Raw genomic sequence first — 57671 nt, 5'->3', positions numbered from 1 at the left:
AGCAACGTGCTGCCGCCCGAGCGTCCGGGGAAGCGCTAAGTGGACGTGGTGGTCGTCGGTGGCGGGCCGGCGGGACGGGCGTTGGCGCGGGCGTGTGCGGCGAGGGGTCTCGGGACGACGTTGGTCGATCCGAATCCGGCGCGGCCGTGGCGGGCGACCTACGCGGCGTGGGTGGACGAGTTGCCGGCCGACGCCCCGATCGCGGTGGCCACGTCGAAGGCCCGTGCGGTGACCACCGTCGAGCACGTCCTGGCGCGTGGGTACGCGGTGTTGGACAACGAGCGGTTGCGGCGACTTCCCGACGAGGTGCGGGTCGTCGCGGGTCGGGTGGTCGAGCGGACCGGTGTGACGGCGACGTTGGCCGACGGTCGGGTGTTGACCGGTCGGGTGGTCGACGCGTCCGGCGCGGTGGGTGGTCGGGCGGCGCAGACGGCGGTCGGCGTGGTGGTCCCGGCGGAGCGGGCGGCGCCGTTCGTCGGGGTGGACGAGGCGCTGATCATGGATTGGCGCAAGCCGCCAGCGGCGACGACGGGCGATCCGACGTTCCTATACGCGATCCCGGTGTCGGCGGACGAGGTGCTGTTGGAGGAGACGTCGTTGGCCCGCCGGCCGGGTCTGCCGCTGCCCGAGCTGCGGCTGCGGTTGCACGCGCGCCTGGCCGCGCACGGCATCCCGGTGCCGGAGGGCGAGGAACGGGTGCGCATCACGTTGGACGGGCGGGCGCGGGACGGCGCGTTCGGCGCGGCGGCCGGGTGGATCCACCCGGCGACGGGGTACAGCGTGGCGGTGGCGTTGCGGCGGGCGCCGGTGGTGGCGGACGCGATCGCGGGCGGACGACCGGTGAAGCGGTCGGCGGCCGAACGCACAGTACGCCGGTTGCGGTTGAGAGGTCTGGCGGCGTTGCTGGCGCTGCGCCCTGACCAGGTTCCGGAATTCTTCAACCAATTTTTCGATTTGTCCGGCAGTCTTCAACGTGACTACCTCGGCGGGCACGACGACCTGCGGGGGACCGCCCGCGCGATGCTCCGGCTGTTCGGTTCGGCGGGCTGGCCCATGCGTGCCCGGCTGGTATTCCCTGTGCATTCGGCCAAACTTTTGGAAACACCTGGTTAACGCTCTCGGCAAAAGAAGATCAACCAGGCAGGATTGGGACGTGCCCGCCTTGCTGGACGACGTTCGCTTCGCCTTCCAGCCGTTGTTCAACCTCCACACCGGAGGGGTCGTGGCGGTCGAAGCACTGGCCCGGCCGCACGACGGCACCGTGCAGGACCTGCTGCGGATGGCGTTCCGCACCGGGTACCTGGCCAACACCGACGTGGCCCTCGCGTGCCGCGCGGTCCGCCACGCGGCCGACCACGGGCTGGGCGTGCCGCTGCACGTGAACCTGCTCGCGATGACGATCGCGGACAAACCCGAGCTCATGGCCCCGCTGTACAGCGCGCTGCGCGACGCCGGCCGCACCCCGGCCGACCTGGTCGTGGAGGTCGGCACGCCGTACTCGCGCGCGCCGCGCCGGCTGCTGGTCAAGGGCATCGACCGGCTGCGCCGGGACGGGTTCCGGATCGCCCTGGACGGTGTGGGCGAGGGCGACTCGCCGTTGTCGCTGCTGGCCGAGGTGCGGCCGGAGATGGTCAAGCTGGATCGCGAGGTGGTGGTGGCGCTGCCCACCGACCTCGCCCGGTACGCGTTGGTCCAGGCGTTGCAGCACCTGTGCGAGCACATCGGTTCACTGGTCGTGGCGGAGGGTGTGGAGACCGAGGCGCAGCTGGCCGCGTTGCGCCGGCTCGGCGTGCGGCTCGCGCAGGGCAACCTGCTGGCGAGCGCGCAGCGGCGGCCCAAGGTGGACGCGACGATCGCGGCGGTGTTGAGCGAGGTCAACGACCCGGAGGCGGTCAGCAACACGATGACCGGGCCGTTGCGGCGCAAGTCCGGCCCGAAGGTCACCGACTTCCTGCACCCGGCGACCACGCTGCCCGACTCGGCGACGTCCGAGGAGGTGCGCGAGGTGCTGGCGAACCAGCCGACGGTCAGCGGCGTGGTGCTGGTGGACGACTCCGGCAAGCCGCAGTGGACGGTGGACCGCAACCGGTTCCTGCTGGCGGTGACCGGGCCGTTCGGGCACGCCCTGCACGCCAACCGGGAGGCGGCGCGGCTGGCGGACAAGCCGAAGCTGATCGGCGCGGAGTCCAGCGCGTTGGAGCTGCTGGACGTGGTGGCGCACGCCAACCGTGAGCGCACCAACGACGATCTGGTGGTCGTGGACGACGACGACCGGTGCCTGGGCGTGGTGCGGGTCGCGGACGTGGTGCGCGGTGTCGCGGAGATGAAGGTGGAGCAGGCGGCGGCGTTGAACCCGCTGACCCGGCTGCCGGGCAGCGACTCGATCGCGCGCGAGGTGGACCGGCGGATCCTGGGCGGCGAGCTGTTCGCGGTGGGCTGGCTGGACGTGGACGCGTTCAAGCGGGTGAACGACTCGGTGGGTTTCGCGGCCGGTGACGACCTGATCCGGGCGATCGGGCGGTCGTTGACCGACGGCGCGGCGGCGTACCCGGGGGTGCAGATCGGGCACGTCGGCGGTGACGACTTCCTGGTGGTCGCCGGGCTGAACGAGGTCGTGCCGTTCGCGGCCGGGGTGCTGGACGTGTCGTTCGAGGCGGAGGGTCGCGGGGTGACGTTGTCGCTGGCGACGTTGATCTGCGCGGCCGGGTCGGTGGGGTCGTACCGGGAGGTGTCCCGGCTGCTCGCGCCGTTGAAGGAGCACGCGAAGTCGTTGCGCGGGACCAGTTGGGTGCTGGGGCGGCCGGGGAGCGACCACGTGGACGTCCTGCGCGGCGGGCCGCACCTGGCGGTGGGCTAGGAAGTTCGAAGTTCACCGCAAGGATGCATGTGCGCTCCGATCAATTACTCATAGCATCAGGCTGACTACCCAGCGCAGGGAGGTCCCTGGTGAGCGAGGTCACCGCTTTACCGCTTCCGCGATTCGTCTCGGACCTGCCGCTCTCGGTGGGGGTCGAGGAGGAGTTCCTGCTCGTCGACGCCGACACCGGAGTGCTGGTGCCGTTGGCGGGCGCCGTGCTCGACGACTGGAGTTCCGGGTTGGATCTCCAGTCGGAGATGACCCGGTACCAGGTGGAGAGCGCCACGCCGGTGTGCCGGAGCATGGCCGAGGTGCATGAGCAGTTGCTCGCGGCGCGGCGTGCGCTGGCGGCGCTGGCGGGTGAGCACGGCGCGCGGATCGTGGCGTCCGGGACGCCGGTGCTCGGTGGTGTCCGGCCGCCGCCGTTGACCGACACCGACCGCTACCGGGCCATCGCCTCGGAGTACGGGTCGTTGGTCGACGGGCTGACCATCTGCGGGTGCCACGTGCACATCGGTATCCCGGACGAGGAGACGGGGGTGCTGATCAGCAACCACCTGCGGCAGTGGCTGCCGGTGCTGTTGGCGATCAGCGCGAACTCGCCGTTCTCGGAGGAGCGGGACACCGGGTACGCGAGTTGGCGCTACCTGGCGTGGAGCCCGTGGCCGTCGGCGGGCGCACCGCCGTGGTTCGAGTCGGCGCAGGACTACCACCGGACCACGGGGGTGCTGCGGTCGACCGGGGCGGCGTTGGACTCGGCGATGGTCTACTGGGACGTGCGGCTGTCGGCCAAGCACCCGACCGTGGAGCTGCGGGTGTGCGACGTGGCGGCGACCGTGGACGAGGCGGTGTTGCTGGCGGCTCTGGTGCGGGCGATCGCGGGGACGGCGCTGGCCGGGCGGCCCGCGCACCGGGTGCCGGATCTGGTGTTGCGGACGGCGTTGTGGCGGGCGGCGCGGGACGGGTTGGACGGCGCGGGGATCGAGCCGCACACCGGTCGGCTGGTGCCGGCGGTGGACATGGTGCGGTCGCTGGTCGACTGGACGCGTCCGGCGTTGCACGAGGCCGGGGACGAGGACCTGGTGGTCGACGGGATCGACCGGTTGCTGATGGACGGGACGGGGGCGGTGCGGCAGCGGCGGGCCTACAGGCGTCGCGGGTCGCTCGTGGACGTGGTGGAGATGCTGGCGGCGCAGACCTGAGGCTCCTGCGTCGAGGTGCTGGGAACGGCTTGCCGGCGCATGCTGGTCAGAGGCGAACAAGGAGGTTCGGCATGACCACCGCACGGGAGATCATGAAAACCGGTGTCCAGTGCATCCAGGAGAACCAGAGCATGCTCGACGCGGCGCGGATGATGCGGGATCTGGGCGTCGGCTCGCTACCGATCTGCGGCCAGGACGACAGGCTGCACGGCATCATCACCGACCGCGACATCGTGCTGCGCTGCGTGGCGGAGGGGCGGGACCCGGCTTCGATGCTGGCCACGGAGATGGCCGGGCACCTGCACTGGGTGGACGCGAACGACGATCTGTCGCACGTCCTGCGGACCATGGAGGAGAACCAGATCCGCCGGATTCCGGTGATCGAGAAGCACCGGCTGGTCGGGATGGTGTCGGAGGCGGACATCGCCCGGCACCTGGACGAAGGGCAGATCGCGGAGTTCGTGGAGCGCGTCTACGCCCGGTGACGCGGCCGTGGACGGTCACCGAGGGGCCGGAATTGTCGGACCCCACCGGTAAGATCAAAGCAGGGGTCCCCCGGCGGGGACCCCTGCGCGGCGTTCGGGGTGGAGCTGTCCGGGCTGTGAGGCCCGGGGGTGTCGGACGGTGGGGCGGTCAGACGGTGAAGCCGAGGGCGCGCAGCTGTTCGCGGCCGTCGTCGGTGATCTTCTCCGGGCCCCACGGGGGCATCCAGACCCAGTTGATGCGGAAGTCGTTGACGATCCCGCCACCGCCACCGCCGACCAGGGCGGACCTGGTCTGGTCCTCGATGACGTCGGTCAGCGGGCAGGCCGCGGACGTGAGGGTCATGTCGATCAGGGCGACGTTGTCCTCGTCCACCCGGATGTCGTACACCAGGCCCAGGTCCACGACGTTGATGCCCAACTCGGGGTCGACCACGTCGCGCATGGCCTCCTCGACGTCGTCCAGGGCGGCCACGTCGGCCTTCGGCGCGGGCGGTTCGGGCATGCCCTCGATGCCGCGCACCACGTCTTCTTCGGCGGTCATGCCTTTGCTCCCTCGCTGCGTGCCACCGCGTCCTTGAACGCCATCCAGCCCAGCAGCGCGCACTTCACGCGCGCCGGGTACTTCGCCACGCCCGCGAACGCGATGCCGTCCTCCAGGACGTCCTCGTCCGGTTCGACCTGGCCGCGGCCCTGCATGAGCTCCACGAACGCGTCCATCTTCTTGAACGCCTCGCCGATCGGCCGGCCCACCACCAGGTCGGTGAGCACCGACGTGGAGGCCTGGCTGATCGAACAGCCCTGGCCGTCGTACGACACGTCGCGCACGGTCTCGCCGTCGAGGCTGACCCGCAGCGTCACCTCGTCGCCGCAGGTCGGGTTGATCTGGTGCGACTCGGCGTCGAACGGGTCGCGCAGGCCGCGGCCGTGCGGGTTCTTGTAGTGGTCCAGGATGATCTCCTGGTACATCTGCTGCAGCTGCATCAGGACACCCCGAAGAAGTTCTGCGCCTCGCGGACGGCGTCGACCAGCGCGTCCACCTCGGCCGGTGTGTTGTACAGGTAGAAGCTGGCCCGCACGGTGGCGGCGGCGTCCATCCGCCGGTGCAGGGGCCACGCGCAGTGGTGTCCGACGCGCACCGCGACGCCCAGGCTGTCGAGCACCTGGCCGGCGTCGTGCGCGTGGATGCCGTCGACGACGAACGACACCGCGCCGCCGCGGTCCACGACCTCCAGTGGTCCGACGATCCGCACGCCCGGGATCTCGGCGAGGCCGCGCAGCGCCGCCTCGGTGAGCGCGTGCTCGTGCGCGGCGATCCGGTCCATGCCGATGGCGTTGAGGTAGTCCACCGCCGCGCCCAGCGCCACGGCCTGCGACGTCATGGGCACGCCCGCCTCGAACCGCGCGGGCGGCGGGGCGAAGGTGGACTTCGCCATCTGGACCATCTCGATCATCGAACCGCCGGTGAGGAACGGCGGCAGGGTCTCCAGCAGCTCGCGGCGGCCGTAGAGGACGCCGATACCGGACGGGCCGAGCATCTTGTGGCCGCTGAACACCGCGAAGTCCACGCCGAGGGCGTGCAAGTCGACCGGGCCGTGCGGCACGGACTGGCAGGCGTCGAGCACGGTGAGCGCACCGACCGCGCGCGCCGCGTCGGCCAGCGACCGCACCGGGTTGACGGTGCCGAGCACGTTGGACTGGTGGGTGAACGCGACGACCTTGGTGCGGGCGTTGACCAGCTCGTCCAGGTTCGACAGGTCGAGCCTGCCCTCGTCGGTGACGCCGAACCAGCGCAGCGTGGCGCCCGTGCGGGCGGCCAGCTGCTGCCACGGCACGAGGTTGGCGTGGTGCTCCATCTCGGTGACGACGATCTCGTCACCGGGACCGATGCGGAACCGCTCGGCCTCGGGGCCGGAGGTGGACGCGTTGCCCATCGCGTAGGCGACGAGGTTGACGCCCTCGGTCGCGTTCTTGGTGAACACGATCTCGCCGTAGTCCACGCCTACGAAGTCGGCGATCTTCTGCCGGGCGCCTTCGTAGGCGTCGGTGGCCTCTTCGGCCAGCTGGTGCGCGCCCCGGTGCACGGCGGCGTTGGCGGTCTCCAGGAAGGCGCGCTCGGCGTCGAGGACCTGCCTCGGGCGTTGCGAGGTGGCGCCGGAGTCCAGGTAGACCAGCCGCTTGCCCTCCCGCACGGTGCGGCCCAGGATCGGGAAGTCCGCCCGGACGGTAGCGACGTCCAGTGGAGTAGCGGTGGTGGTCACTGCCCCGACGCCTCCTCTCGATACGAGTTCACGAACGACTACAACGTCAGCCGATGCTGGCGGCTTCCTGCTTCCCGATGTACTTCACGTAACCCTCGGCTTCGAGCTTGTCGGCCAGCTCCGGGCCGCCGGACTCGGCGATGCGGCCGTTGGCGAACACGTGCACGAAGTCGGGCGAGATGTACTTGAGGATCCGGGTGTAGTGCGTGATCAGCATGACGCCGACGTCACCGGACTGCTTGTACCGGTTCACGCCCTCGGAGACGACGCGCAGCGCGTCGACGTCCAGGCCGGAGTCGGTCTCGTCCAGGATCGCGATCTTCGGCTTGAGCAGCCCGAGCTGGAGGATCTCGTGGCGCTTCTTCTCGCCGCCGGAGAAGCCCTCGTTGACCGAGCGCTCGGCGAAGGCCGGGTCGATGTCCAGGTCGGACATCGCCTCCTTGACCTCCTTGACCCAGTGGCGCAGCTTCGGCGCCTCGCCGCGCACGGCGGTGGCGGCGGTGCGCAGGAAGTTCGACATCGAGACGCCGGGCACCTCGACCGGGTACTGCATGGCGAGGAAGAGGCCCGCGCGGGCGCGCTCGTCCACGGTCATGTCCAGCACGTTCTCGCCGTCCAGCAGCACGCTGCCGGAGGTGATCTCGTACTTGGGGTGCCCGGCGATGGCGTAGGACAAGGTGGACTTGCCCGAGCCGTTGGGGCCCATGATGGCGTGGGTCTCGCCTGCGTTGATGGTCAGGTCGACGCCCTTGAGGATCTCCTTGGAGCCCTCGTCGGTGTTGACCGAGACGTGCAGGTCCTTGATCTCCAGAGTGGCCATTGGTGCTTCGTTCTCCTGGTGTGACGAGCGAAAGTCAGTTCTTGGTGGTGGTGACGTCCACGTAGACGTCACCGGCGCGGAGTTCGACGGCGAACACGTCGACCGGCTCGGTGGCGGGCGGCGAGGACGGGCGGCCGGTGCGCAGGTCGAAGCACGACCCGTGCAGCCAGCACTCCACGCCCTTGCGCGTGACCTCGCCCTCGCTGAGCGCGACCTCGGCGTGCGTGCACAGGTCGCGCAGCGCGTGCACGGTGTCGCCGTCGCGGACGAGCACGATCGGGGTGTACCCGTCGCCGACCTCGAACGCCGCGGGCTTGCGGTCGTCGAGGTCGGTCAGCGAGCACACCTTGATCACACGCCCACCGCTTCGAGCTCCGCCTCGATGGCCGCTTCCAGGCGCTCGCGCACCTCGGGGACGGCGATCTTGAGCAGGATCTCGTGGAAGAACCCGCGCACGACCAGCCGGCGTGCCTGGTCCTCGGGGATGCCGCGGGCCTGGAGGTAGAACAGCTGCTCGTCGTCGAACCGGCCGGTGGCGCTGGCGTGGCCCGCGCCCTCGATCTCGCCGGTCTCGATCTCCAGGTTGGGCACCGAGTCGGCGCGCGCGCCGTCGGTGAGCACCAGGTTGCGGTTGAGTTCGAACGTCTCGGTGCCTTCGGCGGCGGCGCGGATGAGCACGTCGCCGATCCACACGGTGTGCGCGCCCTCGCCCTGCAGCGCGCCCTTGTAGACCACGTTGCTGCGGCAGTTGGACACCGCGTGGTCGATGAAGGTGCGGTGCTCCAGGTGCTGGCCGGCGTCGGCGAAGTACAGGCCGAGCAGTTCGGCGTCGCCGCCGCGCCCGCCGTAGCTGACCACGGGGGTGAGCCGGACGACGTCGCCGCCCAGGGTGATGACGGTGTGCTTGAAGTTGGCGTCGCGGCCGAGCTTGGCGTGGTGCGACGAGACGTGCACCGCGTCGTCGGCCCAGTCCTGGATGGCGACGACGGTGAGGTGCGCGCCATCGCCGACGACGAACTCCACGTTGTCTGCGTAGGCGCCGGAGCCGCGGTGGTCGATGACGACGACGGCCTCGGCGAACGGCTTGGCGTGCACGTGGAGGTGGCCGTAGGCGACCTTGCCCTCGCCCGCGCCGGTCACGGTGATCGTGGTCGGCTCGGACTTGGCGTCACCGGGGAGGGTGACGACGGTGGCCTCGGTGAACGCCGACCACGCCTGGGCGGCGACGCGGTCACCGGGGGTGCCCGCGACGCCCAGCCGCTCGTCGCCGCGGGCGACGGTCTCGACCGTGACGCCCTCGGCGGCGGTGACCTCGACGTTCGCCGTGCCGGTGGCCTCGGCGCCGTTGTGCAGGTTCGCCAGGCGCTTCATGGGGGTGAAGCGCCAGATCTCCTCGCGACCGCCCGGGACCTCGAACGCGTTCACGTCGAAGGACGTGAAGTGGTCCGCGCGCGAGGAGATCGGAGCACCGGCACCGTGCGAGTGGGCCGTCAGGCCGTGTTGCTGCTGTTCGGTGGTGACGGCCATGTCAGCCGACGGCCCCTTCCATCTGAAGCTCGATCAGGCGGTTCAACTCCAGCGCGTACTCCATGGGCAGCTCGCGCGCGATGGGCTCGACGAACCCGCGCACGATCATGGCCATGGCCTCGTCCTCGTTGAGACCGCGCGACATCAGGTAGAACAGCTGGTCCTCGGAGACCTTCGAGACCGTGGCCTCGTGGCCCATCGACACGTCGTCCTCGCGGACGTCGACGTACGGGTAGGTGTCCGAGCGGCTGATGTTGTCCACCAGCAGCGCGTCGCACTTGACCGTGGACTTCGAGTGGTGCGCCCGCTTGTTGACCTGCACGAGGCCGCGGTAGGAGGTGCGGCCGCCGCCGCGCGCCACCGACTTCGACACGATCGTGGAGGACGTGTGCGGCGCCATGTGGACCATCTTCGCGCCCGCGTCCTGGTGCTGGCCCTCGCCCGCGAACGCGATCGAGAGGACCTCGCCCTTGGCGTGCTCGCCCATCAGGAACACGGCCGGGTACTTCATGGTGACTTTGGAGCCGATGTTGCCGTCGATCCACTCCATGGTCGCGCCCGCTTCGGCCTTGGCGCGCTTGGTGACCAGGTTGTAGACGTTGTTCGACCAGTTCTGGATGGTCGTGTAGCGGCAGCGACCACCCTTCTTGACGATGATCTCCACGACGGCGGAGTGCAGCGAGTCCGACGAGTAGATCGGCGCGGTGCAGCCCTCGACGTAGTGCACGTAGGCGCCCTCGTCGACGATGATCAGCGTGCGCTCGAACTGGCCCATGTTCTCGGTGTTGATCCGGAAGTAGGCCTGCAGCGGGATGTCGACGTGGACACCCTTCGGCACGTAGATGAACGAGCCGCCCGACCACACCGCGGAGTTCAGCGCGGAGAACTTGTTGTCACCCGAGGGGATGACGGAGCCGAAGTACTCCTTGAACAGCTCCGGGTGCTCCTTGAGCGCGGTGTCGGTGTCGAGGAAGATGACGCCCTGCTCCTCAAGGTCCTCACGGATCTTGTGGTAGACGACCTCGGACTCGTACTGGGCCGCGACACCGGAGACCAGGCGCTGCTTCTCCGCCTCCGGGATGCCCAGGCGGTCGTAGGTGTTCTTGATCTCGTCGGGCAGGTCGTCCCAGGTCGCCGCCTGCTTCTCGGTCGACCGGACGAAGTACTTGATGTTGTCGAAGTCGATGCCCGACAGGTCGGAACCCCAGGTCGGCATCGGCTTGCGGTCGAACAGGCGCAGAGCCTTCAGCCGGAAGTCCAGCATCCACTCCGGCTCGTTCTTCTTGGTCGAGATGTCCCGAACGACGTCCTCGTTCAGGCCCCGGCGAGCGCTCGCGCCTGCCACGTCCGAGTCGGACCAGCCGAACTCGTAGTTGCCGATGCTCGCCAGGGTCTCTTCCTGGGTGAGCGGGGCTGTGGTGGTGCGCTGCTCGGCAGCGGCAGTCATGCGGGCTCCCCTCCATCTGGGATCCGGGGTGTGTTCGGGATGTGCGTCGTGCACACGGCATCGCCGCGGGCGATGGTGGCCAGGCGCTGGACGTGCGTGCCGAGCAGGGCGGCGAACGCCGCCGTCTCGGTCTCGCACAACTGCGGGAACTCGGCCGCGACGTGGGCCACCGGGCACAGGTGCTGGCAGAGCTGCTCGCCGGCGCCCACGTGGCGCGTCGAGGCAGCGTAACCCTCCCTGGTCAACGCCACGGCGAGGGCCTTGGCCCGCTCCGCGGCGTCCGGCTGGGCCACGATGGCCGCGCGGTGCTGGTCGACGAGTGCGGACACCCGGCGTTCGGCGAAGGTTCGTACCGCCTCCTCCCCGCCCTGTTCGGCGAGGAACCGCAACGCGGCCACGGCGAGGTCGTCGTAGGCGTGCCCGAAGCGGGACCGCCCCTGCTCGGTCAGCAGGAAGAGCTTGGCCGGGCGCCCCCGACCGCGCTGCCCCTGTCGGGGCGCCTCCCTGCCGATCGCCTCACCATCGGCCACCAGCGCGTCGATGTGCCGGCGCACCGCCGTGGGACTGAGGCCCAGTTGCTCCGCGACCGAGGCCGCGGCGACCGGACCCTGCTCCAACAGCAGCCGTGCGACGGCGTGCCGGGTGCGCCCGTCGTGCCCGGACGGCACGGCGGTCGACTCGATCCCGGCGTTTTTCACAACACCAGTGTTGCGTATTTCCTCGCCGGTCGCAAAGATCGGCCCGTGTCGGGTGACCCGAGTCACGCGCCCAGGCCGGTCGCTACCCTGCGGACGTGACGGCGGGCGGAATGGTGATGGCGAACCGGAGTGAGATCGGCGAGGCAGCACCTCTCGACGCCCCGGAGACGCGACAGCTCGACGTCATCCGCCGCTGGGGCACCGTGGGGGCGCTGCTGCTGGCCGTGGGCTCGCTCGGCTCGGGCGCCGCGCCCGTGTTCAGCCCCCTGCCGGGCACGCCGCTGCTGGGCTTGTTCGTGCGGATGCCCAGCGCGTCCATGGGCGTGGCCTGGACCGGCATCTTCCTGATCGTGTCGGCGTGGCTGTGGCTGGGCCGGTTCGCCCGGCCGGGGCGTCCCCGGCTGATGTCGCGCAGCCAGCTCGACCGCACGCTGCTGATGTGGATCACGCCGCTGGTGTTCGTGCTGCCCATGTTCAGCCGGGACGTCTACAGCTACCTGGCGCAGTCGCAGATCGCGGCCAACGGGCAGGACCCGTACGAGATGGGTCCGGCCACCGCGCTGGGCGTCGAGAACGACCTGACGAAGAACGTGCCGAACATATGGCGTGAGACGCCGGCGCCCTACGGGCCGCTGTTCCTGGCCGCCGGGCGGGTCATCTCGATGGTGACCGGCGACAGCGTGCTGCCGGGCATCTTCCTGCACCGCCTGCTGGTGCTGGTGGGGCTGGCGATGATCGTGTGGGCGCTGCCCCGGCTGGCGCGGCGCTTCGGCGTGCCGCCGGTGAGCGCGCTGTGGCTGGGCGCGGCGAACCCGCTGGTGCTGTTCCACCTGGTCGTGGGCGTGCACAACGAAGGCCTGGCGATCGGCCTGATGCTGGTGGGGCTGGAGTTGGCGTTGCGCAAGATGCCGATCCAGCCGGGCACGCCGATGACGCGCGAAGAGCTGCTGTGGATCGTGCTCGGCGCGACCATGATCACATTGGGTGCGGCGGTGAAGATCCCGGCCGCGCTGGCGCTGGGGTTCCTGGGCGTGATGATCGCGCGGCGGTGGGGTGGGCGGTTCTCCGACCTGATCCGGGCGGCGCTGCTGCTGCTGGTCATCTCCGGGGTGGTGATGGTCGGCACGTGCGTCGGCACCGGGCTCGGGTTCGGCTGGGTGGAGACGCTCAACGTGGCCGGCACGGTGAAGAGCTGGATGTCGCCGCCCACCGCGCTGGGGTTCATGGGCGGCGGGCTGGGGCTGGTGCTCGGGCTCGGCAACCACACCGAGTCGATGATCGCGCTGATGCGGATCGTCACGCAGGCGGTGTCGGTGGTGATCGCGGCGACGCTGCTGTGGAAGGCGTTCCAGGGGCGGATCAAGGCGGTCAACGGGCTGGGCGCGGGCCTGGGCGCGGTGCTGGTGCTGGGGCCGGTGCTCCAGCCGTGGTACGTGCTGTGGGCGGCGTTGCCGCTGGCCACGGCCGTGCTGGCGCGCCGGTTCCGGGTGTTCGCGACGACCGCGAGTGCGGTGATCGCGGTGATCCTGCCGCCGACCGGTTCGGCGTTCGACGGCCGCGCCTACATCGTGCCGCAGGCGGTGACCGGCGCGGTGATCGCGTTCGCGGTGTGCCTGTTCGTCGCCCGCAAACAGGTCATCCCCCTGATCAAACGCGACCCGGTGCCCGGCTCCGCGTAGTCCGATCGGGGTGTAACCCGCTGACCCGGCCGGACGAGACAACGGTATTGGGAAGATCGGGGCGCAATCCGGGGAGGGAGTGCGTGATGGTCGACGTGCCGCAGGAGCAGATCAGGTTCGCGGTCGTGCTCAACGGGGGTGTGAGCCTCGCCGTCTGGATGGGCGGGGTGGTGCTCGAACTCGATCGGCTGACCAGGGGTGACGGGCCGTACGCCGACCTGTTGGACATGGTCGGCAGCACGGCCCGCGCCGACGTCATCACCGGCACGTCGGCGGGCGGCATCAACGGCGCCGCGTTGGCGTTGTCGCAGGTCAACGCGAACGCCCGGCTCGAACGGCTGCGTGACCTGTGGGCCGAGCAGGGGCGGATGGAACAGCTGCTGCGCACACCGTTCCGGGGGCAGCCGGTGTCGCTGCTCAAGGGCGACGAGTTCTTCCTGCCCCGGCTCCGGGAGGCGTTGGAGCGGCTGACCACGGACTTCGAGCCCACCCCGCAGGACGACCGGCCGGTGGACCTGCGGATCACCACCACGCTGCTCGCGGGCGTGCCGACGGTCACCCACGACGACCTCGGCCAGACCATGGTGCAGGCCTCCCACCAGGGCAGCTTCTCGTTCCGCCGCGACCCCGGCGGCCGGGACGACTTCACCGCGGACAAGTTGCCGACGCTGGTCGGCCGGATGGCGCTGGCCGCCCGCTCGTCGGCCTCGTTCCCGTTCGCGTTCGAGCCCTCGTTCATCCCGGTCGCCCCCGGCGCGCCCGACGGCGACAAGCCGAACATGGCCGAGGTCGCGTCCTGGGCCAACGGCACCGACAACCGGTCCCGCTACGCGGTCGACGGCGGCGTCCTGGTCAACACGCCCACCAAGGAGGCGCTGGAGGCCATCGACCGGATGCCCGCCGAGGGCCCGGTGCGGCGGGTGATGCTGCTGGTGTTCCCGCACGCCCCCGAGGCGGTCGTGGAGCCGGTGGCCCCGGTGGACGGCGCGCTGCCCAGCACCATCGCCACCGGCGGCAAGCTGCTCGGCGCGTTGACCAGCCAGAGCGGCCGCACCTACGTCGAGCGCATCGAGGAGCACAACCGCAACGCCGCGTCCCGGCGCGGCGGGCGCAACGCCCTGCTGGACCGGCTGGCCTCGGGCGGCTCGGTCACCGGGAAGCTGTACGCGTTAGCCGCCACCCTGCACGACCACTACGAGGACGTGCGCATCCGGCACGCCGCCCGCGACGTCACGACCCGCCAGTTCGAGGTGCCGGGCGCGAACACCGCCGGCTGGACGTTCGAACGGGTGCGTGCGGCGGCGGAGGCGGCACAGCGGGAGTACCGCGCGGAGCGCGGCAAGGTGCCGTACGTGCCGACGCAGCCGCAGCCGGCCGCGTTGCCCGACCACGGCTGGCCGTGGGGCATCACGATGGCCGAACGGCTCGCGTCCGCCGCGATGGACTTGCTCAAACGCCTGGTGTGGGTGATGCCGGACGCCCAGCGGCTGGCGTTGGCCCGGACGAACCTGTTCGACGTGCGGTCGAAGCTGCGGGCCGCCCGGATCGAGCTGGACGGGCACTGGACCACCAGCGAACCGGAGGCGCTGGACCAGGCGTACTGGGAAAAGCGGGTCCGCCGGTTCGCCACGAAGATGCTGGACGAACCCGACGGCGTCGGGCAGCGGGTGCGGGAGCAGGTGGAGCGGATCGCGGGCGTCCTCGGCGACGCGCACGACATCCTCGACCAGCTGGACGACGACCAACTGCGGGCGGGCGCGCTGCGGTCGTGGCACGAGCTGCTGACCGAGCCGCGCACCGACGCCGAAGCCGAGGTCGGGCTGGTGGCGGGCGACCTGTGGCTGTCGCGGGCGCTGGCGCTGGAGGTCGCGACCACGTGCCTGGCCGACGACAGCCGCGGCGGCCTGGACCAGGCCGTGGAACTGGTGCAGATCAGCCTCCAGACGCGCAACGCGTTCGCCGACTACAGCCTGACCGCCGAGGACAAGGCGGGCGGCGCGTCGTTGAGCCGGTTCTCCGGGTTCCTCAAGCGGTCCTGGCGGGTCAACGACTGGATCTGGGGTCGGCTCGACGGCGCCACCATGCTGTGCAAGGTGGTGTTCGACCCGAAGCGGCTGCTGCGCGTGGACCGGATGACCGGTGACGGCGGCGACCCGGTCGAGCGGGCCGGGCGCAAGGTGGACTCGCTCGTCGTGGAGTTGTTCGGCGACGGGCTGCCGGACGAGCTGAAGCCGTACGTGAAGCGGGCGAAGGCCGAGCTGGCGAAGGTGTACGCGGAGCCGGACGGCGACCACCCGCCGACGTGCGCGGCGCTGGCGGAGCTGGCCGCGTGGGCGCTGCACACCCGGATCATCTGCGAGGAGCTGCCGGCTTTGCGGGCCGCGATCCTGGCCGACCGGCACGAGGGCGCGGACCGGCGGTCGCGCGGCGAGCTGTTCCTGGAGGAACAGGCCGCGCTGCTGGCCCGGCTGCCCGCGCGCACGGACGCGGAGCGGGTCGAGGTGGGCATGCGGGGGTTGAGCGCGTTCGACCGGGCCGGGATCGGGCGTGAGCCGCTGGTGCAGGAGGCGAGCAGCGACCAGGTGATCCGGACGGCGGCGACCGCGGCGGCGGTGGCGATCACCGTGGCGGACAGCGACAACTCCGGGCTGGGCACGGCGAAACCGCTGACCAGGACGTTGCGCGGGGCGGCGCTGCTGCCGTACTGGACGATCACCGGGTTGACCAGGGGCGGCCGGTTGGCGCAGTTCCTGGGACTGCTGGGGTTCGCGCTGGGCGGGGCTTTGCTGGTGCTGGCGCTGTTCGACCTGCTGCCGCCGTGGGCGGTCGGGCCGTCGGCGGCGTTCGGCGGGGGCACGTTGCTGGCGGCGTTCGGCTACGCGGCGCTGCGGTCCGGGACGTTGCTGCACGGGCTGGTGCTGCTGTCACCGGTGATCCCGCTGGTGACGGTGGCGATCGACCGGACCCGCAACGCGCTGGCGTCGGGGCAGACCGGTGAGCAGGCCGTGACCGGGATGGTGGCGGTCGGCGGGGTGCTGCTGGTCGTGGTGGGGTTGCTGATCATCGGCAGCCTGCCCGCGCCGGTGGGCACGCCGCTGGCCGCGCTGGGCAAGATCCGGCTCAAGCCGCGTCTGGTGGTGCGGGTGCTGGTGGCGGCGGCGATCGTGGCCGGCGTGTGGGCCGTGGTGCGGTACCGGCTCTACGACCTGGACCCGGCGCTGGTGGTCGTGGGCACTGTCGTGGCGATCGTGTTCGGCGCGGGCGCGTCGTACGTGCTGGGCAGTTCGCTGCGGCGGCGGCGGCAGGTGGACGGGGTGTGGGACACCGAGGCCGCCGAGCCACCCGCGTCCGCGACCGCCGGGTGGGCCGCCGTGTACGGGTCGGTGCTGCTGATCGTCGCCGCGGTGGTGCAGGTGCTCGGGTTGCGGTTCACCGGGTGGGAGGCGGTGCTGGGCACGGCGCTCGCGTTCGGCCTGGTGCTGCTGCTGGTGACCACGTGGTGGGTGCCGTTGCGGGCGCGGCGGACCATCGCGACCTCGCTGGTCGAACAGATGTCCATTGTGGACTTCGAGCCGGCGGACGTGGCCGACGCGCTGCTGAAACGCCTGGAGGGCCACGGAATGCTGTTCAAGTTCCTCACCGAACTGGACGACTCCGGCAGCCCTCGCCTGAGCCCCACCGGCCTCCGCGTCGCCCAACGCGCCGCCCACCGCTCCGAAACCGGCGAGGACATCGACTAACCCGCGTGTCCAACACTCAGAACAGGCGTGTCCAACACCCAGAACGGCCGTGTCCAACGTTCAGAACAGGCGAGTTCTACGTTCAGAACGCCCGAACACCGGGCTCGGACGTTCTGAGTGTTCAACTCGGGTGTTCTGAACGTTGGACACGCGCGACGCGAACGTTGGACACGGGTGTTCGGAACGTTGGACACGCGCGTTCTAGAGGTTGGACACGCGCGGATGTCGACTGACGGGCGGGGTCAGCGGCCACGGTCGAGGAGTCGGGCGAGCGGCTCGCGGAGGTCGGCGGGGTGCAGGTTCAACCGGTCGAACTCGTCGGCTGACGCCCACATCAGCTCGAAGCTGTTGTCCGGACCGTGGGCCTCGGCTTCCGCCCCGGACAGGACCGGGGTGCCGGTGACGGCGGTCATCAGGAAGTAGGAGGCCGGTCGGCCGTTGTGCCGGCCGGTCCACAACAGCCGGTCGATCCGCGCTTCGAGCGTCGTCTCCTCGGTCAGCTCGCGCAGCGCCGCCGTCTCGGGGGTCTCGCCCTCCTCGACGTGACCGCCGGGCAGGACCGCGTAGTGGTGCCCGGGGCACCGAGGGCCCGACCGGCCGCCGTTCTCGCACATGGCGCACGCGTCGGCGGAGTCCCGCCGGAGGAAGCGCTTGATGACCAGTGCCCGGGGTCCGTCGACGACCACGGCCACGGCTCGGGGAATCGGCACGACCCGATCATGGCACCGCACTGCCGGCTCCCCCGTACGAGAACCGGCAGTGCGGGAGTCGGCCGAGCGGACGTCAGGCGGCCAGGGCGGCGGGGCGGACGGTCGGGAGGCCGATGGCGCGGGCGTAGAGGGACTCGAACGTGTCCAGGGTGGTGTCGATGGCGTGGGCGGCGATCAGTTCGCTGCTCGCGGCGCCCATGCGGGCGGTGACGGTGGGGTCGGCGGTTACGGCGTGGAGGCGGTCGGCCAGGCCCCGGACGTCGCCCGGTGTGAACAGCCAGCCGTTGCGGCCCGGCTTGCACAGGTGCGGCAGGGCCATCGCGTCCGCGGCCACGACGGGCTTGCCGGCGGCCATTGCCTCCATGGTGGCCAGGCTCTGCAGCTCGGCGACGCCCGGCATGCAGAACAGGTCGGCGCTCGCGTAGGCGTCCAGCAGCTCCTCCTCGCCGACGAACCCGCGGAACCTGACCCGGTCGGTGATGCCCAGGTCACGGGCCAGCAGCTCCCACTCCGAACGGCACGACCCGTCGCCGACGATCTCCGCGTGCAGCCGCGGCACGAGGGCCAGCGCGCGCAGCAGCTCGTCCACCCGCTTCTCCTCGTCCAACCGCCCCACGAACAGCACGGTCGGCGCGTCGGTGTGCCGCACGGGCGTCCGCAGCCGGTACCGGTCGATGTCGATACCGCACGACACCGGCACCGCACGCGGCGGGAAACCATTGTCGTGCAACAGCTCCACGGCACGCGGGGTCGGCGCGGTGACGACATCGGCCAGCCCGTACACCCGGCCCAGATCCCGGTACGCCCACCGCGACGCCATGCCCTGCAACCACGCCGGGACGTGGGCGTGGCCGAACAGGTTCTCCGGCATGAAGTGGTTCGTCGCCACCGTCGGGATGCCCAGCGCCGCCGCCTGCCGCAGCACGTACCGGCCGACCACGAAGTGCGCCTGGACGTGCACCAGGTCCGGCTTCAACTCGTCCAGCAGCACGCCCACGTCCTTGCGGACCTCCCACGGCAGCCCGAAGCGGAACCCGCCGTAGAACGGCGTGCGGTGCGAACGCAGCCGGTGCACGGTGATGCCGTCGACGCGCTCGGTGCGGGCCTGGCCGACCGGGTCCGGGCAGATCACGTGCACGTCGTGGCCGCGGCCCGCGAGGCCGGTGGCCAGGCGGTGGGCGAAGCGGGCCGCGCCGTTGACGTCCGGGGGAAACGTCTCCGCGGCGATCACGATCCGCATGGCGCGTCCGTTGGTCACTGTCGTCTCCGATCGTGTGGGAACTGCGGGAAGGGTTCGAGTACGGGCCAGTGCGACGACACCGCCGATGGCGACTGCGGCGCACACGAGTTCGGCCGCGGCGATCGCGCCGCTGGTCCGGGTCGCCTCCCCGAGCAGCCCCGCGCCGATGCCGACGGCGACGAGCGGGTCCACCACGGTGAGGCAGGCGACCGCCAGGTGCGGCGGTCCACTGGCGTAGGCGTGCTGGATGAACCAGCCGCCGACGAGCAGGGCGACGACGATGCCCGCCGCCGAGAACGCGGTCGTCCACGCCAGGCCGCCCTGCTGGACGTCCTGGGACACCGACCGCATGAGCACGGAGACGAAGCCGTAGGCGACACCGCCCGCCGCGCCGAAACCGAGGGCGCGCACCGCCGGGCGCGTCGCCAGCACCGCGACCAGGCCGGGCACGGCGATCAGGCCGAGCGCCACCAGCGCGGCCTTCAGCTCCGCCTCCGGCACCACCGCCGTGGACGTGGCGCTGCCCGCGGCCAGGAGCACGAAAGCACCCACGCCGAACGTGGTCCACGCGACCGCGGGCAGCTCACGCCGGCGACCGTCCAGCACGGCCGTGATGCCGATGGCGACCACGCCGACCGGCTGCACCACGCTCAACGGCGCCATCCCCAACGCCGCCGCGTGCACACCGGCGCCGAGGACGAGCAGCACCAGGCCCAGCAGCCACCGCGGCCTGCGCAGCAACTCCAGCACCCGCAACGCGCCGTCGCTCGCCCGCACGGCGTCGTGCTGCAAACGTGCGGCGAAGGCGAAGAACACGGCACCGAGGACCGCGAGCAGGACAGCGAGCCACGTCATGACGACACCTCACGGCGCAGGACGGCGGCGGCCAACGCGAACAGCACGCAGTACAGCAGCGCGAACAGCACCCGCTCGAAAAGCCCGAGCACGACCGCGCCACCGCCCGGGTACACCACCGCGGCGTGGCTCAGCATGAATGCCACCGAGGTGATACCCGCGGCGACGGAAAAACGGCGCACAGTGGTACTGCGGATGAACGTCCGGGAAATCAGCCATCCGGCCAAAGGCAGACTCGCGAACATCACCGCGCCCGCGTACCGGTGCACCGCGCCCGAGAACGACGTCGGTGCGCCGACCGGATCGGTGGGGAACACCGCGACCACCGCCAGCCCCGCCGACCACAGCCCCATCAGCACCGCGACCGGCCCCCGCCTGGGCAGACCCGACCGGATCAGGGACACCAGCAGCCCGACCGAGGCCGCCGCCAGGGACAGCGCGGTGACGGCGAGCAGCCCGCTGCCGTTGTCCACGAAGATGTAATCGCTGATCGTGTGGGTGATCGGACTAAGCTCGCCGACCGACGCCACGTGCAGGTAAACAATCGGGAACAGCGACAGGACAAGGCCTACAACAGCCGGCGGCAACACCGCCGCCCGACTTTTCCCCCGGATCTCCGCCACAAGGAAAATCCTGGCGCGGGAATGGGCCGAAAGATATCCGGAAAACCCCCGAGGAAACCCTGAAGCCACCCCGAGAACCCCGGTGGGGCTGACCCCACCACCGGGGCGGGCGGCGCCACGCCCTAGGCTTCCGCGTCGTGAGCCCGCACCCCCAGCACCCTGCCGTGGAAGTGTCGGGGCTGGTCAAGCGCTACGGCTCCACCGTAGCGGTGAACGGACTCGACCTCACCGTGGAAACCGGCACGGTCCTGGCACTCCTCGGCCCGAACGGCGCCGGGAAAACGACGACCGTCGAAGTGTGCGAGGGATTCCGGTCGGCCGACGGCGGTGAGGTCCGCGTCCTCGGCTTGGACCCCCGGCGCGACGGCGACAAGCTGCGCCCCCGCATCGGCGTGATGCCGCAGGGCGGCGGCGGCTATCCCGGCGTGCGGGCCGACGAGATGCTGCGACTCGTCGCCACCTGCGCGGCCAACCCCCTCGACCCCGCGTGGCTGCTCGACGTGCTGGGGCTGTCGTCCTCGGTGCGCACCCCGTACAAGCGGCTGTCCGGCGGGCAGCAGCAACGCCTGTCGCTGGCCTGCGCCCTGGTCGGGCGCCCGGAACTGGTGTTCCTGGACGAGCCGACCGCCGGCATGGACCCCCAGGCCCGCCGGCTGGTGTGGGAGCTGGTGTCGGCGCTGCGCGCGGACGGCGTCACCGTGCTGCTCACCACCCACCTGATGGACGAGGCCGAAGCCCTCGCCGACCACGTCGTCATCGTCGACGCCGGCCGCGTCGTGGCACAGGGCAGCCCGGTCGAACTGACCGCGCACCACGCCGACGACCGGCAACTGCGCTTCCGCGCCCGCCCCGGCCTGGAGCTGACGCTGCTGCGCGACGCCCTGCCGGAGGGCCTGGAGGTGCGCGAAGCCTCCCGGGGCACCTACCTCGTGCAGGGGCACATCGACCCGCAGGTCCTCTCCACGGTCACCTCGTGGTGCGCCCAGCAGGGCGTGCTGGCCGAGGAGCTGACCGTGGCCAGACGCAGCCTGGAGGACGTGTTCCTGGAGCTGACCGGCAGGGAGCTGCGCTGATGACGGAACCACACCCCGGCACCGGGAGCTTCGGCACCGGGACCTCCGGGACCTTCAGGCCGGGCACCTTCACCCCCGCGCCCGGCCGCGGCAGCCTCGGCCGGATGCTGCTCGCGCAGGCCCGCACCGAGACCGTGCTCACGCTGCGCAACGGCGAGCAGATCCTGCTGACCGTGCTCATCCCGGTGGCGCTGCTGGTCGCGATGAGCCTCATGGACGTCATCCCGGTGCCCGACCCCCGCGTCGGCTCGGCCACGGCCCGCATCCTCGCGCTGGCGGTCATCTCCTCCGCGTTCACGGGGCAAGCGATTGCGCTGGGCTTCGACCGGCGTTACGGCGTCCTCAAGCGACTCGCGGCCACCGCGCTGCCCCGCTGGCTGCTCGTCGCCGGACGGGTCGTGGCGGCACTGGCCGTGGTCGCCGTCCAGGTCCTGATCCTCGGCATCACCGCCCTGCTCCTGGGCTGGCAGCTACCGTCCGTGACCGGCGCGCTGTGGGCGTTCGTGCTGATCGTGCTCGGCACCCTGTCGTTCGGCGCACTGGGCGTCCTGCTCGGCGGGGCGCTGCGGGCCGAGATCGTGCTCGCGCTGGCGAACATCGTCTGGTTCGTGCTGCTGCTCATCGGTGGCGTCGCGCTCGGCGTGGAGAGCCTGCCGACGTGGCTCGCGACCATCGTCGACGCCCTGCCGTCCGCCGCGCTGGCGCAGGCACTGCACGACGCCGTGGTCGAGGGCGTCGCGCCCAGCCCCTGGCACGTCGCCGTGCTGGTGATCTGGGGCGTGGCCGCAGGCGTGCTGGCCACGAAGACGACCAAGCTGGCCTGACCGTTCCTGATCAGTGAACGGGAGTGGGTCGTCGACCCGCTGCCAGTCACTGCGCGCTGCACTCACCGCATCGACCTCGAACACCCGACAGTTCACCACCCCTGCGAGCGGGTCTCAGGCAGTGGTACCTACCATCGGCTCGTGTCCGCCCCATCCTGGCTCACCACCTTCCTGAGCACGTTCCAGCGCACGTTCGCCATCGCCGTGGTGATCGCCCAAGGCGGTATCGCGGTCACCGGGTCGATCGTGCGGGTGACCGGATCGGGCCTCGGCTGCCCCACCTGGCCGCAGTGCTTCGAGGGCAGCCTCGTGCCGGTCGAACACCCCGAGGTCGCGTCACTGCACCAGTGGGTCGAGTTCGGCAACCGCACCCTCACCGGCGTGGTCGGCGTCATCGCCGGCCTGTGCGTCCTCGCGGCCTGGTTCCACCGGCCGCGCCGCAAGCGGGTCCTCACGCTGGCCCTGGTGCAGTTCGGCGGCGTCGTGCTCCAGGCCGTGATCGGCGGGTTCACCGTGCTCACCGGCCTGCTGTGGTGGACGGTCAGCGTGCACTTCCTGGTGTCGATGGGGCTGGTGTGGTTCGCCGTGCTGCTGGTCGCCGCGCTCGGCGAGGGCGACGAACCCGCCCGGCCGCTCGTGCCGAAGGCGCTGCTGGTGCTCCAGACCGTGCAGGCGGTCACGCTCGGCCTGCTGCTGACGGCCGGCACGTTCGTCACCGCCGCCGGGCCGCACGCGGGCGACGCGGCCACCCCGCGCCTGGACGTGCCGGTGGACACGCTGTCCCAGGTGCACGCCGACCTGCTGTTCCTGTTCCTCGGGATGCTCATCGCGCTGGGCTTCGCGTTGCGGAGCCACCCCGTTCCCCGCCGGCCGTACTACGCGCTGGTGGCCGTGGTGCTCGCGCAGGGCACGCTGGGCATGGTCCAGTACTGGACCGGTGTGCCGGAGGTGCTGGTCTCGCTGCACGTGCTGGGCGCCGGCGCGGTGGTCGTCGCCACGGCCGCCCTGTGGGTCTCCACCCGCGAACGGCCTCACCGCGAGGACGAGGGCCTGCGCTCCCAGACGGCGGGCAGCTCGGTCGCCAGCCAGGTGTAGAGGTCGTCCACGGTGCGCAGCCGCATGGCGCGCTCCGGGTCACCGCTCATCAGCCGCATCCCGGACTCGGTCAGCTCGCGCACGCTCACCAGCGCGTCCAGCTTGCGCTGGATCATGTCGACCCACCGCTTCTCGTTGATCCGGTACTGCGCCGCCTGCCGCCCGCGCCGGGTCCGCTTCGTCACCAGACCGGCGTTGACCAGGAACTTCAGGTTCGTGCTGATGGAGCCGCTGCTGGCCTCCAGCTCCTGGGACAGCTCGGCGGCGGTGCGCTCGGTCGGCTGGCACACCAGCAGGTAGCCGAGGATGCGGCCGCCGATCAGCGGGATGCCCTCCTCGGCGAAGTGCGCCGCGAACCGCTCGATCCACGCCGACAGCCGCGTTTCCCGTCCGACGCTCATCAGACCCCCTGGGCTCGTCCGGCCGACACTTCGGTCGACACTGAAGCCATAGTAGGTCGTGTGCTGATCATCGCGCAAAGGCGGCGCGCGGGTCAGAGCCGGCGCAGGCCCGACAGGACGCGTTCCATCAGGCCCAGGTCGGGCTGGGCGCCGTCGGCCGTCGCGGTGCGGTGCACGTCGATCAGGCCGCGCTCGGCCATGTCGCCGAGCAGGACCTTGGCCACGCCCAGCGGCAGCCGGAGCAGGGCGGCGACCTCGGCCACCGACCGCGGCCGGCCGACCAGCGCGATCACCTCGTGGTACTCGGCCTTCATCCCTCCCGGGTAGTCCCACTCCACCGCCGACACCAGCGTCTCGATCTCCAACTGGTACGACGACGTGGTGCGGCCACCGGTCCACGAGTAGGCGCGGACGATCGACGCCGCCTCCTCGCGCGGGTACTCGAACTCGTCCTCGTCGTCGAAGACCGGGCGGTGCGGTCTGGTGGTCGCGGCGGGCTGCTCGGGCTTCGGCTGTTCCGGCGGCTTGCGGCGCCGGTTGGAGTCCAGGCTGAACCCGTTGAGCAGAGCGGCGAACGTCTCGTCCGAGCCGGCGGGCTCGTCGTTCCGGTCCATGACCACCTCACGCAGAAGGGCGGGCCATCATCCGCTTGGCGCCGTGGAGCTGGGCGCGCAGCTCGGGTGTCAGGAGCTGACCCACCTGGTCCACGACCACGGTCATCTCGTAGGCGACCTGGCCGACGTCGGCGTCCGGCGCGGCCAGCACAGCCAGGCACGAGCCGTCCCTGATGGACATCAGCAACATGATCCCGTACTGCATCTCGATCACCGAGCGCAACACGCCCCCGCCGTCGAAGCACCGCGCCGCCGACTCGGTCAGGCTGGCCACGCCCGCCGCGATCGCGGCGAGCTGGTCGGCCCGGTCGTCGGGCAGGCCGTTGGACGCCGTCAGCAGCAGGCCGTCCACCGAGATCACCACCGCGTGGGCCACCCCTGGCACGCGATCGGCGAAGTTGCCCACCAGCCAACCGAACTGGTCGACCTGTCGCGATTTCTGCGTGCTCATCCGTTCTCCTGCCCCGCTCCGTTTTCACCGGATTCCCGCACACCCTGTCGGAGTCCGGACTGGTAGTTGGCCAGGAAGCCGCGTGTCGCCTGCGGATCCCTCCGGACGGGTGCCACCGCATCGGGTGTACTCGGCCGTTCGGCCACCAGGTTGGTCCGCGGCTGCCGCTTCGGCAGTTCCGTCGGATTGTCGTTCACGGGCGCCTCCCCGCGCGCGTGGATGTCCGCGGCGCGGTGCCGCGCCGCTTCCGCCGGCCCGGACGGCGCCGAGGCGCCGCCGAACCAGGTCGAGCCCGTCCGCCTCGGCGCGGGCGCCGGTGCGGACGGTGGTTCGTCGACGGTGCGGCCGCGGAACGGCGCCCACCCGTCGTCCTTCAACGGCACGGCCGGCGGCAGGACCGGCTGTGGCAGACCCGAATGCCCGTTGGTGAGGGCGCGCGGCAGGACCGGCTGCGGTCCGGTGGAGTGCGACCCGGAGTTCGACCCGGTGGAGTTCGGTCCGGAGGAGTAAGGCAGGGCCGGTTGCGGCCCGGTGGAGTACGGCCCGGTGGAGTGAGGCAGAGCCGGCTGCGGGCCGGAGGAGTACGGCAGGGCCGGCGGGGCTGCCGGGACGTGTGCCTGCGCGGCACCCACCCGCGTCGACAGCGGACCGGTCGCGCGGACCAGCTCGGCGGGCAGCGCCACGACCGCGCGCAGCCCCTCGCCCTGTTCGCGCAGCATGACTTCGATGCCGTGCCGCCCGGCGAGGCGTCCCACCACGTACAGGCCGAGCTGGCGGGACACCGGCAGCTCGCCGGAATCCGCCGAGGCGGCCAGCGTGATCCGGCGGTTGGCCTGCGCCAGGTCCTCCTCGGACATGCCGACACCGACGTCGACCACGTCCACCAGCACGCCACCGCCGGGCCGCGGCCGGCCGCCGACGATGACCTGGGTGCGCGGCGGCGAGAACGTGGTCGCGTTGTCCAGCAGCTCGGCGACGAGCCGGACCAGGTCGCCCGCGGCGTAGCCGACGACCTCGACCGACGGGGTGGTCTGCACGACGACCCGCTGGTACTGCTCGATTTCCGACGCCGCGGCGCGCAGCACGTCGCCCAGCGGCACCGGGCGGGTGAAGCGGCGGGCCACGTCGCTGCCGGAGAGCACCATCAGGTTCTCGTTGTTGCGGCGCATCCGGGTGGCCAGGTTGTCCAGCTTGAACAGGTTCGCCAGCTGCTCGGGGTTCTCCTCCTGCCGCTCCAGCTCCTCCATGAGCTTGAGCTGCCGCTCCACCAGACCCTGGCTGCGGCGGGACAGGTTGATGAACGCGTTGCGCATGCCGGTGCGCAGGTCGGCCTGCTCGGCCGCGGAGCTGACCGCCTGCCGGTGCACCGCGTCGAACGCGCGCGCCAGCTGGCCCAGCTCCTCCCTGGTGTGCACGGGCACCGGCTCCACGGTGACGTCGTGCGCGGCGTTCTCCCGCAGCTGCGCCACCAGCGCGGGCAGGCGGTGCTCGGCCACGTCCAGCGCGGAGGTGCGCAGCGCGCGCAGGGAGCGCAGCAGGTAGTTGCCGATGACGTAACCGACTGCGGCCGCGGCGAACATCGACGCCAGCAGGATCACCGCCGCCGCGCCCGCCAGGTCGCTGGTGGTGTCCTGCAACCGGCCGGCGGCGGCGGTCAGCTGCTCCTCCAACGATCGCAGCACGACGCCGATCTGCTCGCCGGTGATCCGCGAGCCGTTGTTCCAGGCGTCGATCTGCACGCCCGTGCGGACCGCGTCGGGATCGCTGCGAACCAGCTGGAACAGGCTGTTGCGGAGGTCGATCTCCGGGCCGGAGACGGTGCTGCGGTAGTCGGCCTGCTGCTGCGCGGTGGCGACGGCCTGGAAGTCGGCCAGCTTGTCCTGCTGGCGGGTGTAGGACTGCGTCAGCGTCGTCCGCTCGGTGTCGAGCAGGCCGCCGCGGCTGATGCCCGCGAGGACCGTGGCGTGCTGCAGGGACACCTGCTCGCCCGCCATGGCCAGGTTGTGCAGGGCGGTGGCGGTGCCGGACAGCGACGGGTCGCCGAAGTCGCCGATCATGGCCTGGTCGAAGTCCAGCAGGGCGCGCAGCACCACGGTGTAGCCACCGATGCCGCCCGTCAGGTCGACGCCGCCGGACAGCACGCGTTCGCGCAGCTGCGGCAGGCCGTCGAGCTGGACGACGACGTCGCGGAACCGGGTGTTGGCGACCTCACCGAGGGTGGTGGTGCGCTCCATCAGGTTCCGCACGCCGGCGGCCGCGTTGTCGGTGGCGCGCGCCAGGTCCCGGAAGTCGTTCCCCTCGACGCCCGCGGTCTCGGCCCGCTGCGCCGACCGCGCGCGTTCGGCCTGCACGCCCGCGATCAGCGGGTCGAGACCGGCGCGCAGCGTCACGACGCGTTGCATCGCACCGTAGGTGTCGGCGCTCTTGACGTAGCCGCGGATCTGGATCAGGCCCGCGCCGGTGGCCACGAGCACGGGCACCGCCAGCACGGCGGCGAGCTTGATCGGCAGACGCCAATTCCGCCAGTCCGCGACGGCGTTCCACCACTGCCCACGCGCGTTGTTGTCGCCAGTCACCAGACCCAAGCCCCGGAAAGTCCGTAGTTGTTTCGAGTTGAACAACGCCGACGCTGAGTGACGACGAGCGTGGATGTTGCTGCGGCGGATAGTAGGTGGTGGACAGGCCGGGGACAACGACCTTGCGGTCGGTCCTCATCCGATCGGCGCAGCGTGACGGCCGAAATCCATCGGAGCGCTATCGGGATGTAGCGCTCGGTGCGGGCGGAGCAACCTCTACGTCCTCCTTGTGGACAAACCGTTGACTGACGGCCCAACACGGTTACGCTGAGCGCTCGCCGCACGGCCCGCGCACCCTCGTGCGCGGCGAGGCAAATCCCCGTGGAGGATTGATGACGAAGGCGATCCTGCCTCCGACGGATTCCAGACCCGCCCGCGGCGGGCGAGGCTTCGCCACTTTCGACGACCCGGTGTCGTCCCTGATGGTCGACGAATCGGGCGCACCGGATTTCGTCGCGCTCCAGGCGAGCCCCGATTTCCGCGAGCTGCGCAGGCGGATCACCATCTTCGTCGTGCCCGCGACGTGCGCGTTCCTGCTCTGGTACCTGGGTTACGTGGCGATGTCGGCGTACGCGCCGGACTTCATGGGCACGCCGGTGTACGGCGTGCTCAACATCGGCCTGATGTTCGGGTTGCTGCAGTTCGTGACGACGATCACACTGACCCTGGTCTACGCGCGCTACGCGCGCCGCAAGCTCGACCCGCAGGTCGATGCGGTCCGCTCGCTCACCGCGGAGGACCAGGCCTGATGGGCGGCAACACCGCGATCAACCTCGGCGTCTTCGGCGTCTTCGTGTTGATCACCCTGTTCATCGTGTACCGGGCGGGCAGCCGCAACGCCACCGCGTCGGACTACTACGCCGCGGGCAGCAGCTTCACCGGGCCGCAGAACGGCATCGCGCTGTCGGGCGACTTCCTGTCCGCCGCGTCGTTCCTCGGCATCTCCGGCAGCATCGCGGTCAACGGCTACGACGGCTTCCTGTACTCCATCGGCTGGGTCGTGTCCTGGCTGCTCGGCCTGATGATCATCTCCGAGCGGCTGCGCAACACCGGCCGGTTCACCCTCGGCGACGTGCTCGCGTTCCGGATGCGGCAGCGCCCGGTGCGCGCCGCGGCGGCCAACGTGACGCTGGTGATCTCGCTGTTCTACATGATCGCGCAGATGGCGGGCGCGGGCGCGTTGATGGCGCTGCTGCTGGACGTGCACAGCAAGGTCGGCCAGTCGATCATCATCGCCGTGGTGGGCATCGTCATGGTGCTGTACGTGCTGGTGGGCGGCATGAAGGGCACCACGTGGGTGCAGATCATCAAGGCCGTGCTGCTGATCATGTGCGTGACCCTGATGACGGTGTTCCTGCTCGGCAAGTTCGGCTTCAGCCTGTCCGCGATCCTGGAGACCGCGTCGCGCAACACGCCGCTCGGACCTGAGGTCCTGGAGCCGGGCGCGCGGTACGGCAGCACGCCGACCAGCCGGCTGGACTTCCTCTCGCTGGCGCTGGCCCTGGTGCTCGGCACGGCTTCCCTGCCGCACGTGCTGATGCGGTTCTACACCGTGCCGAACGCCCGTGAGGCGCGGCGTTCGGTGGTGTGGGCGACGTGGATGATGGCCACGTTCTACCTGTGCACGCTGGTGATCGGCTTCGGCGCGCTGGCGTTGGTGGGCTCGGAGGCGATCTCGTCGGCGCCCGGCGGCGAGAACTCCGCGGCGCCGTTGCTGGCCTACGAGATCGGCGGCGCGGTGCTGCTGGGCGTGGTGAGCGCGGTGGCGTTCGCCACGATCCTGGCGGTGGTGGCCGGTCTGACCTTGACCGCGTCGGCGTCGTTCGCGCACGACGTGTACGCCAACGTGATCAAGCGCGGTCAGGCGGACCCGCGGTCGGAGGTGAAGGTCGCCCGGTTGACGGCGGTGGTCGTCGGTCTGCTGGCGATCGCCGGCGGTATCGCGGCGAACGGGCAGAACGTGGCGTTCCTGGTGGCGCTGGCGTTCGCGCTGGCGGCGTCGGCGAACCTGTCCACGATCATCTACACGATGTTCTGGAAGCGCTTCAACACGCCGGGGACGCTGTGGGCGGTGTACGGCGGGCTCGGGTCGTGCATCGTGCTGCTCGCCTTCTCCCCCGCCGTGTCGGGGTCGAAGTCGTCGATCTTCCCGGACGTGGACTTCGCCTTGTTCCCGCTCAGCAACCCGGGGCTGGTGTCCATCCCGTTCTCGTTCCTGTGCGGCTACCTCGGCACGATCCTGAGCAAGGAGACGTCGGACCCGGTCAAGCAGGCCGAGATGGAGGTCCGGTCGCTGACCGGCATCGGCTCGGGCCTGAAGTAACCCGGAAGTAGCACCTTCCGGTTCCGCAAGGCTTCCACCGGTAAACGCCGAACGCCGGAGCATTTGCTCCGGCGTTCGGCATATCAAGAGTTTCTCGACCTACCGCCGGGCGAGTGCCGACCGGACCGCCGAGGCGAACCGGAGGGGCGCGGTGGCGTCGGTCTGGCGGAAACCCAGTGAGGGCTCGACCAACTCCAGCTCCAGCAGCAGCGGCGCGCCGTCGTCGCCGGGGATCAGGTCCACCCGCGCGTACAGCAAGTCGTTGCGGCGCAGGCCGGTCAGCGCCGCGGCCGCGTCCATGACGTCCTCGGCGACGCGGCGCTGCGCGGCCGACGGTGACGCACCGGACAGCCGTTCCACGATGTAGAGGCCGGACTCGTCGTACCGCGCGTCGTCCGACAGCATCGCGCCCTTGGTGAACGCGTGCGAGTACTGACCGCCGAAGAACACCACGGCCGTCTCGCCCACCGAGTCCACGTGCGCCTGGTACGGCTGCACGAGCGCCGGCACTTCCAGCGTGGCCAGGTGTGCGGCGGCGACCTCGTGTTCGCCGGCCGCGACGCGCAGCGCGCCACGTGAACCGGCACCCACGGTCGGTTTCACCACGAACTCGCCGTCCGGCCAGTCGGTGAACCCCGGCTTCGCCACCGCCGTCGGCACCACCGGCACGCCGGCTTCCGCCAACTCCACCAGGTAGGTCTTGTCGATGTTCCACCGGACCACCGACGCCGGGTTCACCAGCGCGGGCTCGGTATCGCACCACGACAGGAACTCCGACAGCCGCTCGGGGTAGTCCCACGTGGACCGCAGCACGACCAGGTCGGCCTCGACCGTCGTGCCCCACTCCGTCCACGACGCGTGCACGCCGACGTCGGCGAGGGCGTCCACCAGCGCGTCGTCGTCGCCGTCGCCGGCGGGCAACGCCGCGCAGGTGGCGAAGAGGACCTTCACCGACCCGCCATCTTGCGCCGGTGCGCCGGGCCGATCTTCACCGCGGCCGTCGTCTCGCGGTCCCACTCGTGCGACTCCAGGTCCGCGACCGCCTCGACCACCGCCTCCGCCGACGCCACGTCCGGCAGCACCACGTCACCCATGGCGCCGTCGTCACCGACCAGCACGACCCGCGCACCGGCCCGCCCGACGTTCTGCACGACCGCACGGGCCGGCTTGCCGTGGGCGGCCACGAACGCCGACGCCGTCTTCACCGCGCGCGCGATCTTCTTGTCCTCTGCCACGTCGGCCAGACTAGAACCTGCCGGTAACTTCCGCGCACGTGACCGCACTCACGACACCGTTCACGTCACCCGTTGACGTCACCGTGATCACGACGCCGCCCACACCGACTCGTAGGCCTGCACCAGCCACTTGTCGGCACGCGCGTAGTCGGGCCGCTCGGGCAGCGAGGAACTCGCGGTCAGCTCCTCCAACCGCGCCTCCAACCCCTCCGCCGCGTCCATCGCCTCCTGTTGCGTGTGCCGCCCCTGGCGCAGGTCGCGGATCCACGTCAACCACGGCTCGGGCATCGGCAGCGTGATCCGACCGGTCTCCAACAACTCGACACCCTGCACACCCAGCCGCACCATGTGCGAGGCGAACTTCGAGTCGAAACCGTGCCGCGCCACCAGTTCCGGCCGGTTGACGCGCTTGGCCACCGTGCCGTCCACCATGCGCCGCCGCTGGCTGTGCAGGTACCCGATGAACCGCCGCCCGGCCAGCCGGGACACGATCATGTCCGCGTTGTCGCGCAGCTCACGGCCCAGCGGCGTGATCGACACGATCTCGTGCTCGGGCGCGAACAACGGCAGCAGCACGGTCGGGTTGCCCTGGAGCGCCAGGCGCAGCCATTTGCGGAGTGAGTAGACGACGAGGTCCAAATCGCCGGGCCCGGACGGGGTGTTCAGCACACCCGTGCGCTCCTCGGCGCTGCGGTAGATGTACTGCTCGAAGCGGCGCAGCCCGATGACGAACTCCGGCGGCTCGACGCACATGCCCATCTCGTCGCGGTCGTCGGTGCCCTCGATGGCCGTGCCGTGCAGGCCCGACCCCACCTGGGTGCGCAGGATCGTGGCGCGCCGGGCGATCTCGGCGAATTCCGGACTGTTGTGCTTCACGGCGTTCCCCCTCTGCCGACGCAGAACCTAGAGCGTCAACAGGCAAAGCCCAACGGGATTTGCGCCACCACCCGATCAACCCGACCACCGGGTAGCTTCGGTGGTCGTGACCGAAACCACAAACCTCACCCGCCTGGTCGAACAGTTCCTGGCCTGGCACTTCGACCACAATCCGGGCAAGGCCGCGATGTTCGGCTCACTCGCCCACGACCACACCCTCGGTGATTACAGCGCGACCGCGCTCACCCGGTACGAACGCGACGCGGGCGCGTGGCTCGACCGCTTCACCGCGATCGAGACCGACGACCTGCAGGGCTCGGTGGACCGGGACCTCGTCATCGCCGTGCTGCGCGGCGTGCGGGCCTCGGCCACGTGGCCGTCGTGGCGGCGTGACCCGTCGGTCTACACCGGCGCCGTGCTGTACCCGTTGTTCAGCGCGTTCCTCAACCGGCTGCGGCCGGAGCCGGAGCTGGTGGCGAGCGTGGTGAAGCGGCTGGCCGAGGTGCCCGGTCTGCTGGCCGCGTGCCGCGCGAACCTGGACCCGGAGCTGGCCTCGCCGAAGATCGTGAAGCGGGCCGCCGACCAGGCCCGGACCGGACGGGCGTTCCTCACCGCCACGCTGCCCGCCGAGGTGTCCGACCCGGCGCTGCGCGCGGAGCTGGCCGAGGCCGCCGAACCGGCCGCGCGGGCGTTCGACGAGCTGGCGGCGTTCCTGGACGAGTTCGCCGGGCGGGCCGCGGGCGACTGGCGGATGGGCGAAGGGCTGTACTCGACGCTGCTGCGCGAGCAGGAGGTGCTGGGTTACGGCGCCGCCGAGCTGCACGAGCGCGGCAAGGCCGCCTACGCCGAGCTGGACGCCGAGATGCGCGAGCTGGCCGGGTCCGACGACTGGCACGCGGTGATGGCGTCGTTCCAGGACGACCACCCGCCGACGCCGGAGGCGATGCGCGCCGAGTACGAGGCGGAGACGTTGCGGGCGCGGGCGTTCCTGGTCGAGCACGGCCTGGTGACGTTCGCCGAGGGCGAGGAGTGCCGGGTGGTGCCCTCGCCGACGTTCCAGCGCCCGATCCTCTCGGTGGCGTCCTACATGTCGCCGCCGCCGTTGACCGACCAGCGCACGGGCCACTTCTTCGTGCCGTTCCCACCGGACGGGTTCACCGCCGAGCAGACCGCCCAGCGGCTGCGCACGAACTCCCGCGCCCAACTGGCCACCATCGCGGTGCACGAGGCGTACCCCGGCCACCACTGGCACCTGTCGTGGTTGGCCGCGCAGAACCGGCCGGTGCGCAAGGTGTTCCGCACCCCGTACTTCTCCGAGGGCTGGGCGCTGTACGCGGAGAAGCTGCTGCGGGAGCACGGCTACTTCAGCGCCGAGGTGGTCGGTGACGCCGCCACGGCACGCGCGCAGGAGCTGGCGCACGTCGAGGCGCGGCTGTTCCGCGCGGCGCGGATGATCGTGGACACCGCGCTGCACTGCGGCGACATGAGCGTCGAGCAGGCCGAGGAGTTCATGACGACCAAGGCGTCGTTGACGCCCGGCACGGCGACCGGCGAGGTCAGCCGGTACTGCGCGTGGCCGACGCAGGCGCCGTCGTACCTGACCGGCGCGTTGGAGATCGAGCGCATCAGGTCGGAGTACACGGGGTCGTTGCGGGAGTTCCACGACACCATCGCGGGTGCGGGAGCGTTGCCGTTGGGGCTGGCGCGGAGGGTCGCTCTCGGCAAGTGAGATCCGCCGGAGCCGCGGAACAGGCCGGCCGTCGCGGCGGTTGGCCCAGTACGTACGGCGATTTTCCTACAGGAGGACGAAACATGCCCAAGGCAGTGGTGGTGCGCGCGACCGGTGGACCGGACGTGCTGGAGTTCACCGACGTGGAGCCGAAGTCGGCCGGCGCGGGCGAGTTGCTGGTGGACGTGGCCGCGGCCGGGGTGAACTTCATCGACTGCTACCACCGCGAGGGCCGCTACCCGCTGCCCGTGCCGTTCGGGCTGGGCCTGGAGGGCACCGGCCGGGTGAGCGCGGTGGGCGCGGACGTCACCGGCTTCGCGGTGGGTGACCGCGTGGCCTGGTCGCAGGCCATCGGCAGCTACGCGGAACAGGCCGTGGTGCCCGCTGCGGACGCGGTGCCGGTGCCGGACGGCGTGGACGACGACACGGCGGGCGCGGTGCTGCTCCAAGGCCTCACCGCGCACTACCTGATCGCGTCCACCTATCCGGTGCAGAAGGACGACACGGTGCTCGTGCACGCCGCCGCGGGTGGCGTGGGGCTGCTGCTGGTGCAGCTGGCGAAGGCGCGCGGCGCGCGGGTGATCGGCACGGTGTCCACGGAGGCGAAGGAAGCGCTGGCCCGGGAGGCGGGCGCGGACGAGGTGATCCGGTACGACCTGACCGACTTCGCGCCCGAGGTGCGGAAGCTGACCGACGGCGTGGGTGTCGCGGCGGTGTACGACGGCGTGGGCGCGACGACGTTCGACGGGAGCCTGGCCAGCCTGAAGCCGCGCGGTGTGCTGGCGTTGTTCGGCGCGTCGAGCGGTGCGGTGCCGCCGTTCGACCCGATGCGGCTCAACCACGCGGGCTCGGTGTACCTGACCCGGCCGTCGCTGGGCGCGCACGTGGCCACCCGCGAGGAGTTGGAGTGGCGGGCGGGTGAGCTGTTCGCGGCCGTCGCGGACGGTTCGCTGACCGTGCGGGTCGGCGGGCGCTACCCGTTGGCCGAGGCGCGGCGGGCGCACGAGGACCTGGAAGGCCGCCGCACCACCGGAAAGCTGCTGCTCATCCCCTGATCCCCTGATCCGGTCCGCCGAACGCGGAAGGGCGGCCCCGGTGTGGGGCCGCCCTTGCCGTCGGGGTTCAGCTCAGGGCTGGACCTTGACCGCGTCGACCACGAAGATCAGCGTCTCGCCGGGCTTGATGTCGCCCTGACCCTGCGGGTAGCCCTTGTCCGACGGCACGACGAGCAGGCGGCGCCCACCCTCCTTCAGGCCGATCAGACCCTCGTTCCAGCCCTTGATGACGCCGGCCTGGCCGATGTTCTCCAGCGGGAACGGCTCGCCGCTGTCCCAGGACGCCTCACGGGTCTGCTGGTCGGAGAACGTCGCCAGCACGTAGTGCAGTTCGGCGGTGGAGCCGGACTTGATCTCCGGGCCGGTGCCCTCGGTGAGGTCCTCGACGACCAGGCCGTCCTGCGGCGTGCAGCCGGTCGGGACGGTGATCGTCGGCTTCTCCCCCGGCGCGCCGGTCACCCGGAACTGGGACACCTCGCACGGCGGGCCGCTCGGCTCCGGCAGGTCGGCCTCCGGCTGCTGCGCGGCGGCAGCGGGCGGGGTGGTGGTGAGAGTGGACGGCCGGTCGCTAGCGGTGCACGCGGTCAGCGCCAGACCGGCGGACAACAGGGAGACGAGAGCCAGGGCCGTACGGCCGACAGTACGCATGGTTGTCGAGCTTAGGGTTCTGGTCCGGCCGCGCCGCCGCAGGCCCCACCGGCAGGCCCAACGCCGATCACGGTGCGCTGCTGTCGATCTAGGAATCAATCCGCAAATGTGCCACTAATTACCGCTTCCGCCGTTGCGTACCCCCGAGTACAGTAACTCCGCGCACTTGATCGGATACCGACGGCATTCGTCCGTTTGAGTGCCCGCCAAGGAGGTGACATCGTGTCCGCGGAGCCGAAGGGCGTCCGCAGCAACCTGTTACAGGAATTGTTCTGGACCAGAACAGGGCTGCTCCTGCTGACCCTCGTCGTCACTTCCGGCAGCTGTCTGGCCATTTCCAGCACAATGGATCAAGGTGCGCTCCGCACGTTTCTGACGTCGGTGGGCACCGGCACGCTGATCTCGGCCGTGGTCGGATTCGGGCAGACGCTGATCACCAGCTCGGCCGCGCAACGGGCGTTGATCACGCCGGTCGTCGAGGAGAGCCGCAAGGCGCTGCGCGACCTTACCGCCGAGTACCGGGCGCTCGACCGCGAGTTCTTCCCCAGCCACGTGTTCGAGCCGACCGCACGGCCCGACCCGGTGTTCAACCAGGTCATGATGCAGGACCTGGAACGCACCCGGCTGTACGTCTTCCGCGGCTTCGCGGGCCGCTACGCGGCCGGCCGACTGCTGCTGTCCCAGTCGGAATGCGAGCTCAAAGCCGTCCTGGCCGATCCACGGGACGACGACGCGATCAGCGGGCGAGCGCGGTACCTGCTGCGCAACGAAGGTGCGGACGGCGATTACGACTCGATCGTGGCGAAGCTGCGCGAGCAGATCTCCATCGGCCTGGTGGGCCTGTTCCTGGCCCGCGGCCACTGTTCGCGGATCGACCTGACGATCGTGTCGGACCCGCCGCTGGACCGGATGGAGCTGTTCGACGACAGCGTGTGGCTGACCCTCTACAGCAACACCAGCGCGGGCGTGCTGCGCCTGTACCCGCGCACGGTGCGGTTCTCGGAGGGTTCGTTCATCTACGGAATGGAACGCGCCGAGTTCCTGCGCATCAGCAATTCCAAGGCAGGGCTGCACATCGTCATCACACCGGGCACCAGCCGGGCGGACTTCCTCGCCCTGTTCGAGAAGATCACCGGGACCGTGCTGGACGAGGACGGGTTCCGGTCGCTTGAGGAGAAGTTCCACCGATTCCGCAAAGAATTCTCCGCGTCCGCTCAGTTGGGGAGCTGATAAGCAGTGCTGACCGAGTTCACCGGGTTCTCCGCCCTCGCGGAGCTCGCCGCGCTCATAGCCGTGGACGACCCCCCTGTCGTCGACCACTGGGGACACGTCGAGAGGCGTTTCCGGGAGTGGGCGGTCCGACCCGGACTGCGGGAGAGGCTGCGCGGGCACCTGCGCTCCCTCTCACCGCAGGACGAGATGCGCGTGGTGGCCAGATCCCGCGAGACGACGACCCACTTCGCGTGGTGCCTGCGGGACGAGCCGGCCGAGCCGTTCACGTTCTGGCTGCACGAGTACAAGCCGCAGCGTGACTGGAGACCGGGTTACGCCGACTCCGTCCACAACCACCGCTACCACTTCTGCACCATCATCCTGTCGGGCTCCTACCTGCACGAACGCTTCACCGCGAACGTGGCCGACGACGGTCGGGCGATCCTGTCCACCGCCCTGCTGCGCAGCGCCGAGGCCCGCGAGGGCACCTCGGGGACCATGCTGGCGCACGAGTTCCACCGCATCCCCCGGGCGGCGGACGACACCATGACGTTCCTGGTGAAATCGCGCGCGATCAGCCCGTGGAGCCTGAGCTACGACCCCGACACCCGCACCAGCCACCGGCACGTGCCGGTCGAGGCGAGGTTGGAGGACCTGACCAACAACCTGTAACAGCGCCAAGGATCACCGCGCCCCTTACCATCGGCCCACCCGGCACGGGAGGGCCCGATGAGTACTGTCACGACGGTCACGGCGCAGGCGATCTCCGACGTGGAGTGCGAGGTGTGGCGGCTGTGCCGCGACCTCGCCGCGAAACTGCAGTTCCACGGCTGGCACCACGTCAGTTTCGTGCGGGACAAGGCCGTCCACTTCGCCCGGCGCAACGGTTCGGACGTGGCGCTGGTCGAGGTGGCCGCCCTGGTCCACGACGTCAACTACATGGTCCGGCGCAACTCCCTGCCCGTGGACGGCAGGCGGCTGCGGCTGGACATCCTGGCGCGCGCGGGCGTGCCGGACGAGGTCGCGATGCGGGTGGACGAGGTCGTCGAGGAGGCCGAGATGCGCACCCGCCACCGCGACATCTCACCGGAGGCGCAGGCCCTGTCCGACGCGGACACGCTGTTCAAGGCCCTGCCGGTGACGCCGGTGGTACTCGCGCCGAAGTACCTCGAAGAGAACGGCATCACGCTCAAGGAGCTGGCGCACAAGATCGTCGGCGAGCAGCGGGACAAGCACGACGACGGGTACTACTTCTACGACCCGGAGGCGGCGGCCACCTACTCGCGGTGGGCCGCGGTGAACCTGGAGCTGTGGTCCTGCATCGTGGAGTCCCTGGACGACCCGAGCGTGACCGAGCTGCTGTCGGCGGTGTCCTAGGCCTGCTTCTCCCAGACGACCACGTCGAACACGAGCGTCTTGTAGTTCTCCGCCGAGACCACGACGATCCGGGCCCAGCGCCCCTCCGTGGTCTTCACGCAGAAGGCCGCGCTCTCCTCCAGCTTGTCCCAGTCGACGTAGTCGGTCAGCGCCGTCGCGGAGATGCAGTCCTGGTAGCCGGGCGCGGCCCCGGCGACAGGGGCGATGTCATCCGCGTAGAGGCCGGAGATGTACTGGAGGTCGGTCTTTGAAGACGAGCCGTCGGTGACCCCGCCGTTCTCGCCCTTCGAGTCGAGGTCGATGTAGTAGCCGGAGGTGAGCGTCACCCGACCGGAGCGGAACTCGCTCGGCGCTGTCCCGGCCGGGACGGCGGCGGTGGTCGTTGGCGTCGCGGCGCGGGTCGTGGTGGTGGTGCCCCCGGCCGTGGTCACGGAATCGAAGGTGGGTGCGGTGTCGCCGGTGGTGGTCGTCGTGGCGCCGGGCTGGGCGGTGCCACCGGTGGGGCGTAGTTCCAGGCCGCCGAGCACACCGCCCGTGGCGGCGCCCACCACGGTCAGCAACACCGGCACCACGAAGTGCTTGGCCAGGTGCTGCCGAGGGCGACGGCCCCAGCGGTAGAGCAGCCAGACACCCACCAGGGTGACCGCACCGGCCGCGACCAGAGACAACGGGACCTGGTCCTGGATGCCTCCGACCACTGAGAGCAGCAGCGCGGCAACGCCGGCCATGCCGCCGAAGACCTGCCAGCGGTCCACTGTCGTCTTGTCGAAGGACCCCCGGTCGGGTGACGGTCCATCCCCCTGCACAGCCATGTCGATCAGGCTAGCTATCCGCAAATATGCGGAAAGTGCATCAAGCTCAGAACGGCCAGCCGAGCACCGGGAGGCCGATCACCGCGTCCACGGCCAGGCCGCAGAACACGAGCATCAGGTACAGGTTCGACATGTGGAAGAACTTCATCGTGTTCGTCGACCCGCCGCGCCGCACGACCCCGTGCAGGCGGTGGGCGAACACCGCGAACCACACGCCCGACAGCGCCGCCACGGCGACGTAGATCCACGACGTCACCGGCGCCAGCAGCAGCGTGCACACGACCGTGATCCACGAGTAGATGACGATCTGCCGCGTCACCTGCTGCGCCGTCGCCACCACCGGCAGCATCGGCACACCGGCCCGCGCGTAGTCCTCCTTGAACTTCATCGCGAGCGCCCACGTGTGCGGCGGCGTCCAGAAGAAGATCACGCCGAACATCACCAGCGCGGGCCACTCCACCGTGCCGGTCACCGACGACCAGCCGATGATCACCGGCATGCAGCCGGCCATACCGCCCCAGATGATGTTCTGCGAGGTCCGGCGCTTGAGCACCAGGGTGTAGACGAAGATGTAGAACAGGATCGTGGCCACCGCGAACACGGCCGAGATCAGGTTCGTGGTCAACCACAGGAACCCGAACGACATCACCCCGAGCACCACGCCGAAGACCAGCGCGTTGCGCGGCGGGATGGTGTTCCGGGCCAGCGGCCGGGCGCCGGTGCGCTTCATCACCGAGTCGATATCGGCGTCGACGTAGCAGTTCAGCGCGTTCGCCGAGCCCGCCGCGAGGGTGCCGCCCGCCAGGGTGCACGCGATCAGCCACAGCGGCGGCAGACCGCGGGCGGCCAGGAGCATCGCCGGGATGGTGGTGATCAGCAGCAACTCGATCACCCGGGGCTTGGTCAGCGCCACGTACGCGCCGACGACCTGTCGGGGCGACCGCGCCGGAGCCTCGGTGACGGCACTCATGGCGTCGCGCTCCTCAGGGTCCAGGGAATGCGCAGATGGTAACCGCGTGTTCCCAGAGCAGCCCGTTCGGGTACTCCCTGAACGCACCAACTACACCTGTGCGTACACCCACAGAGCAGGGGGCGCACGCTCGTCCACTCGCCGGACTAGGCTGGCCGGCGGACCTTGGGAGCCGCGGATCGGGCCTGACGGGATCGATTAAGTTCACCGCCAGCCGTCACACCGCCGCCTAGTGAGTTTGGAGCTGGAAGTCAGTGTCCGTCACCGATGACATCGCCCGGTTGACCGAAGCCCATCTGCCCGAAGACTGGACCGACCTCGACAGGCGCGCGGTGGACACCGCGCGCGTTCTCGCGGCGGACGCCGTGCAGAAGGTCGGCAACGGTCACCCCGGCACCGCCATGAGCCTGGCGCCGCTGGCCTACACGCTGTTCCAGCGTGTCATGCGTCACGACCCCGCCGACGCCGACTGGATCGGCCGCGACCGGTTCGTGCTCAGCGCGGGCCATTCGAGCCTGACCCTCTACGTCCAGCTGTTCCTCAACGGCTACGGCCTTGAGCTGGACGACCTGAAGGCGCTGCGCACGTGGGGTTCGAAGACGCCGGGCCACCCGGAGCACCGCCACACCAACGGCGTGGAGATCACCACCGGCCCACTGGGCCAGGGTCTGGCCTCCGCGGTCGGCATGGCGATGGGCGCGCGCCGCGAGCGCGGCCTGTTCGACCCGGACGCCCCGGTCGGCGCGAGCCCGTTCGACCACCACATCTTCGTGATCGCCTCCGACGGCGACATCGAGGAGGGCGTGACGTCCGAGGCGTCGTCGCTGGCGGGCACCCAGAAGCTGGGCAACCTGACCGTCGTCTACGACGACAACAAGATCTCCATCGAGGACGACACGACGATCGCGCTGTCCGAGGACACCGCGAAGCGCTACGAGGCCTACGGCTGGCACGTGCAGGTCGTCGAGGGCGGCGAGAACGTCACCGGCATCCTCCAGGCCCTGGAGAACGCCAAGGCGGAGACCGAGCGGCCGTCGTTCATCCTGCTGCGCACGATCATCGGCTTCCCGGCGCCGAACAAGCAGAACACCGGCGCGGCGCACGGCGCGGCCCTGGGCGCGGACGAGGTCGCCGAGGTCAAGCGCATCCTCGGGTTCGACCCGGAGCAGACGTTCGAGGTCGCCGACGAGGTGCTGGAGCACACCCGTTCAGTGGTCAAGCGCGGCGAGGCCGCCAAGTCCGAGTGGCAGAAGTCGTTCGACGCGTGGGCCGAGGCCAACCCGGAGCGCAAGGCGCTGCTGGACCGGCTCGTGGTCCGCGGCCTGCCCGAGGGCTGGACCGACGCGCTGCCGTCGTGGGAGCCGGACGCGAAGGGCGTCCCCACCCGCAAGGCCTCCGGCGAGGTGCTGACCGCGCTGCGCGACGTGCTGCCCGAGCTGTGGGGCGGTTCGGCCGACCTGGCCGAGTCGAACCTCACCACGATGAAGGGCGCCGACTCGTTCGGCCCGGAGTCGATCTCCACCAAGATGTGGTCGGCCAACCCGTACGGCCGCACGCTGCACTTCGGTGTCCGCGAGCACGCCATGGGCTCGATCCTCAACGGCATCGCGCTGCACGGCCCGACCCGCCCGTACGGCGGCACGTTCCTGGTGTTCAGCGACTACATGCGCCCGGCGGTCCGGCTGGCCGCGCTGATGAAGTCCCCGGTCACCTACGTGTGGACGCACGACTCCATCGGCCTGGGCGAGGACGGCCCGACGCACCAGCCGATCGAGCACCTGGCCGCGCTGCGCGCGATCCCGGGTCTGACCGTGCTGCGCCCCGGTGACGCCAACGAGACCGCCGCCGCGTGGCGCGCGGTCGTCGAGAACCCGACCGGTCCGGTGGGCCTGGCGCTGACCCGGCAGAACCTGCCGGTGCTCGAAGGCACCAAGGAGAAGGCCGTCGAGGGCGTCGCGCGCGGCGGTTACGTGCTGGAGGGCGACGGCGAGCCGGAGCTGATCCTCATCGCGACCGGCTCGGAGCTGCAGATCGCGGTGGAGGCCCGGAAGGTCTTCGAGGCCGAGGGCATCGCCGCCCGCGTGGTGTCCATGCCCAGCGTCGAGTGGTTCGACGCGCAGGACGCCGACTACCGCGAGCAGGTGCTGCCGCCGTCGGTGAAGGCGCGCGTGGTGGTCGAGGCGGGCATCGCCCAGCCGTGGCACCGGTTCGCCGGCGACGCGGGCGAGATCGTCTCCATCGAGCACTTCGGCGCCTCGGCGGACTACCAGACGCTGTTCCGCGAGTTCGGCTTCACCACGGAGAACGTCGTCGCGGCGGCCCGTCGCTCGCTCGCCAAGGTCAAGTGAGTGCACTCCAACGCCGATCCGCACCAGACTTTCACGGGAGTTGACGAGATGAGCACCAATCCGCTGGCCGCGCTCAGCGACGCGGGCGTGTCGATCTGGCTGGACGACCTGTCCCGCGAGCGGCTGACCACGGGCAATCTGGCCGGCCTGATCGCCGACCAGCACGTGGTCGGCGTGACCACGAACCCGACCATCTTCGCCGCCGCCCTGTCCAAGGGCTCGGCCTACGACGAGCAGGTCCGCGAGCTGGCCGCGCGCGGCGCCGACACCGACGCGGCGGTCCGCGAGATCACCACGACGGACGTGCGCAACGCGTGCGACCTGTTCCGCGACATCTACGTCGCCACCGACGGCGTGGACGGCCGGGTGTCGATCGAGGTCGACCCGCGGCTGGCCAACGACACCGAGGCCACCGTCGCCGAAGCGCTGGACCTGGCCAAGACGGTGGACCGGCCGAACCTGCTGGTGAAGATCCCGGCCACGGTCGAGGGCCTGCCCGCGATCACCCGGGTGCTCGCCGAGGGCATCAGCGTGAACGTGACGCTGATCTTCTCCGTCGAGCGCTACCGGCACGTGATGGAGGCGTTCATCGCGGGTCTGGAGCAGGCCAAGGCCAACGGCCACGACCTGCGCACCATCCACTCCGTCGCGTCGTTCTTCGTGTCCCGTGTGGACACCGAGATCGACAAGCGGCTGGACGCCCTGGACACCCCGGCCGCGGCGGAGCTGCGCGGCAAGGCGGCCATCGCCAACGCGGTGCTGGCCTACGCGGCGTTCGAGGAGACCTTCAAGGGCGCGCGCTGGGAGGCGCTGACCGCCGACGGCGCCCGCGCGCAGCGTCCACTGTGGGCGTCCACGGGTGTGAAGGACACGAAGTACTCCGACACCCGGTACGTGGATCAGCTGGTAGTGGCCGACACGGTCAACACGATGCCGGAGAAGACCCTGCACGCGGTCGCCGATCACGGCAAGATCGAAGGCGACACCGTGTCCGGGCGCGCGGCCCAGGCGCAGCAGGTCTTCGACGATCTCGTCGGGGTCGGCATCGACCTGGACGACGTGTTCGTCGTGCTGGAGACCGAGGGCGTCGACAAGTTCGAGAAGTCGTGGGCCGAACTGCTGGAGACGGTGACCGGACAGTTGAACCAGGCCAAGGGCTGACCGGCCTAGACCAAGACCGGGTCGAGACCAGAACAGGACTGACATGACCGAGGTGATCTCCGTGGAGATCGTCCGCACACCGAACCAGGACCAGGTCGCCACCGTCATCGGCGATCTGGTCCGGGATTCGGCGCCGAGCAAGCTCACCGCCGGGGACGCCACGCTGTGGGGCCCCGAGGCGGAGTCGGAGGCGTCGATCCGTCTGGCGTGGACGACGCTGCACGAGACGTCCCGCCCGCTGGTCGCGGAGATCACCGCGCTGCGCGACGAGCTGCTCGCCGACGGCGTGGACCGGGTGGTCCTCGCCGGCATGGGCGGCTCGTCGCTCGCGCCCGAGGTGATCACCGGCACGGCGGGCGTGCCGCTCGTCGTGCTGGACACCACCGACCCCGGTCAGGTGGCCGAGGCGTTGGCGGGCGACCTCCAGCGCACGGTGCTGGTGGTGTCGTCGAAGTCCGGCGGCACCGTCGAGACCGACAGCCACCGGCGGATCTTCGAGGCGGCGTTCGCGGCCGAGGGGATCGACGCGGCGTCGCGGATCGTCGTGGTGACCGACCCGGGCTCGCCGCTGGAGGCGGCGTCCCGGGAAGCGGGCTACCGCAAGGTTTTCCTGGCCGACCCGCACGTGGGCGGCCGCTACTCGGCGCTGACCGCGTTCGGCCTGGTGCCGTCCGGCCTGGCGGGCGTGGACATCGGCGCGCTGCTGGACGACGCCGCCGCGGCCGCGCCGCTGGTGTCGGCCGACTCGCCGGACAACCCGGCGGTGGTGCTGGCCGCGACGTTCGCCGTCGCGCACGCGCACGGCGCGGAGAAGATCGTGTTCGCCGACACCGGCTCCGGCATCGCCGGGTTCGGCGACTGGGCCGAGCAGCTGATCGCCGAGTCGACCGGCAAGAACGGCACCGGCCTGCTGCCCGTGGTGGTCGAGGGGCCGGGCGCGCCCGGTTTCGTGGACGCCGGCACGGACGCCACGACCGTCGCGATCGGACCGGCCACCGGCTCGTCGTCCATCGCGGTGGAAGGCCCGCTCGGCGCGCAGTTCCTGGTCTGGGAGTACGCGACCGCGCTCGTCGGCCGGGTGCTGGAGATCAACCCGTTCGACCAGCCCGACGTCGAGGCGGCGAAGAACGCGGCCCGGTCCTTGTTGGACGCGCCCGCCGCGTCGGCCGTCGCACCGGCCTTCGTGGACGGTCCGATCGAGGTCTACCCGAGCGAGGGCTGGCTGTCGCCGGACGTGAAGACGGTCGCCGAGGCGCTGGTGGCGCTGGTCGCCGCCGCGCCGGAGCACGGCTACCTGTCCGTGCAGGCGTACCTGGACCGGATCGACGACGCGTCGTTCGCCCTCGTTCGCCCGGAGTTGGCGCAGCGTTCGCACCTGCAGACCACCTTCGGGTGGGGGCCGCGCTTCCTGCACTCGACCGGCCAGTACCACAAGGGCGGTCACCGCAACGGCGTGTACCTCCAGCTCACCGGGGCGTCCGAGACGCAGCTGGACGTGCCGGGAAGGCCGTACGACCTCAGCACGTTGCAGCTGGCACAGGCGCTGGGCGACGGCCAGGTGCTCGCCGGGCACGGCCGTCCGGTCCTGCGGCTGCACCTGACCGACCGCGTCGCCGGGCTCGCACAGCTCGTCGAGGCCATTCAGGAGGACGGTTCGTGACAGCGCCCACCAAGCGCAACCCATTGCGCGACCCGCGGGACAAGCGGCTGCCGCGCATCGCCGGGCCCTCCGGCCTGGTGATCTTCGGCGTGACGGGTGACCTGTCGCGCAAGAAGCTGATGCCCGCGATCTACGACCTGTCCAACCGCGGCCTGCTGCCGCCGGGCTTCGCGCTCGTCGGCTTCGCCCGCCGCGACTGGGCCGACCAGGACTTCATGCAGGTGGTGCACGACGCGGTCAAGCAGCACGCGCGCACGCCGTTCCGGCAGGCGGTCTGGGACCAGCTCGCCGAGGGCATCCGGTTCGTGCAGGGCACCTTCGACGACGACGCCTCGTTCGACGCGCTCGCCGCGACCCTGTCCGACCTGGACCGCGACCGCGGCACCGGCGGCAACCACGCGTTCTACCTCTCGGTGCCGCCCGGCGCGTTCCCCACGGTGGTCAACCAGCTCAAGCGCGCGGGCATGGCCACGCCGCCCACCGAGCACCCCGGTCAGTGGCGCCGGGTGGTCATCGAGAAGCCGTTCGGCCACGACCTGGCCAGCGCCAAGCAGCTCAACAAGATCGTCAACGAGGTCTTCCCCGAGGAGTCGGTGTTCCGCATCGACCACTACCTCGGCAAGGAGACGGTGCAGAACATCCTGGCGCTGCGCTTCGCCAACCAGCTCTACGAACCCATCTGGAACGCCAACTACGTCGACCACGTGCAGATCACCATGGCCGAGGACATCGGCCTCGGCGGTCGCGCGGGCTACTACGACGGCATCGGCGCGGCGCGTGACGTGATCCAGAACCACCTGCTGCAGCTGCTCGCGCTGACCGCGATGGAGGAGCCGGTGTCGTTCCGGCCCAGCGACCTGCGCGCGGAGAAGGTGAAGGTGCTCTCCGCGACGCGCCCGGTCGGGCCGTTCGACGAGACCACCGCGCGCGGCCAGTACTCCGGTGGCTGGCAGGGCGGGCAGAAGGTGCCCGGTCTGCTGGAGGAGGGTGGGTTCGCCAAGGATTCGACCACCGAGACCTACGCGGCGATCACGTGCGAGATCAACACCCGCCGCTGGGCCGGGGTGCCGTTCTACCTGCGCACCGGCAAGCGGCTCGGCCGCCGCGTCACCGAGGTGGCCGTGGTGTTCAAGCGCGCGCCGCACCTGCCGTTCGACGACACCGCGACCGAGGAGCTGGGGCAGAACGCCCTGGTGGTGCGGGTGCAGCCGGACGAGGGCGTGACCATCAGGTTCGGCTCCAAGGTGCCCGGCAACACCATGGAGGTCCGGGACGTCACGATGGACTTCGGCTACGGCCACGCGTTCACCGAGTCCTCCCCCGAGGCCTACGAACGGCTGCTGCTGGACGTGCTGCTCGGCGAGCCGTCGCTGTTCCCGAAGAACGACGAGGTCGAACTCTCCTGGGAGATCCTCGACCCGGTCATGAAGCACTGGAGCGCCAACGGCGCACCCGAGAAGTACAAGGCAGGCACCTGGGGACCGGCGTCGGCGGACGAGATGCTGGCCCGCACCGGCAGGCACTGGAGGCGTCCGTGATCATCGACCTGCCCTCGACCACCACGTCGCAGGTCAACAGCAAGCTCGTGCAGCTGCGCGAGGAGGGCGGCGCGGTCACCCTCGGCCGGGTGCTGACGCTGGTCATCGTGACCGACGACGGCACCAAGACCGAGGAGGCCGTGGACGCGGCCAACGACGCCAGCCGCGAGCACCCGTGCCGGGTGATCGTGGTGGCGCGTGGCGCGCGCAAGGCCGCCCCCCGGCTCGACGCGCAGATCCGCGTCGGCGGTGACGCGGGCGCGTCCGAGGTCATCGTGCTGCGGCTGTACGGGGAACTGGCCAACGAAGGCGCGTCGTGCGTCGTCCCGCTGCTGCTGCCGGACACCCCGGTGGTGGCGTGGTGGCCGAACGAGGCACCCCCCGTGCCCGCGAAGGACCCGATCGGTCAGCTCGCGCAGCGCCGGATCACCGACGCGGCGGCGGAGAAGAATCCGATCCGGGCGTTGGAGCAGCGCAAGGCCGGCTACACGCCGGGTGACACGGACCTGGCTTGGACGCGGCTGACGCTGTGGCGCGCGATGCTCGCGTCGGCGTTCGACCTGCCGCCGTACGAGAAGGTCACCGAGGCCGAGGTGAGCGGGGAGGCCGACTCGCCGTCGACCGACCTGCTGGCCGCGTGGCTCGCCGGATGCCTGCGGGTGCCGGTGAAGCGGTTGAAGGCCGCGCGCGGCGAGGGCATCGTGGACGTGCGGCTGGAGCGCCGGTCCGGTGTGGTGGAGCTGTCGCGCCCGGACGGCAAGATCGGCACGTTGACGCAGCCCGGCCAGCCGGAGCGGCGGGTCGCGTTGCAGCGCCGCCAGGTGCGGGACTGCCTGGCCGAGGAACTGCGCCGGCTCGACCCGGACGAGGTGTACGAGGCGGCGTTGCGGTCGCTGGGCAAGGTCGTGCGCGGTCGGATCGCGCCGAAGGCGACCGCCGCGGCGCGCAAGCCCGCGTCCGGCGCGGCCAAGGCCAAGTCCGACGGCGCGCCGGACCCGAAGGCCGATGGCAAGGTCGACGGGAAGGTCGATGGCAAGGTCGACGCGAAGGCTGGCGGGAAGGCCGACGGCAAGGTCGACGGCAAGCCCGTGAAGGCCGCGGCGAAGGCGGCCAAGGCCAAGGCGGGTTCGTGAGCCGTCCCGAGGTGGTGGTGCACCGTGACGGCGACCTGCTGGCCGCCGCCACGGCCGCCCGCCTGGTCACCAGGCTGGTGGACGCGCAGACCGCGCGCGGGTCGGCGTCGCTGGTGCTGACCGGCGGGCGGACCGGGATCGCGGTGCTGGAGCACCTGCGCGCCACGCCCGCCCGGGACGCGGTGGACTGGAGCCGGGTCGATCTGTACTGGGGCGACGAGCGGTTCCTGCCCGCCGGGCACCCGGACCGCAACGAGACCCAGGCACGCGAGGCGTTGCTGGACCACGTTCCGGTGCCGGCTGCGCGGGTGCACGTGATGGAACCGTCCGACGGGCGGTTCGGTGACGACCCGGAGGCCGCCGCCGAGGCGTACGCCGACGTGCTGGCCGCCGCGGCGCGCCCGGAGGACCACGGCTCCGTGCCGTCGTTCGACGTGTGCCTGCTCGGTGTCGGGGAGGAGGGGCACGTCGCCTCGATCTTCCCGGACTCCCCCGCGGTGCACGAGCAGGAGCGCAGCGCGGTCGCGGTGCGCAACTGCCCCAAGCCGCCGCCGACGCGGGTGAGCCTCACCCTGCCCGCGATCCGCGCGGCGCGCGAGGTGTGGCTGATGACGACGGGTGCGGCGAAGGCCGCGGCCGTCGCCATGGCCCTGACCGGTGCCGGTGAGACCCAGCTGCCCGCCGCGGGCGCCCGCGGTCAGCGGCGCACGCTGTGGCTGCTCGACTCGGCCGCCGCCGCGAAGGTGCCGGACCTGGTCACCCCACCGTTGGCCTGACTTCTCGTGCGTTGATCCGCCCTTTCACCGCTGCCGCCGTTTGCCCCTCCTGGGCGCGGCGGCAGCGGCGTCTGCGGGGTGGTGACGTCGCCCACTCTCCAGGCGCCTTCACACGTCTTCGCACGTCTTCACGCGTCTCCAGGCACGGTGTCCGTTCACCGGACGTTCGCGCTCGCAACTTTGTGTCCCGCCGCGCGTCCCGTCCGGGTAATCACCGCATCTCGAACAGTGAGCGGGTCGATCGGGCACGTCGGTGGTGGAGGAGCGGGTCATGCCAAGTGTGATGACAGCGCAGTACGGTGAGGACCGGCGGATAGCTGACACAGGAGGTCCGACGCTGGCCGGCAACGCTGTCGAGAGGTTGCCGGGAGGTCGGGCCGACGGCGTCGCGACCGAACGGGTGCCCCGTGCCGCCGTTCTCGGGGTGCTCAGGCGGCACCGGCAGTTGGCGTTCGACGCGGGGGCCGTCGGCATCGCGGCACTGGACGTGTGGCTGCGGGTCGTGCCCGAGGCCGAGCCGTACAACTACGTGCTGTCGGTCATCTCGGTGGCGGCGGTGGCATTGCGGCGGCGGTTCCCGTTCCTGGTGGTGCTGATCACCGTGCCGGGGTTCCTGGCCGGGTGGGCGCAGTTGGCGGCGATGATCGCGCTGGGCACGTTGGCGCGGCGGAAGCTGTTGTCGACGCAGACCTACATCGCGGCGGCGTTGGTGTGGCTGAGCCGTTTCTTCCTGTGGCCGGTGGACGAGTTCCTGGCGTTGGAGTGGAAGACGCACGTCCACGACGCGATCTACGGGTGCATCGTCGCGGGGATGCCGATCGCGATCGGGCTGCTGGCGCACGCCAGGGAGGAGCTGTCGGCGCGGATCACGGAGCTGGCGGCGAGCCGGGAGCGGGAGCGGATGCTGCACGCGCACGCGGTGCGGGCGGACGAGCGGGCCAGGTTGGCGCGCGAGATGCACGACGTCGTGTCGCACCAGGTGAGCCTGATCGCGATGCAGGCAGGCGCACTGCGGATGGCGGCGGCCGATCCGAATGCCCGGCAGGTGGCGGGGACCATCCGGATGCTGAGCACGCGGACGTTGGACGAACTGCGCCAACTGGTGAGCGTCCTGCGGACGACCAGCGGCGACGACTCCCCCCAACCCCGCATCGAGGAACTCCCACAACTCGTGAGCACCGCCGGCATACCGGCAACCCTGACGGTGCAGGGCCCAGTGGCCGACCTCCCCGCCCCAGTCTCGGGCGCGGTGTACCGGACCGTTCAGGAGGCGTTGACCAACGTCCGGAAGCACGCGTGCGGTGCGCCGACGTCGGTGCTGGTAATCGCGGACGCCGACGAACTACTGGTGGAAGTACGCAACGAGGCCCCGGAGGGCCCGCACGATTACGGGGCGCTCCCCAGCGGCGGCCACGGTCTCGTAGGCCTGCGGGAACGAGCGGCACTACTGAACGCCGAGTTCGAAGCCGGCCCCACCGATGGCGGCGGCTTCCTAGTCCGCGTAACCTTTCCGCTGGTCAGAACCCTAGACACCTGAAGACCCAGCCACCCAATCGGGTGATCATCACCCCCACACCTACAAAAACGCCGTTATCCTGGCCTCGAAACGTCGGTTGAAACAACGAGGACCGCAACCAAACCCCGCAGACCGCTACCCCCCGACGCCCCACCCCTCCAACCCCGAGAGCCCCAGGATCAGCGAAGGTCGCCAGCGGAAGGCGAAGCCCACCGCAGGACCAGGCCGGCGAAGGACCAGGACCAGGACCAGCGAAGGCCGGACCAGCAGAGGGCCAAGACCACGGCCGGGCCCCGCGAAGGCCAAACCGGCGGAGGGCCCCGGCCTTCGCAGCCGGGCAGAGGACCGGGGTCGGCAGAGGGCAAGGCACGCGCAGCGCGAAGGCCAGCGCAGGACGAGCGCCAGCGCAGCGCAAAGGCGGCGACACGACGAGCGCGAGGGCCGCGCGGGATGAGCGCCGGCGCAGCGCGGGGGTTGATGTAGGGGACGAGGGCGCGCGCAGGACGAGGGGCTTAGCGGGCGGCTGAGCGGCGGCTGGCTACGGCTGTGCAGACGGCTGCTGTCACGCCCAGGGCGCCGCAGAGCAACGCGGGCCATGGATCGGGTGGGTGGCGTAGCAGGACGGACGGTAGGAGCCATACTGCTGCGCCGAGCGCGAAGCCCAGTGGTGCTGCGGCGATCACTGCGGCTGTGCTCGACTGGCGTCTTCGCAGAGATCGGAGGATCGACTCCAGGTATGCGAGCGCGAACAGCAGCAGCACCGCGCTTCCCGCTCCCATGATGCTGATCATCGGGTGTGTGAGGGGGCGGAGGGAGTAGTCCTGCGATTGGCCGTTGGTGGTCACCGTGGCTACTGCCGCACCGCCGATGATCCATCGGCTGGCGCCTGGCAGTTCGAAGGTCAGCGGTGTGTCTTGGCGTGTGGATGTGCCGGGTTGGGCGGCGGGGTCGGGCAGGGCGGGCACGTCGGCGAGGGTGATGCCGGCCGCGGTTACCGCCAGTCGGGCGGTTGCGGGGTCGCCCTGGCCTACTGGCACGGGTTTGCTGAGGTCGGCGTCCACGAGTGGCAGGGTGCGGGCGGGGATGGTGAAGGGTGTGGCGATCATGAGGAGCGCCGCCAAAGCTGCGGCCAGGGCGAACCATCGGGCGGGTTTCGGGGAGGCCAGGATCTGGGCGGCGGGCACGAGGGTTTGGGCGCCCAGTTGTGCCGGCGGCGGCGGGGGCTCGACCAAGGTGGCGCGTACGGGGATGTTCAGGGTCTCGCGGGGCGTCGAAGGGGCATCGAAGGGCCGGGTGTTGGTGGCGGGGTGGGTGCTGGCGGCGGCGACGTGCGGGGTCAGGTGGACGGGTGTGTCCAGTCGCAGCAGCCAGTCTCGGCCGAAGACCTCCGCCGCGGCGCCCGCGAGGTCGACCGCGAACGTTTCCGCGTTGCGGTAACGGGCCTCTGGGTCGCGTTCGATACCGCGCATGATCACTCGGGCTAGTGGATCGGGTACCTCGATCAGGGGACGGGGCTGCTGGTACACGTGCCGTTGGATCATCGCCAGCGCACCACCACCGCTGTCGAACGGCAGCCGGCCGCTCAGGAGCTCGTAGAGCACCGTCGCGGCCCCGTAGACGTCGGCGGCCGGGCTCAGGGGGTTGCCCAGCGCCTGCTCGGGTGACAGGTAGGCGGGCGTGCCGAGTACCTGACCACCGTGCGTCACCAGGGTCGCGCCCTCGCTCACCACCTGCGAGATGCCGAAATCGGCCACCTTCAGCACCCCGCCCGCCGTGAACAGCAGGTTCTTCGGCTTCACGTCCAGGTGCAGCACCCCGGCACCGTGCGCGGCGTGCAGGCCGGCCAGCATCGCCAGGCCGAACGCGCACGTCGACGCCGGCGTGACGCCCGCGCCGGTGAACTTCGACCACACCGTCCCGCCGTCGAGCTTCTCCATCACCAGCAGGTGCTCGCCGCGGTCCTGGACGTAGTCGTACACGGGCACGATGTGCGGGTGGTCGAGCCGCGCCAGCAGCCGCGCCTCGTGCGCGAACCGCGCGCTCATCCGCTCGTCCGAAGCGAGCACCCCGGGCAGCCGCTTGACCGCCACCGGACGCCCCAACGGCCGGTGCACGGCCGCGTACACGACCCCCATGCCGCCGCGCCCGATCTGGGCGCCGAGGTCGTACTGCGGCAGCGCCGCGACGACGTTCGCCGACACCGTCACGCCGCACCGCCCGGCAGCGGCCGCGTGATGCGCTGAGTGGACTCCGGGTCGGTGAACGGCGGGTCGAACGGCGGGTTGAACGGAGCCTCGGAGTCCGCCGACGGGTGCGGTGTCAGGTAGCCGAGCACGAAGGCGACTGCCGCCGCGCCGAGGATGAACGGGATCTCGGCGGCGGGTGAGGGCGCCATGACGCGCAGCACGGACAGCGAGATGACCGCGACCAACCCGGTGCCGACCCCGGCGGGCAGGAACCGCATGGCCCGCTGCCACCGGTTGGCCGGCAGCCGGCGCCGGGCCAGCGCGAACAGCGCGCCCGCCCACGCCAGCACGGTCAACCCGAACACCGCGAGCCCGAACACCCCGTACACCGACCACATGGACCCGCGCACGTCACCGGTCGTGCCGATGGAGGCGATCGAGTCGCGGTTGGTGTCCAGGACCTCCAGTTCGGTCGGCAGCAGCCCGGTCGCCTGGGTGCCGAGCTGGCCGAGGTCAAGCACGAACCCGCGCGTGACGCTCTGCTTGGCGGGCACGTCGAACGGCACGGTCGTGTCGTAGGAGAAGAACGTCAGCGCCAGCGCGGTGCCCGACAGCCGGATCGTCTTGACGTGCCGCACCGTGTCCGTTCCGTTGTGGACGGTCACCGAGATGCTGGACGAGCTGGACGGGTCGAGCAGCAGTTCGTCCTCGCGGACCGGGGTGCCGTCCACTGTGGCGTCGATGCTGACCGTGTCACCCGCGGCGTGGGCCGTGGGAAGGTGCGCCGGGGCGACGCCCAGGAAGATCCCGCACAGGAGCAGTAAACCGACGCTGCTCATAATGCGTCTCACAAGGGCACCTCATCGGTGGTTGGCGGACGGGTCCGGGAGTCGGTATGCGATCGGCAGGAACACTAGCTTTACTCGGTGCCTTGGCATATGGCGTTACGGCGCTTGTAGCGGCACCGGTATCCGCGCAGCAACAGGCCACGGCGGTCGCGAGCCCGGACTCCGGTCCGGTCGGGAGCACGTTCACGCTCACCTGGTCCGGTGTGTACCTCGACCCGGACTGCTCGAACCGCGCCGTGCAGATCTTGTGGGACGGCAAGCAGGTGGTCGGCGACGGTTGGCATTGGGGCCGCAACAACGGTTCGGGCACGGGCACCGTGCCGGCGGGCGCGAGCCTCGGCGGTCACCGCGTCACCGCCCGCCCGGTGTGCACGGCGTCGTCGAACCCGACGGACAGCTTCACCGTCACGCCGACGCCCACCACGACCACCACCCCGCCGCCGGTCGTCCCCACGACGACCGCTCCCCCGGTGGTGACGACGACGGTTACGCGTCCGCCGGTCACCACCACGACCCAACCGGCAGCCACCACCACCCCGACGACCACAACCACCACCACGACCGACAGCTCGGCCCCGCCCGCGTCCACCACGACGAAACCGTTCGACGGTGACGGCGCCCTGACCCTGGACAAGGACAACATCCAGCCGGGCGACCCGCTGACCGCGACCGGCACCGGCTGCGACCCCGGTTCGTCGGTGTACCTCAGCTCGCTCGGCGAGAACGTCGGCACGGCGAAGGCGGACACCTCGGGCATGTTCAGCACGCGGGTCGAGTTCACCACGATCCAGCCGGGCCGCCACGTCATCCGGGCCGACTGCGGGGTGGTGCTGGTCGGCAGCGTGGACATCGCCCTGACCAGTTCGACCAGCGGCACGACGTCCACCCTGGTGATCCTGGTGTTCTTCCTGCTGGTGGGCGCGCTCCTGGTCCGACGCCAGTTCGCCGGCCTGTTCACCAAGCGCACCTGAGGACGCGGAACAGGACGCGAGACGACGACGGCCCCCGCGGGAATCCCACGGGGGCCGTCGTACCGTTCTCGCCTGAGCCTGTCTAGCCTGACTAGCCTGTCTAGGGCTCTTCGCGCTGCTTGCGCAGCTTGATGAGCGCCTCTTCGAGGATCGCCTCACCGTCCGCGTCGGAGCGCCGCTCCTTCACGTACGCCAGGTGCGTCTTGTACGGCTCGTTGCGCGGCGGAGCAGGGGGTGCCTGCTCGTCGCGCCCCGCCGGAAGACCGCACCGGGGGCAGTCCCAGTTCTCCGGGATCTCGGCTTCGACCGCGAACGACGGCCGAGACTCGTGCGCGTTCGCGCACCAGTACGACACCCGACGTCGGGGCGCGGACTCGCCGCGCTCCGATTCGCCCATCGGGCCTGCGCCGACGCGGGTACCGCGAATCGCGTTACCACCAGCCATCGACCCTCACACCCCCACCACGTGGTTTCCCTGTGTCCGTATCGACCGGCGTCGTCGGACGCCCGCCGACCTGTGTCAGCTGACCTTCATCAACAGCCCGATGCCCACGATGGCGATGACCCAGACCGCGCCGACGAACAACGTCAGCCGGTCGAGGTTCTTCTCCACCACGCTGGAACCGGACAGGCTGGACTGCATACCGCCGCCGAACAACGAGGAAAGACCGCCGCCACGTCCCCGGTGCAGGAGCACCAGCAGGATCAGCAGCAAGCTGGAGACGATCAACAGGATCTGAAGGAACAGGATCATTTCTTCCTCGCTGTCAGGCAGGTGACGCCACAGAGTACCCGGTCGACTGCCGACCGTGGACCACCGTAGGGAGAGTGCGTGTCAATCACATCAGGGTAGAGGTCCGCCCGCGGCGAGCGCGCACAGCTTGGCGAACTCGTCCGCGTCCAGGCTCGCACCACCCACGAGGGCGCCGTCGATGTCCTTCTGGGCGATGAGCTCGGCGATGTTGCCCGACTTGACCGACCCGCCGTAAAGCACCCGAACGGCCGAGGCGACGTCCTCGCCGTACAGCTCGGCGAGTTTGACCCGCAGCGCCGCGCACACCTCCTGCGCGTCGGCCGAGGAGGCGACCTTGCCGGTGCCGATGGCCCACACGGGCTCGTAGGCGACGACCACGTCGCGCACCTGCTCGGCGGTGAGGCCCTTGAGGCCGGCGACGAGCTGGTCGGTGCAGTGTTCGACGTGCCGGCCGGCCTCGCGGACGTCCAACTGCTCGCCGAGGCAGAAGATCGGGCTGATGCCGTGCTTGAGCGCCGCCTTGACCTTCTTGTTGACCAGCGCGTCGTCCTCGTTGTGGTACTCGCGCCGCTCGGAGTGGCCGACGGTGACGTAGGTGCAGCCGAGCTTGGCCAGCATCGGGCCGGACACGTCACCGGTGTAGGCGCCCGAGTCGTGCGGCGAGAGGTCCTGCGCGCCGTACTTGAGCTTCAGCTTGTCGCCGTCGCACAGGGTCTGCACGGACCGGATGTCGACGAACGGCGGCAGCACCGCGACCTCGACCTTGGCGAAGTACTTCTCCGGCAGGGAGAAGGCGATCTTCTGCACCAGGGCGATGGCCTCCAGGTGGTTGAGGTTCATCTTCCAGTTGCCCGCGATGAGCGGCTGACGCTGGGCCATCAGGACTCCAAGACCGAAACGCCGGGGAGCTCTTTGCCCTCCAGGTACTCCAGGGACGCCCCACCGCCGGTGGAGATGTGCGAGAACCCGTCCTCGGGCAGGCCGAGCGCGCGCACGGCCGCGGCCGAGTCGCCGCCGCCGACCACGGTGAACGCGTCGCTCTTGACCAGCGCCTCGGCCACCGCGCGGGTGCCGCCGGAGAACGCCTCGAACTCGAACACGCCCATGGGGCCGTTCCAGAACACGGTCTGCGCGTCGGCGAGCTTGGCCGCGAACAGCTCGCGGGTCGCGGGGCCGATGTCCAGGCCCTGCCGGTCGGCGGGGATGGCGTCGGTGGCGACGACCTCGAACTCCGCGTCGGGCGCGAAGTCGACGGCGGCGAGCACGTCGACCGGGAGCACCAGCTCCACGCCGCGCTTCTCGGCGTCGGCGAGGAAGCCGCGGACCTGGTCGAGCTGGTCTTCCTGGAGCAGCGAGCCGCCGACCTCGTGGCCCTGGGCCTTGAGGAAGGTGTAGGCCATGCCGCCGCCGATGAGCAGCTTGTCGACCTTGGACAGCAGGTTCGCGATGACGCCGAGCTTGTCGGAGACCTTCGCGCCGCCGAGGACCACGACGTACGGGCGCTTGAGGTCGTCGGTGAGCTTGCGCAGCACCTCGACCTCGGCCAGCACGAGCCCGCCCGCGTAGTGCGGGAGCTTCTTGGCCACGTCGTAGACGGAGGCCTGCTTGCGGTGCACGACGCCGAAGCCGTCGGAGACGAACGCGTCGGCCTTGGCGGCCAGCTCGTCGGCGAGGGCGGCGCGTTCGGCGTCGTCCTTGCTGGTCTCACGGGCGTCGAAGCGGATGTTCTCCAGCAGCACGACGGTGCCGTCACCGGCGGTCTCGGTGCCGATCTCGACCGGCCGGCCGAGGAGCTCACCGAGGCGCACCGCGACCGGCGCGAGGGAGAACTTGGGGTCGGGCTCGCCCTTGGGGCGGCCCAGGTGGGCGGCGACCAGGACGCGGGCGCCCGAGTCCACGAGCGCCTTGATGGTGGGCACCGAGGCGCGGACGCGGCCGTCGTCGGTGATCCTGTCGCCGTCGAGGGGGACGTTCAGGTCGGCGCGCACCAGGACGCGCCGACCCGAGACACCCTCGCTGAGCAGATCGTCGAGAGTCTTCACAGCGAGCTTCCCGCTTGTCGTCGTCAGAGCTTGCTGGCGACGAGGTTGACCAGGTCGGCGAGGCGGTTGGAGTAGCCCCACTCGTTGTCGTACCAGCCGACGACCTTGACCTGGTTGCCGATGACCTTGGTCAGCGGCGCGTCGTAGATGCACGACGCCGGGTCGGTGACGATGTCGGCCGACACGATCGGGTCGGTGTTGTAGCGCAGGTAGCCCTTGAGCGGACCGTCGGCGGCGGCCTTGTAGGCGGCGTTGACCTCGTCCACGGTGACCTCGCGGCCGACCGTGACGGTCAGGTCGGTGGCCGAGCCGGTGGGCACGGGCACGCGCAGGGCGTAGCCGTCGAGCTTGCCCTTGAGCTCGGGCAGGACCAGGCCGATCGCCTTCGCGGCACCGGTGCTGGTGGGCACGATGTTCAGCGCGGCGGCACGGGCGCGGCGCAGGTCCTTGTGCGGCGCGTCCTGGAGGTTCTGGTCCTGGGTGTAGGCGTGGATCGTGGTCATCAGGCCACGCTCGATGGTGAAGCTGTCGTGCAGCACCTTGGCCAGCGGGGCCAGGCAGTTCGTGGTGCACGAGGCGTTCGAGATGACCGTCTGCGAACCGTCGTACTGGTCGTCGTTCGCGCCCAGCACCACGGTGAGGTCCTCACCCTTGGCCGGCGCGGAGATGATGACCTTCTTGGCGCCACCCTCGTCGACGTGCTTGCGGGCGGCCGACGCGTCGGTGAAGAAACCGGTCGACTCGACGACGACGTCGACGCCCAGGTCCTTCCAGGGCAGCTTGCCGGGGTCGCGCTCGGCCAGCGCCTTGATGACCTTGCCGTCGACCGCGATGCCCTCGTCGGTGACGGTCACCTCGCCGTCGAGGCGGCCCAGGATGGAGTCGTACTTGAGCAGGTGGGCCATGGTGTTGACGTCACCGAGGTCGTTGAAGGCGACGATCTCGATGTCGTGCCCGCTGGCCTGAACGGCGCGCCAGAAGTTGCGACCGATGCGGCCGAAACCATTGACACCTACGCGAACCGTCACGGTGAGTCTCCTCGGTATTCGACTGGCGTTATCCGCCAGGGGCGTGCAGTCATGGGCTGACCAGGCAGCCGAGAGTCAGCCTAGCCTCCGGGCTGCGTCCCTGGTCACGTGGACCACCAGGATCTCTTTATCGAACAAGAAAATCCAGCTTGTCCGGCTTGTTACTTCGGAGTAACACCTCACCCGTGCACACGTACCTCCGGGTTACCCATCGGGGCGTTGGTTTCACGGCCGTCACGTTCTTCGTCCGCGGCCGGGGCCTTGCGCCGGCCGTCGAGGAACCAGTCGACCGAGAAGT

General features: G+C 70.7%; 54 protein-coding genes (2 of these 54 only partly in view). 25 read left to right on the top strand and 29 right to left on the bottom strand.

The annotated features are described in order from the left end of the window. The 5 genes from ALI22I_RS13405 to ALI22I_RS13385 all read left to right on the top strand — a co-directional run. A protein-coding gene (locus tag ALI22I_RS13405; RefSeq protein ID WP_077005799.1) for an MASE1 domain-containing protein crosses the window boundary here: on the top strand, positions 1-39 show its final stretch. Its footprint begins 930 nt before the window's first position; 39 of the gene's 969 nt are visible here — the last part of the coding sequence; its start codon lies beyond the left edge, outside the window; it ends in the stop codon at positions 37-39. Then, complete coding sequence (locus ALI22I_RS13400) at positions 40-1113, top strand: lycopene cyclase family protein (protein ID WP_077005798.1); 1074 nt, start codon at positions 40-42, stop codon at positions 1111-1113. A gap of 40 nt (positions 1114-1153) precedes the next feature. Further along, positions 1154-2857 carry an EAL domain-containing protein gene (locus ALI22I_RS13395; protein WP_077005797.1) on the top strand — a complete coding sequence of 568 codons (1704 nt, stop codon included), beginning with the start codon at positions 1154-1156 and terminating at the stop codon, positions 2855-2857. Between the two features lie 89 nt (positions 2858-2946). Continuing rightward, positions 2947-4059 carry a carboxylate-amine ligase gene (locus ALI22I_RS13390; protein WP_083751679.1) on the top strand — a complete coding sequence of 371 codons (1113 nt, stop codon included), beginning with the start codon at positions 2947-2949 and terminating at the stop codon, positions 4057-4059. A 71-nt stretch (positions 4060-4130) separates the two neighbouring features. Beyond that, on the top strand, positions 4131-4544 hold the full coding sequence (locus ALI22I_RS13385; protein ID WP_077005796.1) for a CBS domain-containing protein: 414 nt from the start codon (positions 4131-4133) through the stop codon (positions 4542-4544). Positions 4545-4692: 148 nt separating this feature from the next. On the opposite strand, the gene ALI22I_RS13380 is transcribed toward ALI22I_RS13385, so the two are convergent. From ALI22I_RS13380 to ALI22I_RS13345, 8 genes are read right to left on the bottom strand one after another with little or no spacing between them, the layout of a single operon-like run. Beyond that, complete coding sequence (locus tag ALI22I_RS13380) at positions 4693-5085, bottom strand: metal-sulfur cluster assembly factor (RefSeq protein ID WP_077005795.1); 393 nt, start codon at positions 5083-5085, stop codon at positions 4693-4695. Beyond that, positions 5082-5525, bottom strand: a complete 444-nt coding sequence (gene sufU / locus ALI22I_RS13375) for a Fe-S cluster assembly sulfur transfer protein SufU (protein ID WP_077005794.1) — start codon at positions 5523-5525, stop codon at positions 5082-5084. Before sufU ends, ALI22I_RS13380 begins: the two co-directional genes overlap by 4 nt. After that, a complete protein-coding gene (locus tag ALI22I_RS13370; RefSeq protein ID WP_077005793.1) occupies positions 5525-6802 on the bottom strand; it encodes a cysteine desulfurase in 1278 nt (425 codons plus the stop codon). The genes sufU and ALI22I_RS13370 overlap by 1 nt, the downstream gene beginning before the upstream one ends. A gap of 46 nt (positions 6803-6848) precedes the next feature. After that, positions 6849-7622, bottom strand: coding sequence for a Fe-S cluster assembly ATPase SufC (gene sufC, locus ALI22I_RS13365; RefSeq protein WP_077005792.1), 774 nt, complete (start codon positions 7620-7622; stop codon positions 6849-6851). A gap of 34 nt (positions 7623-7656) precedes the next feature. Beyond that, positions 7657-7977 (bottom strand): non-heme iron oxygenase ferredoxin subunit, encoded by a 321-nt coding sequence (locus tag ALI22I_RS13360; RefSeq protein ID WP_077005791.1) that lies wholly within the window; start codon positions 7975-7977, stop codon positions 7657-7659. Next, on the bottom strand, positions 7974-9149 hold the full coding sequence (sufD, locus tag ALI22I_RS13355; RefSeq protein ID WP_077005790.1) for a Fe-S cluster assembly protein SufD: 1176 nt from the start codon (positions 9147-9149) through the stop codon (positions 7974-7976). Before sufD ends, ALI22I_RS13360 begins: the two co-directional genes overlap by 4 nt. Position 9150: 1 nt before the next feature. After that, the gene (sufB, locus tag ALI22I_RS13350; protein ID WP_077005789.1) at positions 9151-10596 is read right to left on the bottom strand and encodes a Fe-S cluster assembly protein SufB; all 1446 of its coding nucleotides are present in this window, start codon (positions 10594-10596) and stop codon (positions 9151-9153) included. Further along, entirely contained in the window at positions 10593-11294 is a 702-nt protein-coding gene (locus tag ALI22I_RS13345; RefSeq protein WP_077005788.1) for a helix-turn-helix transcriptional regulator, read from the bottom strand. Before ALI22I_RS13345 ends, sufB begins: the two co-directional genes overlap by 4 nt. Before the next feature lie 110 nt (positions 11295-11404). Here ALI22I_RS13345 and mptB point away from each other — a divergent pair, with 110 nt between their 5' ends. Beyond that, positions 11405-12973, top strand: a complete 1569-nt coding sequence (gene mptB / locus ALI22I_RS13340) for a polyprenol phosphomannose-dependent alpha 1,6 mannosyltransferase MptB (RefSeq protein WP_179118216.1) — start codon at positions 11405-11407, stop codon at positions 12971-12973. A gap of 86 nt (positions 12974-13059) precedes the next feature. Beyond that, positions 13060-16713, top strand: coding sequence for a patatin-like protein (locus ALI22I_RS13335; protein ID WP_077005822.1), 3654 nt, complete (start codon positions 13060-13062; stop codon positions 16711-16713). Positions 16714-16955: 242 nt separating this feature from the next. Here the strand turns inward: ALI22I_RS13335 and ALI22I_RS13330 are convergent, their stop codons facing one another. The 3 genes from ALI22I_RS13330 to ALI22I_RS13320 form a co-directional block, all read right to left on the bottom strand. Continuing rightward, positions 16956-17423: an NUDIX domain-containing protein gene (locus ALI22I_RS13330; protein ID WP_077005787.1), complete on the bottom strand. Its 468-nt coding sequence runs from the start codon at positions 17421-17423 to the stop codon at positions 16956-16958. 73 nt (positions 17424-17496) lie between these two features. Next, positions 17497-19518 carry a glycosyltransferase gene (locus ALI22I_RS13325; RefSeq protein WP_077005786.1) on the bottom strand — a complete coding sequence of 674 codons (2022 nt, stop codon included), beginning with the start codon at positions 19516-19518 and terminating at the stop codon, positions 17497-17499. Continuing rightward, entirely contained in the window at positions 19515-20141 is a 627-nt protein-coding gene (locus tag ALI22I_RS13320; protein ID WP_077005785.1) for a DUF998 domain-containing protein, read from the bottom strand. Before ALI22I_RS13320 ends, ALI22I_RS13325 begins: the two co-directional genes overlap by 4 nt. Before the next feature lie 137 nt (positions 20142-20278). On the opposite strand from ALI22I_RS13320, the gene ALI22I_RS13315 reads away from it, so the two are divergent. From ALI22I_RS13315 to ALI22I_RS13305, 3 genes are all read left to right on the top strand, one after another. Next, the gene (locus tag ALI22I_RS13315; protein WP_238598337.1) at positions 20279-21214 is read left to right on the top strand and encodes an ABC transporter ATP-binding protein; all 936 of its coding nucleotides are present in this window, start codon (positions 20279-20281) and stop codon (positions 21212-21214) included. Continuing rightward, entirely contained in the window at positions 21214-22038 is an 825-nt protein-coding gene (locus ALI22I_RS13310) for an ABC transporter permease (protein WP_077005783.1), read from the top strand. The genes ALI22I_RS13315 and ALI22I_RS13310 overlap by 1 nt, the downstream gene beginning before the upstream one ends. 141 nt (positions 22039-22179) lie before the next feature. After that, positions 22180-23133: a COX15/CtaA family protein gene (locus ALI22I_RS13305; RefSeq protein WP_077005782.1), complete on the top strand. Its 954-nt coding sequence runs from the start codon at positions 22180-22182 to the stop codon at positions 23131-23133. Here the strand turns inward: ALI22I_RS13305 and ALI22I_RS13300 are convergent. From ALI22I_RS13300 to ALI22I_RS13285, 4 genes are all read right to left on the bottom strand, one after another. Then, entirely contained in the window at positions 23070-23534 is a 465-nt protein-coding gene (locus ALI22I_RS13300; protein ID WP_077005781.1) for a GbsR/MarR family transcriptional regulator, read from the bottom strand. The two genes, ALI22I_RS13305 and ALI22I_RS13300, sit on opposite strands and share 64 nt — an antisense overlap. A gap of 92 nt (positions 23535-23626) precedes the next feature. Continuing rightward, positions 23627-24148: a DUF742 domain-containing protein gene (locus ALI22I_RS13295; RefSeq protein ID WP_077005821.1), complete on the bottom strand. Its 522-nt coding sequence runs from the start codon at positions 24146-24148 to the stop codon at positions 23627-23629. A 7-nt stretch (positions 24149-24155) separates the two neighbouring features. Next, positions 24156-24599: a roadblock/LC7 domain-containing protein gene (locus ALI22I_RS13290; protein ID WP_077005780.1), complete on the bottom strand. Its 444-nt coding sequence runs from the start codon at positions 24597-24599 to the stop codon at positions 24156-24158. Continuing rightward, on the bottom strand, positions 24596-27175 hold the full coding sequence (locus tag ALI22I_RS13285) for a nitrate- and nitrite sensing domain-containing protein (protein ID WP_077005820.1): 2580 nt from the start codon (positions 27173-27175) through the stop codon (positions 24596-24598). The genes ALI22I_RS13290 and ALI22I_RS13285 overlap by 4 nt, the downstream gene beginning before the upstream one ends. Before the next feature lie 332 nt (positions 27176-27507). Between ALI22I_RS13285 and ALI22I_RS13280 the strand changes: the two genes are divergently transcribed. Continuing rightward, on the top strand, positions 27508-27924 hold the full coding sequence (locus ALI22I_RS13280) for a DUF485 domain-containing protein (RefSeq protein WP_077005779.1): 417 nt from the start codon (positions 27508-27510) through the stop codon (positions 27922-27924). Further along, entirely contained in the window at positions 27924-29498 is a 1575-nt protein-coding gene (locus ALI22I_RS13275; protein ID WP_077005778.1) for a solute symporter family protein, read from the top strand. Before ALI22I_RS13280 ends, ALI22I_RS13275 begins: the two co-directional genes overlap by 1 nt. A gap of 99 nt (positions 29499-29597) precedes the next feature. Here ALI22I_RS13275 and ALI22I_RS13270 read toward each other — a convergent pair whose 3' ends face one another. The 3 genes from ALI22I_RS13270 to ALI22I_RS13260 form a co-directional block, all read right to left on the bottom strand. Then, positions 29598-30449 carry an ATP-grasp domain-containing protein gene (locus tag ALI22I_RS13270; protein WP_077005777.1) on the bottom strand — a complete coding sequence of 284 codons (852 nt, stop codon included), beginning with the start codon at positions 30447-30449 and terminating at the stop codon, positions 29598-29600. Further along, on the bottom strand, positions 30446-30733 hold the full coding sequence (locus tag ALI22I_RS13265; RefSeq protein WP_077005776.1) for a hypothetical protein: 288 nt from the start codon (positions 30731-30733) through the stop codon (positions 30446-30448). Before ALI22I_RS13265 ends, ALI22I_RS13270 begins: the two co-directional genes overlap by 4 nt. 87 nt (positions 30734-30820) lie before the next feature. After that, a complete protein-coding gene (locus ALI22I_RS13260; RefSeq protein ID WP_077005775.1) occupies positions 30821-31609 on the bottom strand; it encodes a nucleotidyltransferase domain-containing protein in 789 nt (262 codons plus the stop codon). Between the two features lie 106 nt (positions 31610-31715). Between ALI22I_RS13260 and ALI22I_RS13255 the strand changes: the two genes are divergently transcribed. Beyond that, positions 31716-33338, top strand: a complete 1623-nt coding sequence (locus ALI22I_RS13255; RefSeq protein WP_238598336.1) for a DUF885 domain-containing protein — start codon at positions 31716-31718, stop codon at positions 33336-33338. Positions 33339-33421: 83 nt separating this feature from the next. Continuing rightward, the gene (locus ALI22I_RS13250; protein ID WP_077005773.1) at positions 33422-34393 is read left to right on the top strand and encodes a quinone oxidoreductase family protein; all 972 of its coding nucleotides are present in this window, start codon (positions 33422-33424) and stop codon (positions 34391-34393) included. A gap of 72 nt (positions 34394-34465) precedes the next feature. On the opposite strand, the gene ALI22I_RS13245 is transcribed toward ALI22I_RS13250, so the two are convergent. Beyond that, the gene (locus ALI22I_RS13245) at positions 34466-35041 is read right to left on the bottom strand and encodes an FKBP-type peptidyl-prolyl cis-trans isomerase (RefSeq protein ID WP_077005772.1); all 576 of its coding nucleotides are present in this window, start codon (positions 35039-35041) and stop codon (positions 34466-34468) included. 222 nt (positions 35042-35263) lie between these two features. Between ALI22I_RS13245 and ALI22I_RS13240 the strand changes: the two genes are divergently transcribed. Genes ALI22I_RS13240 through ALI22I_RS13230 form a run of 3 tightly spaced genes read left to right on the top strand, consistent with a single transcriptional unit; the run spans position 35264 to position 37630 of the window. Next, entirely contained in the window at positions 35264-36271 is a 1008-nt protein-coding gene (locus ALI22I_RS13240; RefSeq protein ID WP_077005771.1) for a hypothetical protein, read from the top strand. Between the two features lie 6 nt (positions 36272-36277). After that, positions 36278-36925, top strand: coding sequence for a hypothetical protein (locus tag ALI22I_RS13235; RefSeq protein WP_077005770.1), 648 nt, complete (start codon positions 36278-36280; stop codon positions 36923-36925). Positions 36926-36982: 57 nt separating this feature from the next. Next, positions 36983-37630, top strand: coding sequence for an HD family phosphohydrolase (locus ALI22I_RS13230; RefSeq protein WP_077005769.1), 648 nt, complete (start codon positions 36983-36985; stop codon positions 37628-37630). Here the strand turns inward: ALI22I_RS13230 and ALI22I_RS13225 are convergent. Further along, complete coding sequence (locus ALI22I_RS13225; RefSeq protein ID WP_143532168.1) at positions 37627-38442, bottom strand: hypothetical protein; 816 nt, start codon at positions 38440-38442, stop codon at positions 37627-37629. The genes ALI22I_RS13230 and ALI22I_RS13225 overlap by 4 nt on opposite strands. A gap of 46 nt (positions 38443-38488) precedes the next feature. Continuing rightward, a complete protein-coding gene (locus ALI22I_RS13220; RefSeq protein ID WP_077005767.1) occupies positions 38489-39412 on the bottom strand; it encodes a heme o synthase in 924 nt (307 codons plus the stop codon). Positions 39413-39666: 254 nt separating this feature from the next. Between ALI22I_RS13220 and tkt the strand changes: the two genes are divergently transcribed. The 7 genes from tkt to ALI22I_RS13185 all read left to right on the top strand — a co-directional run bounded on the left by tkt (position 39667) and on the right by ALI22I_RS13185 (position 49565). Continuing rightward, positions 39667-41760, top strand: coding sequence for a transketolase (gene tkt, locus ALI22I_RS13215; protein WP_077005766.1), 2094 nt, complete (start codon positions 39667-39669; stop codon positions 41758-41760). A 48-nt stretch (positions 41761-41808) separates the two neighbouring features. Continuing rightward, positions 41809-42921: a transaldolase gene (tal, locus tag ALI22I_RS13210; protein WP_077005819.1), complete on the top strand. Its 1113-nt coding sequence runs from the start codon at positions 41809-41811 to the stop codon at positions 42919-42921. A 43-nt stretch (positions 42922-42964) separates the two neighbouring features. Beyond that, positions 42965-44581 (top strand): glucose-6-phosphate isomerase, encoded by a 1617-nt coding sequence (locus ALI22I_RS13205; protein ID WP_077005765.1) that lies wholly within the window; start codon positions 42965-42967, stop codon positions 44579-44581. Next, positions 44578-46119 (top strand): glucose-6-phosphate dehydrogenase, encoded by a 1542-nt coding sequence (gene zwf, locus ALI22I_RS13200; protein ID WP_077005764.1) that lies wholly within the window; start codon positions 44578-44580, stop codon positions 46117-46119. Before ALI22I_RS13205 ends, zwf begins: the two co-directional genes overlap by 4 nt. Beyond that, positions 46116-47252, top strand: coding sequence for a glucose-6-phosphate dehydrogenase assembly protein OpcA (gene opcA, locus ALI22I_RS13195; protein WP_077005763.1), 1137 nt, complete (start codon positions 46116-46118; stop codon positions 47250-47252). Before zwf ends, opcA begins: the two co-directional genes overlap by 4 nt. Beyond that, entirely contained in the window at positions 47249-48028 is a 780-nt protein-coding gene (gene pgl, locus ALI22I_RS13190) for a 6-phosphogluconolactonase (protein ID WP_077005762.1), read from the top strand. Before opcA ends, pgl begins: the two co-directional genes overlap by 4 nt. Before the next feature lie 271 nt (positions 48029-48299). Then, positions 48300-49565, top strand: coding sequence for a sensor histidine kinase (locus ALI22I_RS13185; protein ID WP_083751686.1), 1266 nt, complete (start codon positions 48300-48302; stop codon positions 49563-49565). Positions 49566-50056: 491 nt separating this feature from the next. On the opposite strand, the gene ALI22I_RS13180 is transcribed toward ALI22I_RS13185, so the two are convergent. Both ALI22I_RS13180 and ALI22I_RS13175 read right to left on the bottom strand, forming a co-directional pair. Continuing rightward, on the bottom strand, positions 50057-51751 hold the full coding sequence (locus ALI22I_RS13180; RefSeq protein WP_077005761.1) for a serine/threonine-protein kinase: 1695 nt from the start codon (positions 51749-51751) through the stop codon (positions 50057-50059). Then, complete coding sequence (locus tag ALI22I_RS13175; RefSeq protein ID WP_143532167.1) at positions 51748-52581, bottom strand: hypothetical protein; 834 nt, start codon at positions 52579-52581, stop codon at positions 51748-51750. Before ALI22I_RS13175 ends, ALI22I_RS13180 begins: the two co-directional genes overlap by 4 nt. An 80-nt stretch (positions 52582-52661) precedes the next feature. Between ALI22I_RS13175 and ALI22I_RS53575 the strand changes: the two genes are divergently transcribed. Then, on the top strand, positions 52662-53549 hold the full coding sequence (locus tag ALI22I_RS53575) for a hypothetical protein (protein ID WP_238598335.1): 888 nt from the start codon (positions 52662-52664) through the stop codon (positions 53547-53549). Positions 53550-53649: 100 nt separating this feature from the next. Here the strand turns inward: ALI22I_RS53575 and ALI22I_RS13160 are convergent, their stop codons facing one another. The 6 genes from ALI22I_RS13160 to ALI22I_RS13135 form a co-directional block, all read right to left on the bottom strand. Continuing rightward, on the bottom strand, positions 53650-53994 hold the full coding sequence (locus ALI22I_RS13160) for an RNA polymerase-binding protein RbpA (protein ID WP_033440747.1): 345 nt from the start codon (positions 53992-53994) through the stop codon (positions 53650-53652). Positions 53995-54069: 75 nt separating this feature from the next. Then, a complete protein-coding gene (secG, locus tag ALI22I_RS13155; protein ID WP_077005759.1) occupies positions 54070-54303 on the bottom strand; it encodes a preprotein translocase subunit SecG in 234 nt (77 codons plus the stop codon). 90 nt (positions 54304-54393) lie between these two features. Next, complete coding sequence (gene tpiA / locus ALI22I_RS13150; protein WP_077005758.1) at positions 54394-55182, bottom strand: triose-phosphate isomerase; 789 nt, start codon at positions 55180-55182, stop codon at positions 54394-54396. Continuing rightward, a complete protein-coding gene (locus ALI22I_RS13145; RefSeq protein ID WP_179118214.1) occupies positions 55182-56345 on the bottom strand; it encodes a phosphoglycerate kinase in 1164 nt (387 codons plus the stop codon). The genes tpiA and ALI22I_RS13145 overlap by 1 nt, the downstream gene beginning before the upstream one ends. A 23-nt stretch (positions 56346-56368) precedes the next feature. After that, positions 56369-57373 carry a type I glyceraldehyde-3-phosphate dehydrogenase gene (gap, locus tag ALI22I_RS13140; protein WP_073894620.1) on the bottom strand — a complete coding sequence of 335 codons (1005 nt, stop codon included), beginning with the start codon at positions 57371-57373 and terminating at the stop codon, positions 56369-56371. Between the two features lie 234 nt (positions 57374-57607). Next, positions 57608-57671, bottom strand: partial view of a CHAT domain-containing protein gene (locus tag ALI22I_RS13135; RefSeq protein ID WP_077005757.1) — the 3' portion only. Its footprint extends 626 nt past the window's final position; the window shows 64 of its 690 coding nt (coding positions 627-690); its start codon lies off the right edge, out of view — the gene reads right to left on this strand; the stop codon is at positions 57608-57610.

Origin of the sequence: Saccharothrix sp. ALI-22-I (assembly GCF_001984175.1) — a bacterium.
Taxonomy (GTDB): Bacteria; Actinomycetota; Actinomycetes; order Mycobacteriales; family Pseudonocardiaceae; genus Actinosynnema.
This window is presented reverse-complemented; position numbering and strand designations above follow the sequence as displayed.

What these genes read in the sequence shown, in the direction of transcription:
- ALI22I_RS13385 (WP_077005796.1), top strand. Translation starts at nt 4,131, where the DNA reads ATGACCACCGCACGGGAGATCATGAAAACCGGTGTCCAGTGCATCCAG.
- ALI22I_RS13380 (WP_077005795.1), bottom strand. Translation starts at nt 5,085, where the DNA reads ATGACCGCCGAAGAAGACGTGGTGCGCGGCATCGAGGGCATGCCCGAA.
- sufU (WP_077005794.1), bottom strand. Translation starts at nt 5,525, where the DNA reads ATGCAGCTGCAGCAGATGTACCAGGAGATCATCCTGGACCACTACAAG.
- sufC (WP_077005792.1), bottom strand. Translation starts at nt 7,622, where the DNA reads ATGGCCACTCTGGAGATCAAGGACCTGCACGTCTCGGTCAACACCGAC.
- sufD (WP_077005790.1), bottom strand. Translation starts at nt 9,149, where the DNA reads ATGGCCGTCACCACCGAACAGCAGCAACACGGCCTGACGGCCCACTCG.
- sufB (WP_077005789.1), bottom strand. Translation starts at nt 10,596, where the DNA reads ATGACTGCCGCTGCCGAGCAGCGCACCACCACAGCCCCGCTCACCCAG.
- mptB (WP_179118216.1), top strand. Translation starts at nt 11,405, where the DNA reads ATGGTGATGGCGAACCGGAGTGAGATCGGCGAGGCAGCACCTCTCGAC.
- ALI22I_RS13335 (WP_077005822.1), top strand. Translation starts at nt 13,060, where the DNA reads ATGGTCGACGTGCCGCAGGAGCAGATCAGGTTCGCGGTCGTGCTCAAC.
- ALI22I_RS13325 (WP_077005786.1), bottom strand. Translation starts at nt 19,518, where the DNA reads ATGACGTGGCTCGCTGTCCTGCTCGCGGTCCTCGGTGCCGTGTTCTTC.
- ALI22I_RS13310 (WP_077005783.1), top strand. Translation starts at nt 21,214, where the DNA reads ATGACGGAACCACACCCCGGCACCGGGAGCTTCGGCACCGGGACCTCC.
- ALI22I_RS13300 (WP_077005781.1), bottom strand. Translation starts at nt 23,534, where the DNA reads ATGAGCGTCGGACGGGAAACGCGGCTGTCGGCGTGGATCGAGCGGTTC.
- ALI22I_RS13295 (WP_077005821.1), bottom strand. Translation starts at nt 24,148, where the DNA reads ATGGACCGGAACGACGAGCCCGCCGGCTCGGACGAGACGTTCGCCGCT.
- ALI22I_RS13290 (WP_077005780.1), bottom strand. Translation starts at nt 24,599, where the DNA reads ATGAGCACGCAGAAATCGCGACAGGTCGACCAGTTCGGTTGGCTGGTG.
- ALI22I_RS13280 (WP_077005779.1), top strand. Translation starts at nt 27,508, where the DNA reads ATGACGAAGGCGATCCTGCCTCCGACGGATTCCAGACCCGCCCGCGGC.
- ALI22I_RS13275 (WP_077005778.1), top strand. Translation starts at nt 27,924, where the DNA reads ATGGGCGGCAACACCGCGATCAACCTCGGCGTCTTCGGCGTCTTCGTG.
- ALI22I_RS13250 (WP_077005773.1), top strand. Translation starts at nt 33,422, where the DNA reads ATGCCCAAGGCAGTGGTGGTGCGCGCGACCGGTGGACCGGACGTGCTG.
- ALI22I_RS13245 (WP_077005772.1), bottom strand. Translation starts at nt 35,041, where the DNA reads ATGCGTACTGTCGGCCGTACGGCCCTGGCTCTCGTCTCCCTGTTGTCC.
- ALI22I_RS13230 (WP_077005769.1), top strand. Translation starts at nt 36,983, where the DNA reads ATGAGTACTGTCACGACGGTCACGGCGCAGGCGATCTCCGACGTGGAG.
- ALI22I_RS13225 (WP_143532168.1), bottom strand. Translation starts at nt 38,442, where the DNA reads ATGGCTGTGCAGGGGGATGGACCGTCACCCGACCGGGGGTCCTTCGAC.
- ALI22I_RS13220 (WP_077005767.1), bottom strand. Translation starts at nt 39,412, where the DNA reads ATGAGTGCCGTCACCGAGGCTCCGGCGCGGTCGCCCCGACAGGTCGTC.
- tal (WP_077005819.1), top strand. Translation starts at nt 41,809, where the DNA reads ATGAGCACCAATCCGCTGGCCGCGCTCAGCGACGCGGGCGTGTCGATC.
- ALI22I_RS13205 (WP_077005765.1), top strand. Translation starts at nt 42,965, where the DNA reads ATGACCGAGGTGATCTCCGTGGAGATCGTCCGCACACCGAACCAGGAC.
- ALI22I_RS13185 (WP_083751686.1), top strand. Translation starts at nt 48,300, where the DNA reads ATGCCAAGTGTGATGACAGCGCAGTACGGTGAGGACCGGCGGATAGCT.
- ALI22I_RS13160 (WP_033440747.1), bottom strand. Translation starts at nt 53,994, where the DNA reads ATGGCTGGTGGTAACGCGATTCGCGGTACCCGCGTCGGCGCAGGCCCG.
- secG (WP_077005759.1), bottom strand. Translation starts at nt 54,303, where the DNA reads ATGATCCTGTTCCTTCAGATCCTGTTGATCGTCTCCAGCTTGCTGCTG.
- tpiA (WP_077005758.1), bottom strand. Translation starts at nt 55,182, where the DNA reads ATGGCCCAGCGTCAGCCGCTCATCGCGGGCAACTGGAAGATGAACCTC.